General features: G+C 47.6%; 50 protein-coding genes, 2 pseudogenes and 2 riboswitches (1 of these 54 running past the window's edge). Of the genes and pseudogenes, 24 read left to right on the top strand and 28 right to left on the bottom strand.

The annotated features are described in order from the left end of the window. The 4 genes and pseudogenes from MGMO_RS06250 to MGMO_RS20520 form a co-directional block, all read right to left on the bottom strand. On the bottom strand, nt 1–454 hold the 5' portion of the coding sequence (locus MGMO_RS06250) for a PP2C family protein-serine/threonine phosphatase (protein ID WP_023494195.1). The gene continues 314 nt to the left of window position 1, outside the view; 454 of the gene's 768 nt are visible here — the first part of the coding sequence; its start codon is at nt 452–454; its stop codon lies off the left edge, out of view. 84 nt (nt 455–538) lie between these two features. Continuing rightward, entirely contained in the window at nt 539–2,398 is a 1,860-nt protein-coding gene (locus MGMO_RS06245) for a DUF262 domain-containing protein (RefSeq protein WP_023494194.1), read from the bottom strand. Nucleotides 2,399–2,498: 100 nt separating this feature from the next. After that, nucleotides 2,499–2,735, bottom strand: a complete 237-nt coding sequence (locus MGMO_RS06240) for a hypothetical protein (protein ID WP_023494193.1) — start codon at nt 2,733–2,735, stop codon at nt 2,499–2,501. A gap of 158 nt (nt 2,736–2,893) precedes the next feature. Then, nucleotides 2,894–4,349, bottom strand: a pseudogene (locus MGMO_RS20520) (AAA family ATPase). A 1,238-nt stretch (nt 4,350–5,587) separates the two neighbouring features. Here MGMO_RS20520 and MGMO_RS21075 point away from each other — a divergent pair. Together MGMO_RS21075 and MGMO_RS18920 are read left to right on the top strand one after the other, a co-directional pair. Then, nucleotides 5,588–5,734, top strand: a complete 147-nt coding sequence (locus tag MGMO_RS21075; protein ID WP_161808468.1) for a YceK/YidQ family lipoprotein — start codon at nt 5,588–5,590, stop codon at nt 5,732–5,734. Nucleotides 5,735–6,105: 371 nt separating this feature from the next. After that, nucleotides 6,106–7,219: pseudogene (locus MGMO_RS18920) on the top strand (IS630 family transposase). Between the two features lie 49 nt (nt 7,220–7,268). Here the strand turns inward: MGMO_RS18920 and MGMO_RS06215 are convergent. Both MGMO_RS06215 and MGMO_RS06210 read right to left on the bottom strand, forming a co-directional pair. After that, entirely contained in the window at nt 7,269–8,240 is a 972-nt protein-coding gene (locus MGMO_RS06215; protein ID WP_023494187.1) for an FAD-binding oxidoreductase, read from the bottom strand. Between the two features lie 64 nt (nt 8,241–8,304). Next, entirely contained in the window at nt 8,305–8,673 is a 369-nt protein-coding gene (locus tag MGMO_RS06210) for a group I truncated hemoglobin (RefSeq protein ID WP_023494186.1), read from the bottom strand. A gap of 212 nt (nt 8,674–8,885) precedes the next feature. On the opposite strand from MGMO_RS06210, the gene MGMO_RS06205 reads away from it, so the two are divergent. Together MGMO_RS06205 and MGMO_RS06200 are read left to right on the top strand one after the other, a co-directional pair. Then, nucleotides 8,886–9,521 carry a helix-turn-helix transcriptional regulator gene (locus MGMO_RS06205; RefSeq protein ID WP_023494185.1) on the top strand — a complete coding sequence of 212 codons (636 nt, stop codon included), beginning with the start codon at nt 8,886–8,888 and terminating at the stop codon, nt 9,519–9,521. A 185-nt stretch (nt 9,522–9,706) separates the two neighbouring features. Continuing rightward, on the top strand, nt 9,707–9,907 hold the full coding sequence (locus tag MGMO_RS06200) for a hypothetical protein (RefSeq protein WP_023494184.1): 201 nt from the start codon (nt 9,707–9,709) through the stop codon (nt 9,905–9,907). On the opposite strand, the gene MGMO_RS06195 is transcribed toward MGMO_RS06200, so the two are convergent. After that, nucleotides 9,904–10,290 (bottom strand): hypothetical protein, encoded by a 387-nt coding sequence (locus MGMO_RS06195; RefSeq protein WP_023494183.1) that lies wholly within the window; start codon nt 10,288–10,290, stop codon nt 9,904–9,906. The genes MGMO_RS06200 and MGMO_RS06195 overlap by 4 nt on opposite strands. Before the next feature lie 355 nt (nt 10,291–10,645). Here MGMO_RS06195 and rimP point away from each other — a divergent pair, with 355 nt between their 5' ends. The 7 genes from rimP to pnp all read left to right on the top strand — a co-directional run bounded on the left by rimP (nt 10,646) and on the right by pnp (nt 19,156). After that, nucleotides 10,646–11,131 carry a ribosome maturation factor RimP gene (gene rimP, locus MGMO_RS06190; protein ID WP_023494182.1) on the top strand — a complete coding sequence of 162 codons (486 nt, stop codon included), beginning with the start codon at nt 10,646–10,648 and terminating at the stop codon, nt 11,129–11,131. Continuing rightward, complete coding sequence (gene nusA / locus MGMO_RS06185) at nt 11,121–12,635, top strand: transcription termination factor NusA (RefSeq protein ID WP_023494181.1); 1,515 nt, start codon at nt 11,121–11,123, stop codon at nt 12,633–12,635. The genes rimP and nusA overlap by 11 nt, the downstream gene beginning before the upstream one ends. A 12-nt stretch (nt 12,636–12,647) precedes the next feature. Further along, nucleotides 12,648–15,254 carry a translation initiation factor IF-2 gene (gene infB / locus MGMO_RS06180; protein WP_023494180.1) on the top strand — a complete coding sequence of 869 codons (2,607 nt, stop codon included), beginning with the start codon at nt 12,648–12,650 and terminating at the stop codon, nt 15,252–15,254. Between the two features lie 4 nt (nt 15,255–15,258). After that, nucleotides 15,259–15,645 (top strand): 30S ribosome-binding factor RbfA, encoded by a 387-nt coding sequence (rbfA, locus tag MGMO_RS06175; protein ID WP_023494179.1) that lies wholly within the window; start codon nt 15,259–15,261, stop codon nt 15,643–15,645. Then, entirely contained in the window at nt 15,642–16,544 is a 903-nt protein-coding gene (gene truB, locus MGMO_RS06170; RefSeq protein WP_023494178.1) for a tRNA pseudouridine(55) synthase TruB, read from the top strand. Before rbfA ends, truB begins: the two co-directional genes overlap by 4 nt. Nucleotides 16,545–16,688: 144 nt before the next feature. Beyond that, entirely contained in the window at nt 16,689–16,958 is a 270-nt protein-coding gene (gene rpsO / locus MGMO_RS06165; RefSeq protein ID WP_023494177.1) for a 30S ribosomal protein S15, read from the top strand. A gap of 119 nt (nt 16,959–17,077) precedes the next feature. Next, nucleotides 17,078–19,156 carry a polyribonucleotide nucleotidyltransferase gene (gene pnp, locus MGMO_RS06160; protein ID WP_023494176.1) on the top strand — a complete coding sequence of 693 codons (2,079 nt, stop codon included), beginning with the start codon at nt 17,078–17,080 and terminating at the stop codon, nt 19,154–19,156. A gap of 114 nt (nt 19,157–19,270) precedes the next feature. Here pnp and MGMO_RS06155 read toward each other — a convergent pair whose 3' ends face one another. Continuing rightward, entirely contained in the window at nt 19,271–20,581 is a 1,311-nt protein-coding gene (locus MGMO_RS06155; protein WP_036307118.1) for a TRZ/ATZ family hydrolase, read from the bottom strand. A gap of 215 nt (nt 20,582–20,796) precedes the next feature. Here MGMO_RS06155 and mtnA point away from each other — a divergent pair, with 215 nt between their 5' ends. Beyond that, nucleotides 20,797–21,837, top strand: coding sequence for an S-methyl-5-thioribose-1-phosphate isomerase (mtnA, locus tag MGMO_RS06150; RefSeq protein WP_023494174.1), 1,041 nt, complete (start codon nt 20,797–20,799; stop codon nt 21,835–21,837). 57 nt (nt 21,838–21,894) lie between these two features. On the opposite strand, the gene MGMO_RS06145 is transcribed toward mtnA, so the two are convergent. Together MGMO_RS06145 and MGMO_RS06140 are read right to left on the bottom strand one after the other, a co-directional pair. Further along, nucleotides 21,895–24,417: an FtsX-like permease family protein gene (locus MGMO_RS06145; protein ID WP_235557242.1), complete on the bottom strand. Its 2,523-nt coding sequence runs from the start codon at nt 24,415–24,417 to the stop codon at nt 21,895–21,897. Next, on the bottom strand, nt 24,326–25,027 hold the full coding sequence (locus MGMO_RS06140; RefSeq protein ID WP_023494172.1) for an ABC transporter ATP-binding protein: 702 nt from the start codon (nt 25,025–25,027) through the stop codon (nt 24,326–24,328). The genes MGMO_RS06145 and MGMO_RS06140 overlap by 92 nt, the downstream gene beginning before the upstream one ends. Before the next feature lie 105 nt (nt 25,028–25,132). Here MGMO_RS06140 and MGMO_RS06135 point away from each other — a divergent pair, with 105 nt between their 5' ends. The 4 genes from MGMO_RS06135 to MGMO_RS06120 all read left to right on the top strand — a co-directional run bounded on the left by MGMO_RS06135 (nt 25,133) and on the right by MGMO_RS06120 (nt 30,492). Further along, the gene (locus tag MGMO_RS06135) at nt 25,133–25,705 is read left to right on the top strand and encodes a methyltransferase family protein (protein ID WP_023494171.1); all 573 of its coding nucleotides are present in this window, start codon (nt 25,133–25,135) and stop codon (nt 25,703–25,705) included. Between the two features lie 150 nt (nt 25,706–25,855). Continuing rightward, nucleotides 25,856–27,376, top strand: a complete 1,521-nt coding sequence (locus MGMO_RS06130) for a phytoene desaturase family protein (protein ID WP_023494170.1) — start codon at nt 25,856–25,858, stop codon at nt 27,374–27,376. Nucleotides 27,377–27,378: 2 nt separating this feature from the next. Continuing rightward, nucleotides 27,379–28,974, top strand: a complete 1,596-nt coding sequence (locus MGMO_RS06125) for an aldehyde dehydrogenase family protein (protein ID WP_023494169.1) — start codon at nt 27,379–27,381, stop codon at nt 28,972–28,974. Then, nucleotides 28,975–30,492: a phytoene desaturase family protein gene (locus MGMO_RS06120; protein WP_023494168.1), complete on the top strand. Its 1,518-nt coding sequence runs from the start codon at nt 28,975–28,977 to the stop codon at nt 30,490–30,492. A 22-nt stretch (nt 30,493–30,514) separates the two neighbouring features. On the opposite strand, the gene MGMO_RS06115 is transcribed toward MGMO_RS06120, so the two are convergent. The 6 genes from MGMO_RS06115 to MGMO_RS06090 all read right to left on the bottom strand — a co-directional run bounded on the left by MGMO_RS06115 (nt 30,515) and on the right by MGMO_RS06090 (nt 36,642). Next, complete coding sequence (locus MGMO_RS06115; RefSeq protein ID WP_023494167.1) at nt 30,515–31,105, bottom strand: DedA family protein; 591 nt, start codon at nt 31,103–31,105, stop codon at nt 30,515–30,517. Between the two features lie 343 nt (nt 31,106–31,448). Beyond that, on the bottom strand, nt 31,449–32,345 hold the full coding sequence (gene cbiB / locus MGMO_RS06110; protein ID WP_023494166.1) for an adenosylcobinamide-phosphate synthase CbiB: 897 nt from the start codon (nt 32,343–32,345) through the stop codon (nt 31,449–31,451). Further along, nucleotides 32,338–33,366, bottom strand: a complete 1,029-nt coding sequence (locus MGMO_RS06105; RefSeq protein WP_023494165.1) for an aminotransferase class I/II-fold pyridoxal phosphate-dependent enzyme — start codon at nt 33,364–33,366, stop codon at nt 32,338–32,340. The genes cbiB and MGMO_RS06105 overlap by 8 nt, the downstream gene beginning before the upstream one ends. After that, nucleotides 33,367–34,164, bottom strand: a complete 798-nt coding sequence (locus MGMO_RS06100; protein ID WP_023494164.1) for a cobalamin-binding protein — start codon at nt 34,162–34,164, stop codon at nt 33,367–33,369. Continuing rightward, nucleotides 34,161–34,742 carry a hypothetical protein gene (locus MGMO_RS06095; protein ID WP_023494163.1) on the bottom strand — a complete coding sequence of 194 codons (582 nt, stop codon included), beginning with the start codon at nt 34,740–34,742 and terminating at the stop codon, nt 34,161–34,163. Before MGMO_RS06095 ends, MGMO_RS06100 begins: the two co-directional genes overlap by 4 nt. Nucleotides 34,743–34,794: 52 nt before the next feature. Next, the gene (locus MGMO_RS06090) at nt 34,795–36,642 is read right to left on the bottom strand and encodes a TonB-dependent receptor domain-containing protein (RefSeq protein WP_023494162.1); all 1,848 of its coding nucleotides are present in this window, start codon (nt 36,640–36,642) and stop codon (nt 34,795–34,797) included. A gap of 109 nt (nt 36,643–36,751) precedes the next feature. Beyond that, nucleotides 36,752–36,978: riboswitch (cobalamin riboswitch) on the bottom strand. 185 nt (nt 36,979–37,163) lie between these two features. Between MGMO_RS06090 and MGMO_RS06085 the strand changes: the two genes are divergently transcribed. Continuing rightward, nucleotides 37,164–38,444, top strand: a complete 1,281-nt coding sequence (locus tag MGMO_RS06085) for a cobyrinate a,c-diamide synthase (RefSeq protein ID WP_023494161.1) — start codon at nt 37,164–37,166, stop codon at nt 38,442–38,444. On the opposite strand, the gene mutM is transcribed toward MGMO_RS06085, so the two are convergent. Beyond that, nucleotides 38,428–39,243: a bifunctional DNA-formamidopyrimidine glycosylase/DNA-(apurinic or apyrimidinic site) lyase gene (gene mutM / locus MGMO_RS06080; RefSeq protein ID WP_023494160.1), complete on the bottom strand. Its 816-nt coding sequence runs from the start codon at nt 39,241–39,243 to the stop codon at nt 38,428–38,430. The two genes, MGMO_RS06085 and mutM, sit on opposite strands and share 17 nt — an antisense overlap. A gap of 270 nt (nt 39,244–39,513) precedes the next feature. Here mutM and MGMO_RS06075 point away from each other — a divergent pair, with 270 nt between their 5' ends. Then, the gene (locus tag MGMO_RS06075) at nt 39,514–41,082 is read left to right on the top strand and encodes an OprO/OprP family phosphate-selective porin (protein ID WP_023494159.1); all 1,569 of its coding nucleotides are present in this window, start codon (nt 39,514–39,516) and stop codon (nt 41,080–41,082) included. A 654-nt stretch (nt 41,083–41,736) separates the two neighbouring features. On the opposite strand, the gene MGMO_RS06070 is transcribed toward MGMO_RS06075, so the two are convergent. Next, nucleotides 41,737–42,378, bottom strand: a complete 642-nt coding sequence (locus MGMO_RS06070) for a uracil-DNA glycosylase (RefSeq protein ID WP_023494158.1) — start codon at nt 42,376–42,378, stop codon at nt 41,737–41,739. Nucleotides 42,379–42,498: 120 nt separating this feature from the next. On the opposite strand from MGMO_RS06070, the gene MGMO_RS06065 reads away from it, so the two are divergent. Beyond that, nucleotides 42,499–43,392 (top strand): carbohydrate kinase family protein, encoded by an 894-nt coding sequence (locus MGMO_RS06065; protein WP_023494157.1) that lies wholly within the window; start codon nt 42,499–42,501, stop codon nt 43,390–43,392. A gap of 114 nt (nt 43,393–43,506) precedes the next feature. Here the strand turns inward: MGMO_RS06065 and fbaA are convergent, their stop codons facing one another. The 10 genes from fbaA to MGMO_RS18910 all read right to left on the bottom strand — a co-directional run bounded on the left by fbaA (nt 43,507) and on the right by MGMO_RS18910 (nt 55,283). After that, on the bottom strand, nt 43,507–44,586 hold the full coding sequence (fbaA, locus tag MGMO_RS06060) for a class II fructose-bisphosphate aldolase (protein ID WP_023494156.1): 1,080 nt from the start codon (nt 44,584–44,586) through the stop codon (nt 43,507–43,509). 105 nt (nt 44,587–44,691) lie between these two features. Further along, nucleotides 44,692–45,696 carry a transaldolase gene (locus MGMO_RS06055; protein WP_023494155.1) on the bottom strand — a complete coding sequence of 335 codons (1,005 nt, stop codon included), beginning with the start codon at nt 45,694–45,696 and terminating at the stop codon, nt 44,692–44,694. A gap of 164 nt (nt 45,697–45,860) precedes the next feature. Next, nucleotides 45,861–47,081: a hypothetical protein gene (locus MGMO_RS06050; RefSeq protein WP_023494154.1), complete on the bottom strand. Its 1,221-nt coding sequence runs from the start codon at nt 47,079–47,081 to the stop codon at nt 45,861–45,863. A gap of 3 nt (nt 47,082–47,084) precedes the next feature. Continuing rightward, nucleotides 47,085–47,762 carry a hypothetical protein gene (locus tag MGMO_RS20275; protein ID WP_023494153.1) on the bottom strand — a complete coding sequence of 226 codons (678 nt, stop codon included), beginning with the start codon at nt 47,760–47,762 and terminating at the stop codon, nt 47,085–47,087. Between the two features lie 94 nt (nt 47,763–47,856). Beyond that, nucleotides 47,857–49,851, bottom strand: coding sequence for a transketolase (gene tkt, locus MGMO_RS06040; RefSeq protein WP_023494152.1), 1,995 nt, complete (start codon nt 49,849–49,851; stop codon nt 47,857–47,859). A gap of 131 nt (nt 49,852–49,982) precedes the next feature. Continuing rightward, entirely contained in the window at nt 49,983–50,516 is a 534-nt protein-coding gene (gene hxlB, locus MGMO_RS06035; protein ID WP_023494151.1) for a 6-phospho-3-hexuloisomerase, read from the bottom strand. A gap of 11 nt (nt 50,517–50,527) precedes the next feature. Further along, nucleotides 50,528–51,169, bottom strand: a complete 642-nt coding sequence (gene hxlA / locus MGMO_RS06030; RefSeq protein WP_023494150.1) for a 3-hexulose-6-phosphate synthase — start codon at nt 51,167–51,169, stop codon at nt 50,528–50,530. Between the two features lie 201 nt (nt 51,170–51,370). Further along, a complete protein-coding gene (locus MGMO_RS06025) occupies nt 51,371–52,957 on the bottom strand; it encodes a peptide chain release factor 3 (RefSeq protein ID WP_023494149.1) in 1,587 nt (528 codons plus the stop codon). A gap of 356 nt (nt 52,958–53,313) precedes the next feature. Further along, complete coding sequence (locus MGMO_RS06020) at nt 53,314–54,648, bottom strand: MATE family efflux transporter (protein WP_023494148.1); 1,335 nt, start codon at nt 54,646–54,648, stop codon at nt 53,314–53,316. A 389-nt stretch (nt 54,649–55,037) separates the two neighbouring features. Next, nucleotides 55,038–55,283, bottom strand: a complete 246-nt coding sequence (locus MGMO_RS18910; RefSeq protein WP_023494147.1) for a hypothetical protein — start codon at nt 55,281–55,283, stop codon at nt 55,038–55,040. A 57-nt stretch (nt 55,284–55,340) separates the two neighbouring features. Then, nucleotides 55,341–55,428: riboswitch (cyclic di-GMP riboswitch) on the bottom strand. Between the two features lie 225 nt (nt 55,429–55,653). Between MGMO_RS18910 and MGMO_RS06010 the strand changes: the two genes are divergently transcribed. From MGMO_RS06010 to MGMO_RS19895, 5 genes are all read left to right on the top strand, one after another. Continuing rightward, a complete protein-coding gene (locus MGMO_RS06010) occupies nt 55,654–55,854 on the top strand; it encodes a hypothetical protein (RefSeq protein ID WP_023494146.1) in 201 nt (66 codons plus the stop codon). A 35-nt stretch (nt 55,855–55,889) separates the two neighbouring features. Continuing rightward, on the top strand, nt 55,890–56,108 hold the full coding sequence (locus tag MGMO_RS21245) for a ParE family toxin-like protein (RefSeq protein WP_023494145.1): 219 nt from the start codon (nt 55,890–55,892) through the stop codon (nt 56,106–56,108). 39 nt (nt 56,109–56,147) lie between these two features. Further along, a complete protein-coding gene (locus MGMO_RS06000; protein ID WP_023494144.1) occupies nt 56,148–56,669 on the top strand; it encodes a methyltransferase family protein in 522 nt (173 codons plus the stop codon). Between the two features lie 134 nt (nt 56,670–56,803). Next, nucleotides 56,804–57,133, top strand: coding sequence for an exosortase system-associated protein, TIGR04073 family (locus MGMO_RS05995; RefSeq protein WP_023494143.1), 330 nt, complete (start codon nt 56,804–56,806; stop codon nt 57,131–57,133). A 67-nt stretch (nt 57,134–57,200) separates the two neighbouring features. Beyond that, nucleotides 57,201–57,377, top strand: a complete 177-nt coding sequence (locus MGMO_RS19895; RefSeq protein ID WP_161808467.1) for a hypothetical protein — start codon at nt 57,201–57,203, stop codon at nt 57,375–57,377. Nucleotides 57,378–57,671: the final 294 nt, after the last annotated feature.

The following is a 57,671-nucleotide window of genomic DNA, read 5'->3' as shown; positions in this document are numbered from 1 at the left end:
TTAGGCAATAGGCCAGGGTATGGTCATCGGTCAGTCGGCGCAAACCTTGCGGCTTGTAATGATAACCACGCGAATCACCCACATGCCATAAGCCTATCTGGCCATCGGCAGCAATCTCAGCAGTAACCAACGTGGAACCGGCATTTTGTAACGCACGTTGGCTTTGGCAGGATTTAACCAAGCGGTGGTGTAACGGGAACAAGCGTTGCCGTGGCAATAAATCAGGCTGGGCTGTATCTAACACCATTAACTCCTGCAACAAAATACGGCTGGCTGTTGCCGCACTGGGCAAACCGCCAACCCCATCCGCTACCGCAAAGCGCAGTGGCGCATCCAGGTTAAACTGGCCTTCCCAAAACCCGGCTTTTTGCTGCACGATTCCAGGCAAGAATATGGCATCCTGGTTTTGGCGATGGTGTTTGCCGGTGTGGGTGAAGGCGGCATAGTTAATCAAGTTGCGTTTTCAATTATCATGATAGGTAAAAATAGAAGAAAGTATATGATTCAAGTTATTCCTAGTTCCTCGAAATAAAGGCACCTATGGCTTTAGTTTATCGATAAAGTAATCATCAAAATATAATATTTTATCTTTTTGATCATCTGATAATTTTAAGCAATCAACTTTTTTGATTAAAAAATTTAACATTTCAGTACCACGGCAAAATATCTCATTTTTTGACCAGTTTAGATTTTTACTAATATCAATTTCATTGTATGATCCAACACTAAACCTTTCTTTCTTAATTTGCCAACTTTTATTGCCTAGGGATGAGTTTTTTCCATCTTTTAATATAGTTAAATTTCCTAATGTATTTAATAATACTTTAGATAACTGATCTTTATAATTTTGATCTGCTTGGATAATTAGTGGATCAACAATACCACGCCAATTTAAACTCCATTCTTGAGGTATAATATGTTCAATTGTTGTAGAATCATAATCGTCTAATTTAACATTGTCATTAATTTCTAGGTATTTTAATTTCAAATAATTTTCGTATTCAAATAAAAAATATTTCAGATATACCCATCTATGAAAGCCTTTGTTTCCTCTTTCATAAGTATACATATTTTGTATTGCAATAATAAAGCTATCTGAAGAAATAGGCGTATCAACATATTTATTTATATCTGCAAAGAGTTTTTCTTTTTTATCATTGTTTTTTTCATATAAATCTCTCGCCCAATTTGAAAACACTCTTTCATCTAATATGTTTATTCCTGGCAATTTATTTTTAAATAAAATTTTTTCAACCTTTTCAAAAATACTTTTATGTTCAATTTCATCATCTTTCAACAAAGACAATAAAAATATCTTTATTTCTTTTGTGCTATTTAAAATGAGAATTTTTTTTATTGAATTTTCTTCGGTGTTGTTAACTTTAAACCAATTCGGCGCAGCCACGGCTAAATCTAAAATATAATCATTAATCTTATTATAGGATACTTCTTCTTCACCATATTCTGAGGCTTTGTTGCAAAACATCTGAAAAACTTTTTCTTCTGCTTTTTTTTCAGAAAAAACATATTCTTCTGGCTTTCTGTATAGTGATAGATGCGCTGATAAAAACTCATCCTCATCCAAAACTTTATCCTTATTTTCAGCTAAACTACTATAAATAATACCCCATGACTTATTGATGTTATCCCTTAATTTCTTTTTATCTTCTATTGGGGAATCTAATTTTTCTCCCAAATAAATTAACCTATTTTTGAGTTTCTCAAGAACTGTAAGAGGTTTGCCTCTGTTATTCATTGTTTCAAATACAACTTGAACATCAAGATCTTTTTCTATGTTTCTTATATCAAAAAGCAAGGCTTCTGTAATCTTTCTAAATAAAATTTCACGATTGATCTTGTTTGTACTACTAAATTTTTCTCTAAAAAATGATTTTGAAAACCATAAGTTATTTGTATATAAATTTTCTTTATTATCTAATATTACATTATTATCATTAAATATTTTGTTATGGAGATATTCTCGATTTTTTGAAGTTATTTCATAATCAATTTTATATGCCTTGCTTTCACCAGATTTATTTTTTCTGTACAAATAATCTCTTATTAATTGTTCTTTTGAGCTTTCTTGATAACCTTCATCATCCATTGTTATTAACTCATATAAAGCAATATAAACCGTAGTTAGTCTTTGCTGACCATCGACAATGTTAAAAAAGCCTGATCCAGTAATCCAGAATTCGTTTTCGGGGGTATTAATTTTTTCTAAAAAAATAGCTCCGGCGTAATGATGTTTAAAAACACCGTTTTCTTCTTGTATTTCATTTAAATCCTCCCAAAGTTCCGATAACTGTTTTTCAGACCATGCATACCCTCTTTGATAATCAGGTATCTTAAAAAATCTATTAGAGAATAATTCCGTTAAATTTTGTGCTTGCATTTTTTAACCTTAGGTTCAAATTAAATAAAAGTATATTTTGTTTGTTACCAGATACAACTTTTTTTAGTTCGTTGGGGTGAACATGTGAACCCCAATAACACTAATCAATCGCCCAACCTCCTGCAATCAACGCGTCGATAGTGGCGAAAAAATATTCAGCACCAGCCTTCTTGTCTTTAATCAACCATTTTTCGTCTAACAAATCCACTGAACGCATCGTCCCAAAGCTGCCATTGTTGTTTTTCATGTGAAGGCAACCCTCTTCCGAAATAGGCCGGCAATCCTGAAAAGCCTTGCGGGTTGCTTCCTTGAGGCCATCTGACCACGTATTACTCATGTTTGTCTCCCATCGGTTCAAGAATGCTCGTGTCTTGTTTCGTTAAAGGATAGTACAAGTTTCCATCCTACCAATTTAACGTTTGCTATCAATCTCCTCACAATAGCCTTCTCCGGCGGGAGAGGGTGATCAATGAAGCTGTATCGGTTATACCGTTATCAGGTAAACCCAATCGCCTTTTTATGCGGTGTTTTCAGGGCGCATTCGGCTTGCAAGGCGGCTATCAGTGCGTTGGCATCGCCAATCGGACGGAAACGGTGTTGCCGTTCCAGTGCTGCAAAGTCACCGGGTGTCAGGCCATCGAGCTTTTGCAAGGCGGATTGTAAGCTGGCATCCGGTATCTTTAACCCTAACGCCAAACAATAGCTGTTCAACAATTTCCAGGCTTGTTGGGGTTTGAGGGCATCGAACTTCACTTTCAGGTCAAAGCGACGTAATGAAGCAGGGTCTAAGCCATCCATCCGGTTTGTTGAAGCAATAAAAACACCGTTGTAAGTTTCCATGCAGGTCAGCATTTCGTTGACGGCAGTGATCTCCCAGGAATGTCGGCTGTTGCTGCGATTCTGTAGAAAGCTATCGACTTCATCAATCAGCAACACAGCCTTGTCTTCTTCGGCTTCCTTGAAGATACGGACAATGTTCCGTGCCGCCCACCCACATGCTCAACAGGTCAGCACCGCGTTTGACATGCAGCGGCTTTTCAAGTTGTTTCGCCAACCAGTGTGAATAAGCGGTTTTGCCCGTTCCTGGCATTCCGAACAAGCACAATCGCGCATTGCCATTGCGCTTAATCCCGTCCACAATTTGGCTAAGATCGGAATCGCAATTGATGAGGGCAGGATCGTAATACGCAGGCAAGCACATGGCGTTATCACTATTAAGCCCTGGGTGACCTTGAGCAATCAGGGTTTTATCCATTATTTGCTGTAAGGCGGTTGACAAGCGTTCGACCGAAAACTGATCTTTTAACGAACCGATGACTTGCGCGGCACGGGTGACCACGGCAGGCGCAAGGTCTTCACAAGCTGCCAGATGTTTTATCTCTTTGTCGGTCAGGATATTGCCGCAATTTTCCAGAATAATGCGCTCACGCTGAGCTTTAGGTGGTATTGGCAGTTCAATAACCCAATCAAAGCGGCGGATAAACGCCGGATCGACGCTATCGATGCTGTTGCCCAGCCAGAAGGTGGGTGCAGGATTTTCTTCCAGCAAGCGGTTCATCCAGGCTTTGCGGGTTTGCGCGGTGCTTTTCCTACCGAACAATCCGTTGCCGTCATTAAACACATCTTCCACTTCGTCAAACAGCATTACAGTCGGCGAGTTTTGGAAAAATGCCTGGGCGGTGCGGAAGGCGCGTAATCGTTGTGCGCCTTCAACCGGGTCGCCGTCCTCATCTTCACTGGCAATCTCATACAAAGGGCAAGCCAGTTGCTGCGCCAACACCCTAGCCAATTGGGTTTTGCCCGTACCCGGAGTGCCGTACAGGAATATATTTACGCCTTTCTTTTTGGTTCGCAATACCTGTTGTAGGTAGGGTTGCAGGAAATCCAGGGTATCCTTGAGATGGGGATAGTCAGCCAAGCCCAGGTGCGGCAATGGGCTTTCGATTACCATATCTCGTAACCAATCAATCGGACAGCCGTTTTCCGATATTATTTTGCAGGCAAACCCAGAAGAGAGCAAGTCCAGCATGTCTTTCAAGTCATCATGCCTACGCCTGTCCATAATCACCAAAGCTGTTTGCGACAAGGTAGAATGCATGGATAACGCTGCACGGATTTCTGATTCTGGATAGCCCAGCAGCACCGACAGTACATGGTAAACGTCGAGCGGATTGAGTTCCCGACCCAACCAGCCAGCGGCTTCATTCAGCAAGCGGTCGGTGTGTATCATTACTGCAAATGCCAGGATAGCGCATTCTATCTCTGTAAGCCCTACTTGCCTTGCCAGCAAGCGGATGTTCCCCGCCAAAGGTTGTGGCAGGCTAATTTTGGCAGCACTTTGTTCGACTTCCTTATGGCAGCGTTTCAATTGACGGAGCGCCTGCTTGGGATCGAACAGCGGTTCAGGTTTATTTTTGGGAAAATCAGGGTCTCCATGATTGAGCGCACATTCGAGCATCCGGTCGATTTCATAATCGTCCTCCTCTTCATCGAAACCAACCTGCAAAGCAAACAACCTGGCAATTTCATCATTATAGAAGTCACTCTTACGGATAAATTGACGGTGGCATTCCAACGGTATCAAAAGGCGCAATATCCATAAGCGCACGATGGGATCAATTTTGTCTTGGTTATCCAATCCAGCGTTTAATTCTTTATCAGGGGACAGTTCTTGGGGCATTCCTAAGCAGTGGCTGGCGTTAGTTTCGTTTTGTTGATTTTGGCTGGTCGGTGAATTGAGGTTGGTATCTGTAGCGACTCGTTCAAGTAAGTTGTTACAAAGCGTCAGGGCATAGGAATAAAATTTCATGAATGATTAACTCTCCATTGGATTTTTGATTAAGGGAAATGGGGTGCGGACATGTACAACCCAAACAGCCACGCTTCAAACTGGCTTTGTCCCGGTGTAACCTTTCCAATTTTGAAAATATTTTCTGTCCAAGCTAACCGCATAGAGAAAATCAAAAGTAATCAGTAACTTAAAGTATTATAAAGCGTTAGCCTGCTTATTGATGGCTTTAGGCAATGTGCGGGTGTAAGGCATTTATCAGGCTATTTCTCTGTTCACCCCAACCCGTATTATAGTGATGAATATTCAAAAAATTTGTATCCGTCTGTTTTTGTATCTTTGCCCTATCCGGCTGTGCAACCTTTAAAACATTGGACACTGACCTTCCTTTGAATCAGCGGATGTTTGTTTATAGTGGGACTAGGCTGGATTGGTCAGCATTGACAAAAAATCATGCGGCCCTCAAAAAAATTAAAGTAACACCGCCCCGTTATCCGCTGGTTGATCTCCCCCTAAGTTTCGCTTTGGATACGATTTTTTCCCGTTAGCGGTTTTTGCTGAAATTTTTCATTAACGGCATTAAGGACAAACCATAAACGGCTTAATTCACCGGCGCATAAGCAATCCAAAAATGAAGTTCCGACTTGGCTGCTTTAGATAATTATCGATGGCTTTTTTGATGAGGATACTCAAAAAACGGATGGTTTTAGCAAACCGTCACTCACTAGTCGCTGTTCAATGCAAACGCTTGAGATACCCATGTGATTACGAGGATTGCGTTGAAACACGAAACTACGGAAATGAGTTTCCCTTTAAAGCTTAAATGGACTAGTAGTCAGTCATTATAAAACAAAGCGATAGGATATATTTTTAAACCACTATGTTATAGCATAGGTCAAACGACTCCCGAGGTTTGCCCATGCCCGCCATTAAATATAAAGTGACTCTGTCTGACGACGAAATTCAGAACTTGGAAAGGCTAATACGCAAAGGGAAAAGCGCATCGCGAAGCCATACGCGGGCGCGCATTTTGTTAAAGGCCGCAGCCGGTTTCCAAGACTAAGCCATCATTGAAGCCTTGGCTGTTTCCCCGTCAATGGTCTACAAAACACGCCAGAGGTGTGTCGAGGAAGGGCCGGAGGCCGCACTGAAAGACCGCCCACGCCCCGGAAAGGCGCCAAAGCTGACGGAGAAGCAAGCCGCCCATCTGATTGCCGTGGCTTGTAGTGATGCGCCGGAAGGGCATGATCACTGGACATTACGGCTGTTAGCCGACAAAGTCGTGGAGCTGTCCTATTCCGACAGTTGTAGTTATGAAACCATCCGTCAGCTTTTAAAAAAACACCCTAAAACCCTGGCAGAAGCAGGAATGGTGCATTCCAGGGGTAAGTTCTGATTTTGTGGCCGCCATGGAGGACGTCCTGGATCTTTACGAAGAACCTTATGACCCCAAACGCCCGATGGTTTGTTTTGACGAAAGCCCCAAGCAACTTATCGCTGAAGCACGCGAGCCCATACCTGCTGAACCGGGGATACCTGCACGCTATGACACCGAATATGAACGCATGGGCGTTTGCGATTTAATGATGATCTGTGAACCGAAACGCGGCTTTCGCCAAGTGGACATCACTGATCGACGCACCAAGATTGAATTTGCCCACTGCATGAAACATATCGCAGACCTTTATCCTGATGCGATGGTCATTCGTGTGGTACTGGATAATCTTAATACGCATAAAATCGCTTCTTTATATGAAGCATTTCCGGCCGAACAGGCACGGGAATTGGCGCGAAGGTTGGAATTCCACTACACCCCAAAACATGGGAGTTGGCTGAATATCGCCGAAATCGAACTGGCTGTCTTGTCCAATATGTGCCTGTCGAAGCGAATCCCAGACAAAGAAACTCTGCGTCGTGAGGTTGAGGCAAATGTGCAGGAACGTAATTTAAAGGCCACACCGGTCAATTGGCGCTTCACCAATCAGGACGCTCGACGCAAACTGGCTCGACTCTATCCTGCGGTTTCAACATGACTGACTACTAGGTCAATCGATGCCATGTCCATCGAGATAGCTTTTTCGTTTAATGATATGAAATCAAGAATGCATCGGCATAAATATCCGCAATTGCAGCACCTTTGATAAAAGTGCGTTTTTTCATCAGGTTGACCATTTCTGGATGACCGCATAAAAAGACACGCCAGCTTTTGAGATCGGGAATTTGTGAAAACACAATGTCATTGACTCGACCAGCGGCAAAACCTTCAGGCACTTCGCTGCCCGATAAGCATGGGGTGTAATGGAAATTGGGCTTCTGTTGGGCTAACTGACGCATTTCGTCAATCCGGTACAAATCTTCCAGTTCACGGCTACCATGAAACAGATGGATGGGCCCTGAATGACCATTCGCCAAGGCATCGTTCAATATGCCTGCCAGCGGCGCCAAGCCAGTTCCAGTGCCAACGAGCAGTATTCCTTGCTCACGGCGCTCAGGGATGTAGAAGCAGTGTCCTCGTGGCTCCGAGACGGCAATGGAATCGCCGACATTGACTTCATCATGCAGCCATGTGCTGAACACACCGTCAGGCAAGCGACGAATATGGAATTCCAGCGTATTGGATACTTCCGGGATATTGGCGATGGAATAACTGCGCGTCAGGCCATCACTGCGTTGCAGGTTGACAAACTGCCCGGCATTGAATTCAAAGGCATCCTCAAATGCCATGACTAACAGGATCGTATTCCTGTTTAGCAACTTGTTAGTAATGACTGTCCCCATCCGGTAAAACTCCGACTGGTCGGGAAGCCTTATCTGCATGTCCTGTTCTGGATAACACTGGCAGGCAAGGAAATAATTCTGTTTTGTCAGGGTATTTTTCAACCCTGACTGAGCAAGCCCCGGAGGGGCGACATCACTTCGCACTAGGCAACTATGGCAGGTGCCTTTTTTGCAGGCGTAGGAAAGGTTAACATTTTCCCGTAATAAAGTATCGAGGACGGTCTCGCCAGCCTCGCACTTGTAACGGTTTTGGTCGATAGTTAAAGTAGTAGACATAGATTGCACCAGCAAGCCGCAAGGAGGGCTACGTGACCACCCTTACGGTTCACGGGGGTGTTAGCTATTTGCCCAACACATCATCACGGGCGCTTTCGGCAATGGCTGCGGCCTCGGCGATCAAATCCCCCGGTACATTCAATTCAACCAAGGTATCACCCAAATGTTTCATGACGGCATTGAAATGGTCTTCGTTTAAGCCCATAGTGACCAGTTTGGCATGGGCATTCCGCATGTCTTGTCCGGTATAGTTGTTGGGCCCACCGAACGCCATTGTAAAGAACGCCTTTTGCTTGGCGATTTGTGTGTCCATGTCGGTGTTGCCAAAAAAACGGTATACCGTGCTGTCATCCAGCACTTTGCGGTAAAAAAGTTCAACAGCAGCATTGACTGCCGGTTCACCGCCGATTCGTTCGTAAAGTGTTGTGCTCATGTGTAATCTCCCGATATATAAGTGAATTATTTAGTGCTAAAACACGCAATGACCCTACCGCAACCGAATGCTGTAGATCATGGCAGTATAATATCGAATAACTATTATTAATACAATAATAATATGTCATAAGCTGTGAATTTGGTAATATTTCACAGACTTTGACATGCTTTTACTGATACGCTCGCAATGCGACATCAATAGGAAACGACATGGCTGACCCAATCGGCTTGCGCCAACGCCAATTATTAGAACTGCTGCTAGAGCATAAAAAAGGGCTGTGCATTGATGAACTTGCCAAGTCATTGCATATATCTCGCAATGCGGTTCAGCAGCACATTTCCGTATTGGAACTGGAAGGCTATCTTCAGGCGGGCGTGCTGCACAAAACAGGCGGTCGTCCTGTGCGGCGTTACGTCCTGACCGAAGCCGGCATCAACAGCTTCCCTAAGCAATATGCCTGGTTTTCCCAACTTATGCTTTCTGACCTAAAAACCGAAATAGGTGCAGAAGCTTTTCAGCGTTATATGTCTAAGCTGGGCGAAAGCCTCTCGCAAAGTTATTTATACCGTTTTACGGGAAAATCGCCGGACGAGCGCAAGTTGGAGTTGTTAAAAATTATGGACGAATTGGGTTTTAAAACTCACAACAAGGTTGATCCTGGAAGTCCTGAACAGAATACGATCAAAGCATACAACTGTATTTTTCATGATTTAGCACAAAAGCATACTGAGATTTGTAAATTTGATATTGCCTTTATGACGGCCTTATTGGAAAAAGACATTGAGCTTTCGGAATGTATGGCAAAGGGTAGTGGCGCATGTTGCTTTAATATCATTAACAAATGACCTACCAATGGCTTATCGACACATAGGCAAGCAGTTGGGGTGAGAAAACGCAATTACATCTATACTTAAATTTTCGATGCCACCGAACAAGCCGTTATCAGTTGCGCCATAGATTTCCCTGCATACGGCCAACATCGCACCAGTAACAAGTTGCGCAGTGTGGTATCTTTATTCTGGGGACTGGCATGTGTTCTATATTAGCTCAGGCACAACTTAAAAACATCAAAGGCCGGTTAAGCGCACTTAAGGCTCAGGAGTTCTATCAAATCACCTTCCGTGGGCGGCTTTACGGATATTTGGAAACCTTACAGAAAAACCAAGACAAATGGCTTGTTTATTTAATGAAAGGACTCATCAAGGCAAGGACTGTAATGGTCGAACGCTAATGGAAACCTTGCTCAGTGGGGAATTGATTTGGGATGAAAAAAAACTGAACCAAACCTAAACTGACAGACACCCTGAAAATTCGGTAACTGTCAGGTCGGGTTTGAGCCAATACACGAGAGACCTCACCATGGCTATCGACAGCGACATAGCCGCGCTTGTCGTCACGAACCAAAGCATATCCCCCATCATATAAGGCTTGCTCAAAGGCTTTTCGGCTATCGAAGATGAACCAGCATTCTTGAAGCTGAATTATTATTTTTTCGGGATGCTTGTCGGTTCTTAACGACTTGTTCCATTCTTCCCTCGTAAAATTAAATGGATTTTTCTGATTTTTATCGATAAAGCCTTTTGGCAATTGCCAATGATGTTCAAGATAGGGCACTTTGGAAAAAGAGGATAGAAAAAGGGGCAAAGCCTTAATTCTTACCGAACTCCTTTTTAATACCCATCATTTCACGCCTTCAAGAAATGACTGTACAAATCTTCCTTGTTATATGTATAATAATCTTTTAGCTTAGTGGACTTGCCCAGGCAGTCCTGTTGTTGAAAAAAGCAGGATAAAACGGTTGCGAGTCTCCGCTACCAATAATAAGAAAGCCCCACTTTGGGGTTTTTTATTTTGGGGCTTCGGAACGGGAAGCGGATGGGCAGGTTTCACTTGCAAGTAACATCTTGCAGGTATGATTAGGGAAGAGCCGTTGGCTCTTTTTTTATGTGTGAAGATTTATGAGGAACGAATGAAGCGGGCGCCTGAGCATTTGCTCACACTGATCGAACCTATTGTGGAAGGGCTGGGCTATGAGTGCTGGGGCATTGAATATCACCCGCACCCCAGAAACGGCTTACTCAGGGTTTATATCGACAGTTCCAATGGCATACTGGTGGATGATTGTTCCAAAGTCAGCCACCAAATCAGCGGCGTGTTGGATGTGGAAGACCCGATCCAGGGCAATTACCAATTGGAAGTGTCTTCGCCCGGTGTGGACAGGCCGTTTTTTAACCTCCACCAGTTCGAACAATTTATCGGCAGCACCGTCTTGGTGAACCTGTACCAAGCCATCGGCGAACGAAAAAAAATAACCGGTGTTATTGAAAAGGTTGTAGACGAGATAATTACCCTGCGTGAAGCAGACCAGATTTTTGAAGTGCCTTTCGCAGCGATGAGCAAAGCGCGTTTGGTGCCTGACTATTTAATTGAGAAAGGAGGACGCAATGGCAAATAAAGAAATTCTATTGGTGGCCGAGGTATTTTCTAACGAAAAAGACATCGATAAAGAAATTGTCTTTGAAGCGATTGAATCAGCCTTGGAAGCAGCCACCATCAAGCGCCATAGCAACCAAATAAAAGTTCGCGTCATTATCGATAGAAAAACCGGGGATTACGTCACCTATCGCCAATGGGATGTCGTCGATGCCAACCCAGAAATAGACGGCGACGTGGAATTCCCCGCCTCGCAAATCCTATTAGAAGCCGCCCAAATGGAAGATCCAAACATCATGGTCGGCGATGTCATCCAGGAAGAAATCGAATCCGTCGATTTTGGCCGGATTGCCGCACAAACGGCTAAACAGGTCATTATCCACAAGGTGCGCGAAGCCGAACGCAGAAAAATAGTTGAAGCCTATCAAAGCCGGGTTGGCGAACTCATTACGGGCATCGTAAAACGCATAGAGAAAGGCAATGTCTATCTGGACTTGGGCGGCCATGTCGAGGCCTTTATAGCGAAAGAAGACATGATCCCGCGTGAAGCCATCCGCAATGGCGACCGAATTCGCGGCTATCTTAAAGAAGTCCGTTCGGAGGCTCGTGGCCCACAGCTTTTCATCAGCCGCACCGCACCAGAGTTGTTGATCGCACTGTTCCGCCTGGAAGTGCCGGAGGTCAATGAAGGCATGATTTCCATTATGGGGGCGGCCCGTGATCCTGGTTCCCGCGCCAAAATAGCGGTTAAAGGCAATGACCCCAGACTCGACCCTGTGGGTGCTTGCGTAGGGATGCGCGGCTCAAGAGTCCAATCCGTCACCAACGAACTGGCGGGTGAACGTATCGATATTATTCTCTGGAATCCGAGTGAAGCGCAGTTTGTCATCAATGCGATGGCACCTGCCGAAATCCAGTCCATTGTTGTGGACGAAGACAAGCACAGCATGGATCTGGCGGTAAGTTCGGAAAACCTGTCCCAAGCTATTGGACGGGGCGGCCAAAACGTACGCTTGGCGACCCAACTGACAGGCTGGGAACTCAATGTCCTGGATGCCACCAAGGCAGAAGAAAAAAGCGAAGCCGAGGGCGCTAAAATCAAGCAATTATTCGTTGAACAACTGGATGTCGATGACGATATTGCCATGATCTTGGTCGATGAAGGCTTCAATACCGTCGAAGAAATTGCCTACGTCCCGCTCAGCGAAATGCTGGCAATCGAAGGGTTCGACGAAGCCCTGGTCAACGAATTGCGTAGCCGCGCCAAAGATGCCCTGCTTATCAAGGCCATCGCCGCCGAAGAAACCATTGAATCAGCAGAGCCTGCGGATGATTTGCTGTCCATGGAAGGCATGGATAAAGACTTGGCCCATGAAATGGCAAGCCTAGGCATTTTAACTATGGAAGACTTGGCGGAACAGTCTGTTGACGACTTATTGGGTTTGACGGACATGACTGAAGACCGTGCCGGACGACTAATTATGAAAGCCCGCGAACCGTGGTTTGCTGAAACATCAGGCGAATAAAAGGAGCGAATTATGAGCGACAAAACAGTGCGTGAATTAGCCGAGGTAGTAAAAATACCTTTGGAACGGCTAATAGTACAGCTTAAAGAAGCAGGGCTTACGCTCAGCGAACCTGATGATGTCATTAGCGACGACGATCAAATGAAATTGCTGGCGCATCTGCGTAATCGGCACGGAAAACCGACAGCAGAAATTGAAAGCGCCCCTAGGCGGGTAACGCTTGAACGCCGAAAAATCATTGAAATCAAACAACCAAATGCACCTGGAAGCACACAAAAAACCATCAGCGTAGAAGTTCGTAAAAAGAAAACCTATATCAACCCTAAAGAATTGAAGGCATCCGAGCCCGAAAAGCTTGAAGTGGTCGAGGAAGTTATCCAGCCTGATCTTTCACCCCTTCCGCAGACACAAACAGTTGTTGACGAAAGTCCTGCACCTATCGAGCCGGAATCGCAGCAACCCACTTCAACAACCGACATAATTGAACCCGTAGCCGACAAACCCGTAGTTGAGCAAGCGGTCGCCCCCGAAATTGCCAAACCTGGCTTGGCTAGCGAACATGATGCTTCAGCCATAAAAACAGAGAAGAAAGTTAAGCACGAAAAACCTACGAAACTTAAGGAAGCGGAAGAACCCAAGAAAAAGCTGGACGAAAAAGAGCGGCGTCTGGAGGAATCCATCAAAAGGAATTCCGAACGGGTCAAGCAACTGGCAGAAGGCAAAAAGGAAACGCTGCACAGGAATAAACTGGATGATGACGGTCGCTCAATACCGCGACGCGGCAAAAAGAAAAAAACTTCTTCGCGTAATACCATCCAATCGGACGGCAAGCATCAATTCGAGATGCCTGTTGCCCCGATAGTCAAAGAAGTGACAATCCCGGAAGTGATTATCGTCTCCGATCTCGCCCAAAAAATGAGCGTAAAAGCCGCACTAGTTATCAAACAACTGATGAAGCTGGGCATTATGGCGACCATCAACCAAAGCATAGACCAGGAAACGGCCGCTATCTTGGTGGAGGAAATGGGGCATAAGGCCGTCATGCAAAATGAAGACGACTTTGAGCAAGAACTGCTTGCCGAAGCCCAACAGGAAGACAACCGTGCAGCCGTACCAAGGGCACCGATTGTGACCATCATGGGCCATGTGGACCACGGCAAGACTTCCCTGCTTGATTACATCCGTAAAACCCGTGTTGCCGCAGGCGAAGCGGGCGGCATTACACAGCATATCGGCGCGTATCAGGTCAAGACCGACCACGGCTCGGTGACCTTTCTCGACACCCCAGGCCATGCCGCATTCACCGCAATGCGCGCACGGGGGGCGGATGTCACGGACGTAGTCATCGTCGTAGTTGCGGCAGACGATGGCGTGATGCCGCAAACCAAAGAAGCCGTCGATCACGCCCGTGCCGCGAATGTGCCGATTATCGTCGCCATCAACAAAATCGACAAGGCCGATGCCAATCCTGAAAAAGTCATGCAGGAACTAGCCAACATCAATGTCATCCCCGAAGAGTGGGGGGGCGATGTCCAATTCCTTAAAATCTCCGCCAAAACCGGGGAAGGTATTGATGACCTGATCGAAGCATTGGTTGTACAAACCGAAATCCTGGAACTGAAAGCCCCTATTGAAGGCGCGGCTTCCGGTATTGTCATCGAATCCCGCTTGGACAAAGGCCGAGGTGCGGTGGCAACGATTTTGATCCAGAAAGGCACGTTGGAAAATGGCCAAATGGTCTTGTGCGGACATGAATTTGGTCGGGTTCGCGCCATGTTCAATGAAAATGGCAAAACCATCAAAGAAGCCGGCCCATGCGTTCCAGTAGAAATCCTCGGCTTGTCTGGAACGCCCTTTGCTGGCGATGAATTCCTGGTCGTACAAAACGAGCGTATCGCCAAAGACTTGGCTAAACACCGCGAAGACCGCAAGCGTTTCAGCAAACATGCCGCCCAAAGCGCATCCAAACTGGATGAAGTTTTCTCCAGGATGACGGCTGGTGAAATCGCGAGCGTCAACCTCGTCCTCAAAACCGATGTCCAAGGCAGCTTGGAAGCCTTACGGGGCTCCTTGGTTGACCTATCCACCGAAGAAGTGGAAGTTAAGGTTGTTTATGGCGGCGTTGGTGGCATCAACGAAGGTGACGTTAATTTGGCATTAGCTTCAAATGCCATTTTAATGGGCTTCAATGTCAGGGCGGACGCGACGGCTCGCCGCTTGATCGAAGAAAAAGGCGTAGACCTGCATTATTACAGCATCATTTACGAAGCCATTGATGAAGTCAAAAAATCCATCAGCGGCATGATGGCACCTGAAATCAGGGAACAAATTGTCGGCCTTGCCGAAGTCCGTGATGTCTTCAAATCACCCAAGTTTGGTGCGATTGCGGGCTGTATGGTCGTAGACGGCTATGTCAAGCGCAACCTGCCCATCCGCGTATTGCGGGAAAACGTGGTGATTTATGAAGGCCAATTAGAATCCTTGCGACGTTTCAAAGACGATGTGGCCGAAGTTAAAATGGGCATGGATTGTGGCATCGGCGTAAAGAATTACAATGATGTCAAGATAGGTGACCAAATCGAAGTCTTTGAACGCACCGAAGTCAAACGGGTGTTGTAAGGATATGCCGAAAGAATTTGGCCGTAGCGCAAGGGTGTCTTCGCAGATGCAGAAAGAGCTTGCGCTCATACTGCAACGCGATATTGATGATTCCAGGTTGGGGTTTATCACCATCAATGAAGTTGTGTTAAGCAAGGACTTGGCATCTGCCAAGATTTATTTTACCGTGCTGAATTCTGATGAGCAGGGCAAAAAGAGCCATGTTAAGCGGCTGAACGAAATGTCCCCCCTCATCCGGCATCTATTGGCAAAAAAAATGCAGTTGCGGCACATTTCCGAATTGAAGTTCTTTTACGATGATTCATTCGACACGGGGATGCGAGTCGCAGAGTTGCTCAGTAACGCGAACAAGGCGGCAACACCGGAAAAAGACGAGAACGATACCCTATGAAAACCAGCTACGCCAAACGCAATATCCACGGTATATTGCTGCTGGATAAGCGCTTGGGAGTCTCGTCAAACAGGGCTTTACAGGAAGTAAAACGATTGTTCAATGCCAATAAGGCCGGACATACTGGCAGCTTGGACCCGTTGGCGACGGGCTTATTGCCCATTTGTTTTGGTGAAGCCACAAAAGTCTCCGGGATGATGCTGGATGACGACAAACGCTATCAAGTCACTGTCCTGCTAGGCATCAAGACCGATACGGGCGACCTGGAAGGCAACATTGTTGAAACCCATGCCATACCTGAATTTTCCGTTGAAACGATACGGGCTATCCTGGCAAAATTTACAGGCGAAATCGACCAAATTCCGCCCATGTATTCGGCATTAAAGCAGAACGGTAAAAAACTCTATGAATTGGCAAGGGACGGCATTACCGTCGAACGGAAGGCCAGGCACATTACGATTTTTGAATTGACGTTATTGGCTTTCCAAAAAGATAGCCTGGCGCTTGAGGTACATTGCTCAAAAGGCACATACATACGCTCTCTCGCCGAGGATATTGGCCAAGAACTGGGTTGCGGCGCAACTGTCCAGGCATTACGCAGGACACAAGCCGGGCGATTCCATATTGGACAAACCAATACACTGGAGCAATTACAAGCATTGGACGATGAACAATTACTGGCCACGCTTATTAATGTTGATGCGCCGCTACAAACCATGCCGGCTGTCTATTTAAACGACCAACAAGCTACGGCCATCAAATACGGGCAATTACTGGACTTGAATGAAAGCTTGCTGGGTTCAGTCCGCATGTATGCTACGACTGAGTTTTTAGGCTTGGGGGAAATGCGTTTGGATGGTAAACTAGCGCCGAAAAAACTGTTCAACCTGAACATTTAATGCCAATCATGATAGTAATGATTGTCAACTAAACTCAAGCCATTGCTACACCCTATCGTGGAAATGGTTTGTTACTGGCACTTGCTGTTTTTCTAAATTCAATCGAGTGCTTTATTTTTTATTAATCTTAATAGGGATTACTAGATGTCATTTACCGCAGAACAAAAAAAAGCCGTTGTCGAACAATACCGCCTGTCTGAAACCGACACGGGCTCACCCGAAGTGCAAGTAGCCTTGCTGACAGCGCATATTTTGCAATTAACGCCGCACTTTGCCGAACATAAAAAAGACAACCATTCCCGTCGCGGATTGTTGCGGATGGTCAACCAACGCCGTAAGCTGCTGGATTACCTAAAAAACAAAGATATTAACCGTTACCGCTCCTTGATTGAGCGTCTTGGTTTACGTAAATAACCCATACCTGGAACGACCTGTTTGCTTTAGTTGTTACGCCCCGCAAACAGGTCGTTTACGATTCACTCCTTTGCAGTGAAATCCCTCCATTCAATCTTTAGCACATAAGGAATCTTATAGTGAATCCAGTCAGGAAACAATTTCAGTACGGTGACCGTACCGTCACCCTAGAAACAGGGGAAATAGCCCGCCAAGCCGATGGTGCCATCATTATTGATGTGGAAGGCACGACGCTGTTGGTGACGGTGGTCGGCAAAAAAGAACCCAGCGGCGGCGATTTTTTTCCACTCACCGTCAACTACATGGAAAAAGCCTACGCGGCGGGAAAGATACCGGGCGGCTTTTTTAAGCGCGAAGGCCGTCCCAGCGAGCAGGAAACCCTCATTTCCCGCCTGATTGACCGTCCCATCCGCCCGCTTTTCCCCGAAGGCTACACCAACGAAATCCAGATTGTCGCCACCGTGATGTCCTTAAACCCAGCAGTGGACACCGAAGTGCCGGCATTAATTGGGGCATCCGCCGCCTTGGCGGTTTCTGGATTGCCGTTTAACGGCCCGATAGGTGCGGCCTGCGTCGGTTATAAAGACGGCGAATACCTGCTTAACCCCTCCTCTGCCATGCTCAAGGAATCGCAATTAAACCTCGTGGTTGCGGGTACCGCCCAAGCGGTCCTGATGGTTGAATCTGAAGCCGCAGGCTTATCCGAAGAAATCATGTTAGGTTCAGTCTTGTTCGGGCATGAACAAATGCAGGTTGCCATTAACGCGATCAATGAATTTGCCCAAGCTGCAGGTACGGGCAAAATTGAATGGTCGGCTACAGCCGCCAACACCGAACTTGAAAAGCAAGTGGCCAGCCACGTCGAAGCCGACATCAAAGCCGCTTACCAAATCCCCGAAAAACTGGTCCGGCAAGACAAACTCAAAGGAATCAGGGCAGCGGTCGTAGAAAAACTGACTGCTACGGGTGAATATGCCGAAAAAGATATTCGCACCATCATTGAAAACCTGGAATACAAAATCGTCCGCAACGCCATTCTCAATGACAACAAGCGCATAGACGGCCGTGCCCTGGATTCTATCCGCCCTATTTCCATCCGTACTGGCGTACTGCCCAGGACACATGGTTCCGCCCTGTTTACGCGCGGTGAAACCCAGGCAATTGTCGTTGCTACGTTGGGTACCCAACGCGATGCGCAGATCATTGATGCATTGGCTGGCGAATTTAAAGAACCTTTCATGTTGCACTACAATTTCCCTCCGTACAGTGTGGGCGAAACCGGCATGGTCGGATCGCCAAAACGTCGTGAAATCGGGCATGGCCGATTAGCCAAACGTGGCGTACTCGCCGTATTACCGAATATGGAAGAATTCCCCTATGTGCTGCGAGTGGTTTCCGAAATCACAGAATCCAACGGCTCAAGCTCGATGGCTTCCGTGTGCGGCACCAGCCTTGCCTTAATGGATGCGGGTGTCCCCATCAAAACCCCCGTAGCGGGCATTGCCATGGGGCTTATCAAAGAGGGCGACAAATTTGCCGTGCTGTCCGACATTATGGGTGATGAAGACCATCTGGGTGACATGGATTTTAAAGTCGCCGGTTCAGCGGACGGTATCACTGCCCTGCAAATGGACATCAAAATTGACGGTATCACCGCAGAAATCATGAAAACCGCGTTAAGCCAAGCCAAGACAGGCCGTTTGCATATCCTGGGTGAAATGAATAAGGCATTGTCCGCTACCCGCGACCAGATGTCAGACTTTGCGCCCCGTATCATCAGCTTCAAGATTGACCCCGCCAAAATCCGCGAAGTCATCGGCAAAGGTGGCGCGACAATTCGTGGCATTACCGAGCAAACCGGTGCCAGCATCGACCTCACCGACGATGGCGTAGTCAAAATCGCTTCCGTCGATAAAGCCGCAGGCGAAGAGGCCCGTCGGTTGATCGAAGAAATCACCGATGAAGTCGAAGTCGGAAAAATTTACGAAGGCAAGGTCGCAAGGCTCATGGACTTCGGTGCATTCGTCACCATACTGCCCGGCAAAGATGGCCTCGTGCATATTTCCCAAATATCGGATGATCACGTAGACAAAGTCAGCGATAAGCTCAGTGAAGGCGATATTGTCAGGGTTAAAGTCCTTGAAATAGACCGTCAAGGCCGTGTCAGATTGAGCATGAAAGAAGTTGATAAAAGCTAAACCTTCAACCTGCTTTTCAATAGTAATGAAAAAGAGCCTAACGGCTCTTTTTTTGTCTTTTTATCCTATCCAAAGCGCCGCTCTCCAGCGATTCCAATAGCAAATTGATTATAGTCAACCCATTAACCGATGCCGCCATTCAGCAACCCGTTCTTTCAAGGCCGTTACATTGACGGTAGTCAGTTGTCGCTGTTTTAGCAGTCGTTTCCCTGCCACCCAGACATCGGTGACTTGCTGCCGGCTTGCGGCGTAAACAATTTGCGAAACCGGGCAGTATAAGGGTTGTGTTTCCAGATGATCGAGGTCGATGGCGATAGCATCGGCGGATTTGCCGATCGTTAAAGAGCCCGTTTCCTGCTCCAAGCCCAACGCCTTCGCACCGTTGATGGTCGCCATCCGCAGGGCCGTCATCGCGGGTACGCTGCTCGCGTCTTGGGCAACGGCTTTGGCAAGCAATGCCGCAGACCGCATTTCACCCATCATATCCAGGTCATTGTTGCTGGCTGCACCGTCAGTCCCTAAGGCGACATTGATTCCTGCATTTAGGCACTGGGCAATTGGGCAAAAACCACTCGCCAGCTTTAAGTTGGATTCGGGGCAGTGGACGATATGGGCCCCCGATTCGGCAACTAAACTGATTTCCTCGGCCGTCAATTGGGTCATGTGGACGGCGATAAAGGACGGCGTGAGCAAGCCAAGGCTATGCAATCGCTGTAAAGGCCGTTGCCCGGTATTGGCTTGCGCCTGTTCGACTTCATGCAAGGTTTCATGGACGTGCATATTGATGGGTATTTCCAGTTCGTCTGCCAATGTCCTGATTTTTTGCAAGGGATCGTCGGAAACCGTGTAAGGCGCGTGAGGCGCAAACGATGTCGTAATAAGCGGTTGATGGCGCAATTGGTCGTGTATTTCAAGACCTTTAGCAATATAAGCCGCGCTGTTTTCGGCCCAAACCGTGGGAAAATCGACCACGACCATGCCCACACAAGCACGTATGCCATGCTGTACGGCTTGTTGGGCGGTCACGTCCGGGTAAAAATACATGTCATTGAAACAAGTCGTCCCGCCCAATAACATTTCGGCTATCGCCAAATCAGTACCGTCGCGAACAAACGCCTCGCCCATCCATTTTTGTTCCAACGGCCAGATATGGTTTTGTAACCAGTCCATCAAGGGCAGGTCGTCGGCTATGCCGCGCATTAACGTCATCGCGGCATGGGTATGGCAATTGATAAAACCAGGCAGCAGGGCGTGTGTGCTGAGGTTTTCAGTCGTTATGCCTTGGTACTTCAACTTGGCGACATCCGTGGGTATTAAGTCAATAACTCGGCCTTTATCGATGGCCAAGCTATGGTATTCATAGGTTACGGATTCCGGTTCAACGGGTATAATCCAACGGGCATGGATAAGGGTATCGACGACGATCATGATAGTTTCCAAATTTAGGTGGTCGAATTATAACTTTTTAACCTAAGTCCTACATTTAATAAAACTCAGTGATATAGACCATAATTTATAACGCCGCACTTACTCCGGCCATGACTCCTGGATTTCGGCAATCCCTACCGAGATGACGAGTTGTGCGACACTTACGTTTTCATGGCAAAAGCTTTTGAATTTATAGCGATTTCAATAAACAAATGACGACAAGACAACAACAATCCGCTGTCCTGGCCCTACAATGGACGGGACATAGCCTGAGAGTCCTGGATCAGCGGCAGTTACCTGACACAATTAATTATGATGAATACACCGATGCTCAAGGCGTTGCCCAGGCCATCGCCTCCATGCGCGTACGGGGCGCGCCTGCGATAGGGATTGCCGCCGCTTATGGCGTGGTGCTTTCAGTCAATCAACATTACTCCAAGTCCAATAGTAGTTGGCAACAGCAAGTTCAGACTGATATAACCACACTCGCAAACTCCAGGCCGACGGCGGTCAATCTCTTTTGGGCCTTAACCCAGATGAAATCCGTTTTGGACGGACAAAGCGACGATCCCCTACCCACCATTCTTGCTTGTGCGAAAAAAATCCATGCCGATGATATTGCCGCCAATTATAAGATGGGGGAACTGGGGGCCGATGTCCTGGCAAATGCCACAGGCATCCTCACGCATTGCAATACCGGAGCACTGGCAACGGGCGGTTACGGAACGGCATTAGGTGTCATTAGGACCGTCTATGCTCGGAATCCCATCAAAATCTATGCAGGAGAAACCCGACCCTGGCTGCAAGGCCAACGCTTAACGGTCTGGGAATTGGCACAAGACGAAATTCCAGTGACGCTTATCGCCGATTCCGCCGCTGCCTGGCTGATGAAATCAGGTGCCATCGACTGGGTAGTGGTGGGTGCCGACCGCATCGCGCTGAATGGGGATGTCGCCAACAAAATCGGCACGTATTCCCTGGCCGTATTGGCAAAACAGCACGATGTTAAGGTGATGGTGGTTGCGCCGACATCGACCATCGATGGTGCAATAGAAAACGGTGATCAGATAGAAATCGAACAACGCCAACAAAGCGAACTGTTACCTGATTGTTATACCGATAATACTTATGTCAGCGCATGGAATCCGGTTTTTGATGTCACGCCAGCGGGATTGATTTCAGCGATTGTGACGGAGCGGGGGGTTGCGTTTAATCCTGGTGTTAATGGCGTGGTCGGATTGATAGAAGCCTGACGATCATTTTGGTTTGATGGAATTTGTACCGCATTGCCCCATTTTAGCTTAACCACACTAATAACTCAGGCTAGAGCGAACAACAATACGGGTTGCATGGCGTGCAGGCCAATAGGAAGCCAGAAATACCAATAGATTGACAAGCCCCAACCAGATCCACACCGCCAGCGATGAAAAGGTAAAGTCTAGCTGTATACCCAGCATGATTTCACCCAATTTCCGGGACAGCGGTTCAGCCACGCAATACGCGATAGGAACGCTCAATAGCCAAGCCATAAGGCCATGAAAAAAACCTTCCAGCATAAACAGCTTAAAAACCGCCCCGGTGCTTGCCCCTATCGCACGTAACACACCTATCTCACGCGTACGTTGTAAAACGCCGATAGCCAGGATGCCGGACAGCCCGATTGCACCTACAGCAGCGATTAATGCCGCAAGCCCCAACAACATGCTGGTGATGGGGCGGAATTGATTCTTGGCGTACTGCCGTTGCTCCAGTTTGGCAATCGTGGTGTAAACATCCAGCTTTATGCCCTGCCCCTGAAAGGTTTCTTTTAAGGCATCGGCGTAAGCTTTCTCTTCAGACAAGGAGTTAATCGTTGCCGAAACCAGGGCAAACGAACAGTTTTGTCTGCTCTGGGTCATCGTTTGCACGGCGCTTAAAGGTACGTAAACGGGCTCGACGGCATAACCGGAACCTGCAAACCAGCGATACAATCCGATAACGTGCCATTCAGTGTTGGGTTGCCCCAAAAGGCTCACCTTAATTCCGTCGCCAACTGCAATGCCGTTTAATTCGGCTGTTTCCGCATTCAGTACCAACACTTTTTGTGCATTGTCCGTATTTGCAAACCAGCGTCCGGCGACGATCAGCGGTCGGTACATCGTCGTGTCCGCAGGCAAAGCAACGATTTGTGCGCCTAAGCTGCCCGATTGACGCAGCAAATGGCCATTATGCGCCAGTTCGGCAGGCATCCTGTCCCAAAACTCCACCCCGGTTGTTTGCGGAATGGTTCGAACCAGGCCTTCAACTTCAGCCATAGGCTGATCGACACTAAACCCCAAACGCACCGCATAACGGCTACGCGCCAACTCGTTATCCAATGTCAGGTTGACGGATTCCAGCAGGCTCATTATCACGATAAACAGGACTCCGGCAATGACCAGCACACTCTGCGTCCACAACAAACGCGCTTTACGGCGAAACAGGTTGCCCAATGAGACGGCATAAAGCGTCGGTAACGTATTGAATATTTTTGCTTCTAACCATCTGTCGAATCGGTTGCTGGTAAAATCAGCACCCAGTCCGTAACTGGCGATAGCCTGACGGACCGGCATGAATGCACCCCGCCCTATCGGCCACAACGACGCCAGAAAGGGCGCAAGCAGGCCACCTGCAATCATCAGCCACAGGGTGCGGGATGAATATTCAAACCCATTCATCTCAATATTAAACAAGTCCAATAACCAGCGGCTGCTAAAAAACGCAGCCCATATACTCAGGGGCGCGGCCAAGGTTAGCGCAAGCAATGCCAAGATCAACACGACACTCAGGTAAATACGTGCAATAGTCGAACGCCGCGCACCCATTGCTTTCATGATGCCAATCTGGTCAGTCTGTTGGGTAATCAATGCGGCGATAGTGTTCAGGATCAACACCGAACATAAGGCCAGTGAAGCCCATGCCATGATAGTCAAAATAAGATTAATGCCGGAGAAAAACGGCCTGCCCCAATGTTGATTAGGGTCTTGCAGTAACGTAGCGTTAACCCCTATTGCTAGCGTATTTAATTTTGTGCGGATTTCACCCGCAACCAGACGTGCCTTTTCCTTATCATAAGGCGGTGTTATCCGTACCAATAATTGTCGGAACGTGTTGGGTTTGATGCCAAAAGCAGCCGCTGTTTCGGGTGAAACGAAAAAATGCAATTGGCCGCCGAAAGGCGGTGGCTTGACAAAGGGATGGCGAATAATCCCATCGACCGTAAATGCTTCCGACCCTGAGACAGTTTCAAGCGTAATTTCCTCACCCAACTTAAGACCGGCGAATTTGGCCGACAAGCGTTCCACGGCCAATGCTTTGCCGTGCGGCCAATGGCCTGACAGCAAGGACAATAAATCATATTTCTGCGCCTGATAATCTGGCCGGAATATTGCCGTACCCGTTTGCCATTTCGGATTTTTCGATGTTTTATAACGTACAGTAAATTGGGTTTGCGTATCGACATTGTCGACACCATTAATCCCCCGTATTGGGCCTGCGACAGCAAAATCGGCATCGTTTTTGAGGATTAAATTAATGTGCGAAGGCTGCGATAAGCGATGTGATGCATCCATCTTACTCAGTTGTAAGTCAATCATCCCTAATAGGGTACCCACCACGAATATGCCTATTGCTATACTGGAGACGGCAAGTAAAGTGCGGGATTTGTGGGCAAGCAGGTCTGCCTTGACTTTATGCCAATAACGGTTCAAGGATGATGTCCGGTCATGGCGTTTCTTGATCGTCCTGCCGATCATAATGGATACGCCCAGAATGAATGGCAATGCGGCGTGATGCAGATTCTGCCAAGCCTTCATTATGGGTAACCATCACCAACGTCTTGCCTTGCCGGTTGAGCCGTGAAAATAACGCAAAGACGGCATCAGCCGTTTCCGCATCCAGGTTGCCCGTGGGTTCATCGGCGACAATCAATTGTGGATCGTTAGCCAACGCCCGAGCAATCGCGGCGCGTTGTTGTTGCCCGCCTGAAACTTGGCTGGGCAATTGCTGTGCTTGATCGGACAAGCCCACTAGATCCAGCAAATACCTTGCCCGTTCCACACGTTGTCGCCTAGATTTTTTTGCCGCGAAATCCATTGGCAGGATGATATTTTGCAATAAATTTAATGACGGCAGTAACTGAAAAAACTGGAACACAATACCGACATTAGCACCCCGCCATAGGGATAATTGTTCTTCGTTCAGCTGATGCAAAGAACTACCGCAGACAGTCACCTCGCCCTGGCTAGGTCGGTCAATGCCCGTCAACAAATTCAACAACGTCGATTTTCCGTTGCCGGACGGCCCTACGATAGCGACAAATTCACCTGCGCCAATATCCAACGAAATGTCGAACAAAACGGGCTGGCTGAGTTGTCCATTAACGTATGCCTTGTAGACATTTTTGAGCTTGATGATAGGCGGCATGGGCAGGATAAATCAGGAAAATAATAATGTTGTGCGGTCAACCTTTAAATTCTATCATGTAGGCACTTCTCAAGACACCATGGCTCTCCCACGACACACAACACGATGACCTCAATACAGCTATTTTGGCTCATCCTGGGTACCGGTTGGGCGATGGTCGAACTGGTTATCGCAGCAAAAACCCGTGTTAAGTTTCCAACCACAACTCAACTGGAATACCGCTCTGAACGGCTAATCTGGCTGGTTGTCGCCTTTGCGTTGCTTATATCCCTATCCGTAAAACAAATGCACTGGGTGACATTGCCCATAGAAACGATGAGTCGCCAAATGATCGCTATCCCATTTTTCATCATAGGGCTTGCCGTGCGCTGCTATGCCGTCTATAGCTTGGGGCAGTTCTTCAGCACCTCCGTGGCCACTAAAGACAAACATCTGCTGATTGAAAATGGCCCTTATCAATTTATTCGACATCCGGCTTATACCGGCTTACTCATCAGCTTCTTTGCCGCAGGCTTGGCCATGGGGGACGGCTTGGCATTACTGGCCTTATTTTGCCCAATCGCTTACGTATTAGCAAAACGGATACGCTTTGAAGAACAGTGCCTGTCCGAGCATTTTGGTAAACCTTATGGTGATTATTGCTTGCATACTTGGAAATTGATTCCGTGGCTTTATTAGCCACCCAGATTGCGCTCCCTCAAACGGATGACTATTGGTCAGAATGGCTAGGGATTACAAAAGACGCATTTTGTCTTGACTATCGTGCCCATAAAAGGCACATTCATGGGTTGATTGCCACAACCTTTACTTCAATTCCAATCACTGAACATGTCAAAAGCAAAACATATTGTAATCGTCGGTGCGGGACCCGGCGGTTTATGTGCCGGTATGCTGTTAAGCCGACGCGGTTTCAAGGTCACTCTTTTTGAAAAAAATGCAGAAGTAGGCGGACGGAACAGGCCTATCCGAATGGACGGCTTTGTGTTCGATACAGGGCCCACATTTTTGTTGATGAAATACATTCTGGACGAAATGTTTCAGCTTTGCGGTAAACGCAGTGAAGATTATCTGGAGTTCTTCAAGTTAGATCCCATGTATCGACTGCTGTTTTCGGACCGTACCGTTGACGTGTATTCTGACCACGACAAGATGCGCGCCGAATTGCAAAAGTCATTTCCAGAAGGAAGTGCAGGATTTGACCGATATATCAAAAAGGAAGGGCAGCGTTTTCGCAAATTGTATCCGTGCATCAAGCGCGATTACACCAGCTTGAAATCATTCTTTTCTTGGGACCTGATAATGGCCTTACCCTATTTGGCGCTAAACCACAGCGTGTTTTCCAACCTGGGCAAATATTTCAAGGAAGAAAAAATGCGTTTGGTGTTTTCATTTCAATCCAAATACTTGGGCATGTCGCCATGGGAATGCCCTGCGCTGTTCACCATGCTGGCCTATCTGGAGCATGAATACGGCATTTATCATGTCAAAGGCGGACTCAATAAAATAGCGGCGGCGATGGCTAGAGTCATTACTGAGCAAGGCGGCACCATACATACCAACAGCCCGGTTGAATCCTTAGTCATTGAACACAAGGCTGTTAAAGGAGTGCGCTTGCAGGACGGGACTGTCATTGAGGCCGACGACGTTATCGTCAATGCCGATTTTGCGTATGCCATGACCCATCTGGTTAAACCGGATGTGCTACGGCAACATAACCATGAGAAGGTCAAGAAGCTGGAATTTTCCTGCTCGACTTTTATGCTGTACCTGGGACTGGATAAACACTACGCCATTCCTCATCATACGATCGTTTTTGCTGACGACTACAATGCCAATATCGGTAATATTTTCCGCAAAAAAACATTGACCAAGGATTTCTCGTTTTATGTGCAAAATGCCTCGGCCACAGATGCCAGCGTAGCACCCGACGGTAAATCAGCCCTGTATGTGCTGGTCCCTATGCCCAACAATGAAAGCGGCATTGACTGGAAAAATACCTGCGCCGATATGCGTGAGCAAGTGCTGGCCGCATTGGAAAAGCGCCTGGGCTTGGTCGATATACGCGAACAAATAGTCTGCGAAAAAGTGATTACCCCCCAAACCTGGGCAACGGAAGAAAATGTTTTTCTGGGCGCAACGTTCAGTCTTTCACATAAATTTAGCCAGCTCTTATATTGGCGGCCACATAATCAATTTCAGGAGTTGGATCGATGTTACTTGGTTGGCGGTGGCACGCATCCCGGAAGCGGCTTACCCACTATTTATGAATCAGCCCGCATTTCCGCCAACCTGATTTGTCGAAAACACGGCGTCGGCCATATCAAACCTTATAACGCCGCGCCCATTTAGCGATGCTTGCTGAGCTACAAGCGATTTCTGCCTTGGATGAACGTGTTTTGGGCACTCACCCGATTACGGCTTTGGCCGAAATCAAGCGGGCAATGTCGGCTGCTCGGATAGCCGCCGACACTTGGGCTGCCACTCCTATTGCCATGCGTGTTGCGCTATTGTCAGACCTAATCACAGCCATCTTGGCCGACATAGATGCCATAACCACAACTATCATGTCCGTCACCGGCAAAGTGAAAACCGAAGTGCTGCTGGGCGAAATTTATCCCGTACTGGAATTGCTGCGGTATTATAAAAAGAGTGCCGAACGCATTCTCGCACCTTGCCCGTTAAGCACGTCACCCCTGGCCTTTCCTAATGCCAGCGCACAATTTGAACGCCGGCCTTATGGTGTTGTCGGCATTATTTCGCCTTGGAATTTTCCTTTTCAGTTGACCTTAAGCCCCTTGCTGACTGCGTTGTTTAGCGGCAACGGCGTAATTTTCAAAACGTCCGAACTCAGCATTCCGGTCGGCGAGTTAATCATGCAGCTAGTTAACCGTATTGACTTGCCGACCGGGCTCATACAACACATTATCGGCGGTGCAGAAACGGGCGAACACTTGATCGATTGCAGGCCGGATTTGGTATTTGTCACAGGGGGTGTTGCAACAGGTCGCGCTATCATGGCAAGGGCCGCACAACATCCCATCCCTGTCATACTGGAGTTGGGCGGCAAAGATGCCATGCTGGTCTTTGACGATGCCAACCTGACTCGTGCCTGTAACGCCGCCATGTACGGCGCGTTCAGTAATAGCGGGCAAGTTTGTGTGTCCATAGAACGGCTGTATGTCCAACAGGGTTGCTATTCGCAATTCGTACGGATGTTGCAGGAGGCGACAGCCAAACTCACTGTAGGTCACGGTACGGAAGGTGATCTGGGGGCATTGACATCATTGGATCAATACGCTGTTGTTGAGGCCCATTATCAGGATGCCATAGCCAAAGGCGCGAAAGCTTCCTCACCCTTGCAAAAACAAGGGCGTTATTTGCACCCCGTCGTGCTATGGGACGTGACCCATGACATGCGAGTAATGCGCGAAGAAACCTTTGGCGCCCTTTTGCCCGTTATGGCATTCGGTACCGAAGGACAGGCCATCCAGCTTGCCAATGACAGCGATTATGGCTTGAATGCCAGTATCTGGAGCACCGACATTCACAGGGCCGAACGCGTAGCTAAGCAATTGCAGGTAGGGAATTGGGCGGTCAATGACGTCATCAAAAATATTGGCCATGCCGGCCTTCCTTTTGGCGGTGTCAAGAATAGCGGTTTTGGCCGATACCACGGCGCTGAAGGGTTGCGAAACTTCACCTACACTGTTTCCGGGTTGACGAGCCGCAGCGAACTGAACGATGAACCCAACTGGTTTCCCTATTCTGACTTGCGCTACTTACAAATGCGCGGCTTTATCGATTTTATTTTTGGCGACGGCTTTGTTTGGCAACGTATCGCCCGTAACTGGCAAGCATTACAGGCATTTCGCGGTTACGCCCAATCCAATGCGCGACAACACTGGGAAAATTTTTTGATATTTCTATTCCGAAGAAGGGATTATTAAATGGACACCAACCTTGATAAACCGATGGCTGATAAAAAAATTGTCGTGATTGGCGCCGGCCTGGGTGGATTATCAGCCGCCATCTCGTTGGCTACGGAAGGTTTTACGGTCGATTTGCTGGAAAAAAACGATAAGGTGGGCGGCAAGCTGAATGTATTAAAAAAAGACGGTTTTACTTTTGATTTAGGCCCTTCCATCCTGACCATGCCGCACATCTTCCAAAAGCTGTTCGAGCGGGCGGGCAGAAAAATGGAAGATTATGTCACCATACAAACCGTCGAGCCGCATTGGCGCAACTTCTTTGAAGACGGCAGCACCCTGGATTTAAGCGCAGACCCTGTCCGTATGAAGCAAGAACTGGACAGGCTTGGCCCCAACACGGCATACGAGTTCGAGCAATTTTTGGCCTACTCAAAAAAACTCTGCGAGGTCACCGAACAAGGCTATTTCGAACAGGGCATTGATTCATTTTGGGAATTAATCCACCATTACGGCCCCATTCGCAGCTTGATGGATTTTGATGTTTTCAGGTCTATGGATCAGGGCGTCAGGCGCTTCATCAAAGATCCTAAGCTAGTTGACATACTCAATTACTTTATTAAATACGTGGGGTCGTCGCCTTACGATGCGCCGGCATTGATGAATCTGCTCCCCTACATACAGTTTGGGTACGGTCTTTGGTACATCAAAGGTGGCATGTACGGGATGGCGCAAGGACTGCAAAAACTGGCGGAAGAACTCGGCGTCAACATTCGCGTCAATTGTGAAGTTGCCGAAATTCAATACACAGGAAACCGTGCAATCGCTGTACACCTGATCGATAACACCGTTATTCCTGCGGACATTGTCGTCTCCAATATGGAGGCCATACCCGCTTATAAAAAACTGCTACGGAATCAGGACAAGGAAATCAGGCGATTGGGTCGTTTTGCACCTTCCTGTTCAGGATTGGTGCTGCACCTGGGCGTAGACCGAATCTACGAGCAACTTGCCCACCATAATTTCTTTTACTCGGCTCACCCTCGCGAGCACTTTAATGCGATATTTCACAGCAACCGCTTATCCGATGACCCGACCATTTATCTGGTTGCACCCGTCAAAAGCGATCCCAGCCAAGCACCCGCAGGCTGCGAAATTATCAAGATATTGCCGCATATTCCCCACATTAACCCCGAACAACCATTGCAAGCCGACGATTATGCGGCAATGCGCGAACGGGTTTTGGTTAAATTGGAACGGATGGGGTTGACCGATTTAAGGAAACATATAGTCTGTGAAGAAAACTGGACACCTCTAGATATAGAGCAGCGCTACTATTCCAATCAAGGCTCGATTTACGGGGTCGTGGCCGATCGCTTCAAAAACCTGGGTTTTAAAATACCGCAGCGCAGCAAGCAATTCAGTAACCTTTATTTTGTTGGCGGCAGCGTCAATCCCGGCGGCGGTATGCCGATGGTCACGCTTTCAGGCCAGTTGGTGCGGGATAAGATATTGGCTGACCTTAAAAAGCAGCTTTAACTATACCGTGATCAGTAAAAAACTACTGGTTACGATGTCGCCTTTTGTGTAAAAAATCCGCTTCCAATTTTTGGAAATACGTGTGGATGGCAAACAGGAATCCCCCTGCAATCGGTAACACTAAATACCAATGGTCTTTGGAGACTGACAATACGCTTAGGATTTCCGCACCGAAGATGTAAGCTGGGGTGATCGTAATCGCTGCCCAAACCCAGGCGCTAATCAAGTTGATGATGGCAAACTGCTTGCCCGGATATTTGGTGGTGCCGATCGACATGGGGATAACGGTACGTAAGCCATACATATAGCGCTGCGCGAAGATAATGGGCCAACCGTATTTTTTTAGCAGCAAATGGGCAATCGCAAATTTACGGCGCTGGGTGTGCAATTTGCGTTGGATATAGCTTTTATTGTAGCGGCCTATGTAGAAATAAACTTGGTCGCCGGCAAAACCACCCAAGCCCGCCACAAAAATCGCCATGACGTAATTCATGTCACCGGTATGGGTCATGATGCCACCCATAATCAGCCCTAATTCGCCTTCGAGAATGCTCCACAGGAACAGGATTGGGTATCCGTATTCCTTAAGCCAACCAACAAATAATTCTTCCATCAATTCTTAATGCGGGCAAAAATTGTCACGTATACTAATCTTTATTGGGCAAATCATTAAGTTATACTCTTTTGTCAATAGGTTATCGAAAAAACTTATAGCTTAGTTAGCGCCGTTTTTCGTTACGTCTTTAATAAAATGTGCGCAATTATGACAGTTATTTCGTTTTTGTGCGCTTTATTATAAGACACATTTGAAATCATGTTTTGTAGGCATAGACCAACAAGCGATGATCTCCGGCACTGCCCGATTGAAAGGCTATTTTTGAAACATGGAGGTTGTGATGGCGATTAAGTCCCACGTTCATCAAACCATGGCCGGAATCAACTTGCTTGGCGATTCCCTAACGACCCAACAAGATGCCCGCCGACAACAGGCCAAGTATTGCAACATCAATAGGCAACGCCATCGCTAAGGCCTTTACCAACGTCGTTTGGTCAATAGGGCTCACTGCCACACCCAACCTCGGTTTAGATTTTAATTGCCCGTGATAAACCGCATCCCCTCCCAAAGCTACCCCTAAGGCGCCAGCCATAGCGGCAATCGGATAACCGGCATTGGGGCTTTCCAATTTATGGCCATCACGCCATAAACACTGCCAAGCACGGACTTTATCTTCCGCCAAAACGACAATCAATACCGCCGTCAATCGCGCCGGCAGGTAGTTGGCAAAATCATCCAAAATTGCCGCCATTTTACCAAAATAAAAATACCGCTCGGTCTTATAGGCTATCATTGAATCCATGGTGTTGATGGCCTTATAGATAGCAATGCCGGGCAGGCCGAACAGCAATAGATAAAATAATGGTGCAATCACCCCATCGCTCAGGTTTTCTGCCCAGGTTTCTATAGCGGCCTTGTAGATGTCAGCCTCACTCATGGCTCCGGTGTCACGGCTGACTAAAAGCCCCACCGCCCGTTTAGGGTCATCGGCGGTAAGTACGCCAGCAACACTGTCGTGCAGCATTGTCTTTGCCAATCCGGTGGATGCCGCCATGGCCAAGACGGCCAACGACAATGTGTCGGGCAATAAACGGCACAAGGCCGTTATTGCGATGCTGATTAACAGCGTGATTGCCAGCAAGCAAAAGACTAACAATGCGCCGGGTAAAAAGTGGTTGCGATAAAAACGCCGCTCAAAGCGATTGATAAAACCGCCCATGAACTGTACGGGATGCTTGCAGGGAAATTCACCGAACGCCTTGTCGATAAGATAAGCCAACGCCGCTAATTCAAACATGGGCTAAGGCATAAGCGAGTTGCTCGATAGTGTGTTGATCCTTAACCGCAAAGCGCACATGGCGCTGGTCCAAGCCGATAAAATTATCGCAGACCCGAATTAAAATTCGTTCCGATTCCAGTGCCGATTGCAATGCGTGCCCATCGCAGTTACCGGGCAACCGCGCCAATAGAAAATTGGCCGCACTGGGATAAACGTGTTCAAACAGGCCGGAATCACACAGTGCCTGATGCAGCAACTGACGTAAGATTGCAGTTTGCTGATGGGTTTGCGCGATGAAATCGGTGTTTACCAAGGCTTGTTGCATATAAGCCATATCCAGGCTGGACAATTTCCAGCTTGGCTCATACTGTTTTAGGGCATTGACCGCTGAAACCGCCGCAATGACAAAACCGATACGAATACCCGCGCAGCCATAAAACTTGCTTAACGATTTAATCACGTACAGCTTATCGTACTGACTGATCGACTCCATTGCCGACTCACTCAAGCAAAAATCCAAGAACGACTCGTCTATTACGATGGTGCAGTCGGCCTGTTGCCACCGTAACAATAACGGGTGCAGGTCATACAATTGACCGTCCGGCGTGGCGGGATTCACAAAAACGACCGTACTGCCCCTAGGAATAACTGCATCCAAATCCTCGTCAAAACGGTTGATGAACGACAACTGGCAGCCCAATTGCCGACCCATTCGCACATATTCACTGTACAAAGGCGCATAAAGCAGTAACTGTCGGGGCCGTAAAAAACGCAATAAGGCAAAAATGGCGGCACTCGCGCCGTTAAACACCTCGCAATCGGCGTTGGCTGGATACGGATAACGTTGTTTGAAGGCCTGTTTGAGCTGGCTGTAGTCAGGGTCGGCATAAGGAGTCAAGTTGACCGTTCGCAAACTCACCCAATCAACGGCTTGCTGGGGATTAATGTTGGCAGAAAAATCCAGCACCTGTTCAGGCAAGCAGCCGATGCGCCGGGCAAACTGATAAATATTACCGCCGTGCATCGTATTGACCGGCATTTAGGCCGTTTGTATCGCCCACTGCCGGATGATTTTATGGAGTTGTTGCAGGCCATCAGCCAATGCCGCAGGGCCGGGTTGCAGGATGTCGCAAGATTTTATTTCAAAAAGCTGATTGTTTCGCACGGCGGGAATCGAATCCCAACCGAGTCGCATCGCAACATGATCGGGACGGAATTTCTTGCCGCACCAGGAACCGATGATAATGTCCGGCGCACGTCGCACGACTTCCAATGGATCGGGGATAATGCGCTGTTTTGCGGATTGCTCCGTAGCCAGTTCGGCAAAGCAATCCTTGCCGCCCGCTATGGCGATCAATTCCGATACCCAACGGATGCCCGAAATCATCGGTTCGTCCCATTCTTCAAAATAGACACAAGGACGACGCGATAAAGCAACGGCTTCTATTTGAATGGCTTCGATTTGTTGCCGATATTTCGCCGCCAGGGCATTGGCTTTTTCAGGCGCCCCTACCATCGCACCCAGCAGCGTAATCATGCGTAAAATCCCTTCGACAGAACGCTGATTGAACACATGCACGGCAATGCCGGCACGGATCAGTTGTGCGGCAATATCCGCTTGGAGATCGGAAAAACCGAGCACCAAATCCGGTTCAAGCGCCAGAATCTTGTCGATCTTGGCGCTGGTAAATGCCGAAACTTTGGGTTTTTCCTTACGCGCCTTGGCGGGTCGCACGGTGAAACCGGAAATGCCCACAATGCGCTGTTGTTCGCCGAGAAGATAAAGTGTTTCAGTGGTTTCCTCGGTTAGGCAGACGATCCGCGAAGGGTAGATCACGAAATGGTTTTACGTCCATCTTGTGTTGCAACAACGGCTTTAACCAACTTAACCAATGCAATGCCGACAATCCCGTAAATCAGGGTAGAACCGACATACAAGGGATAATAGTGGGCGACGCGTTCAAAATATTGCAGCCATGACATGTCCGTATAACGATCCGAGAACACATAAAAGCTGCCGTTGGAAATAACAAAGGCGACCGATGCCGTCAGGGCCAGCACCCCCATAGAACCCAATGACAGGGATAATTCCGTCGCTTTAAATACCGCCAGGTTAGCGCAATAACGTCCCGCCAGCCACATGACCGCATAAGTGGGAATCAAAAAAACATAGGCGGGGGTAACGCACCAGCCGCTGGTGCCATGAGAAATAGCCAAATAGTCAATCAATGCCGCCAACGCCAACAAAAAGCCCAGCAACATTTTGTTGCGATAAAACCCGGCAAAGAAAAATACCGCCAAGGAAGCATCCGGCAAATGCAAGACATCGCCGAAATGATGGAAACGCGTCAATATCATAGCGGCTATCAGGGGAATGGGCAGCATTTCGACTTGTAGGTAGCGGTTTAAATTCATGGGTGTCTCCTATACAAAAAAGGGAAGTTGAAAGTTAAAAATTAAGTTGTGTTTAGTTATTGTAATGGATAGAGAAGAAGTAGTTCATACCCAGCTGGTTATAAGTATTCACTGTTTGGTAGTTTTTATCCAGTAAGTTATTCAGCTTCGCACTTAGCAGCCAATTTTTGTTGATATGGTAAGCGGCACGCAAATCGACGGTGACGAAGCCTGCAACCCTGATGCTATTGTCGGGATTATCAAACCGATGGTCTTGTGCCAACACATAAGCACCTACATCAAACTGCCCGAATGAGCGCGACAAGTCGAACGATAGCGTTTTAGCCGCACGACGAGGCAACCGCTTATTGGTTTCCCTGATTTCAGGGTTTAGCATAGTCATGTTCAACTTGGCATTCCAGCCCTGCCATTGGGTGCCAATTTCAGCTTCTAAGCCATCAATTTGAGATTTTCCGACGTTTTGGGCGCTAAAGTTAAAGTTCTTGTCCGGTACCGGGGTAATCAGGTTGTCGATATCGGTGTGGTAAGCCCTTAGCTCCCATTGCACCCAGTCATGGTTTCCGGCAAGCCCTACCTCAACCGAAGTGGATTCTTCCGGTTTTAAATTAGGATTGCCGTAGTTAGGAAAATACAGGTCATTGAATGATGGTGCTTTAAAGGCATTGCCAAAATTGGCAAACGTACTGATTCCGTAATCCCAATTTGAACGCCAACCGACATTACCGGTGACATAATCACCGAATTGTTCGTTTTTGTCCCCACGCACGGAAGCATTCACAAAATGATTGTCGAAGAATTGGCCACGGTATTCACCAAACACCCCTATGTCATAACGTGATTTTACCGTGTAGGCAACGGTACTTTCGACCTCATCCAAGCGGTAATCCGAACCGAGGATCAGCCTATGTTCATCCGTCAAAGCAACCTCGTTCAACCAACTGGCGTTCCAGCGGGTGGAATTAAAACGGCTATCAAACGTGTTATTAGGGAAAAACGTATCATTTTGATCGAGGCTTTGGCCTAAGCGAAACGTAGAATGCCAGTTATCGGCTATAGCCATTTTGCCTGATAACCCAACAGTTTGGGTGACAAACTTCGCATGATCCCCACCAAAATTGGAATCATATTCGGTATCGCCTTCAGCGCGGATAAAAGTGGCTTCCACTTCAGCATTATTGTCAAAGCGGTGGCCTGCGCGTGCATTCATGGCGGTGTTTTGGTAACCATCCCTGTCCGGCTGGCTAAAACCGAATGGGCCGGGAATCGGTTGGCGGGCATTAATGCCTTCTGTGCCAATTGAAGATGCGCCCAAGCTGTACCAATTATTCTTCCATCGTCCATTCACATTACCTGCCGTACGATAGGTGTCATAGGAACCGCCCCCCGCATCCAAGCTGAACTTGGGGGTTTCTGAATCGCCCCCTTTACGGGTGAAAACCTGGATAACACCCCCAATAGCTTCCGAACCGTACAAGCTGGATTGTGGGCCGCGTATGATTTCGACGCGCTCGACCTGGTCGATAGGCACAAATTCAAAAGGCGTAGAACCCAAAGTAGCAGACCCCACCTTAATACCATCGACCAACACCAACACATGATCGGCATTCGTGCCGCGCATAAAGACACTGGTTTGTTTGCCTAAACCGCCGCTTTGGGTCATATCCAGCCCTGTCGATCCACGTAAAAGCTCCGGCAAGGTCTTGACCTGTAAACGCTCAATGTCATTGCGGGTGTAAACGGTTGATGCAGCCGATAGCTGGTTTCTGGGAGTTTCTGACCGCGTTGCGGTAACCACCATTTCGGGGAGATCGAGTGTGCTTTGGGTTAGATTGGTTTGTGCGTGTAAAAGTGATGCGTTAGCCCCAGTAAGCAATACTGTGCTGAATAGCAATTTTTTCATGTTGTCCTCTGCGCCGCCCGCGCATGATCGTGACTTAATCACAGGGGAGGACGGACGAAGACGCAACCCGACAAGCCGTCGGATTACTTCGCAACACAGCCCTCCGCTGTACCGAATAGGCTTAAAGGCAGGTCTCCGGGCTTATCAGTGGCGAAACCTTTGGGGGCTTTGCCTGAATCATCACCTTCCCATGCAAATACACAGTGGCACAAGATGATTCTTTACTAAATATACCGTTGCGGGGGCAGCGTCGGCTTTGGCATCATTCGCCTTACCGACTTCCCGTTTAATCCTCAGGTGGTGAAACCGTACGGAACCTTAAAGCAGGTTGGGATTATAACCGCTTGTATTGATAAAGCAAGCGATGCACCGTATTCTAGCCCTTGCGTCAAAATGCTACGTTCGTCCAATCGAGTATGCACGAAATATTAGAAAAGGACGGCGCGGACTTAGCGGATAAGCACGGATAAAAAATTTAAACCTGTTTAATCCGCGTCATTCCCCAACTCAATCAAGAAGCTATGAAAACCGCATTATTGGCAGGTACACATTCGGGCTGCGGCAAAACGACATTGACGTTGGCTTTGCTACAGCATTTCCGACAAGCCCAACACAACATCGCCTCATTCAAGGCCGGCCCTGATTTTATTGATCCTTTGTGGCATCAGGCTGTCACGGGCAAGCCCTCGTATAATCTGGATACCCGTATGATGGGCGCAGACGCCTGTCGTCAAGAACTGGCGCAACGGTCACAACTCGCTGAAATTGCCCTGATTGAAGGGGTAATGGGCTTGTTTGACGGTTATTGCGGCGTAGGAGGCGAAGGTTCAAGTGTCGATCTGGCGCATGTATTAGGCTGCCCTGTCATTTTAGTGGTGGATGCGGGCGGAATGAGCGGTACGATTGCCGCTGTTGTCACGGGTTTTTGTCAGTTGGCCGAGCAAAAAAATGTCGGTATTTCTGGGGTTATCGCCAACAAAGTGGGTGGCGCATATCACGCCGAATTATTGAGGGACGCACTGGATGCGTATAACTTGCCGCCACTGGTCGCCTGGATGGAACGTGGCGACAAGATACTGGCTGAACGTCATTTAGGCTTAAAAATGCCGGAAGAAACGATGATCCCTGATTATTCCAGCGTCCTTCATGTTGATTCGGATGCATTGCTACATGCTTTCTCAGGGCTTGCGTATGACGCACCCGCCTTTTCCTCACCTCAGCCACGGTTACAGGGCAAAATTATCGCCGTCGCCAGAGATGGCGCTTGCTGTTTTATTTATCCCGCCAATCTGGATTGGTTAACGGGACAAGGGGCAAAGCTGGTTTTTTTCTCCCCTGCGGCAAGTGAACCTGTACCCCAAGGGGTCGATGCCATTTGGTTGCCGGGCGGTTATCCCGAATTGTATGCACGGCAATTATCCCAATCGACTACTTGGCACTCAATGCGTACTTATGCCGATGCCGGAACGCCCATCTTGGCCGAATGCGGCGGCGCAATGCTGCTTGGTCAATCGTTAGTCGATGTTAATGGCGACAATTGGCCTATGGCGGGAGTTTTCCCCTATATTTCAATCATGCAAACCCGCTTGGCGGCATTAGGCCATCGGGAAGAAGCATCCGGTGTTAAGGGCCATGAATTCCATTACTCCACACGGGAACAGGATGAAGGGTTACGGCCTGCGTTTGACGTTACGCAAGGCGATCAGGGCGTACGCTATAAAAATGCCAGGGCCTCGTATGTGCATTGGTATTTTGCCTCCGCACCCAATCAGGCCTACACCTGGTTTAATGCTGACAGTTGACGCAAAATACCGTGGAACGGTTAGTGACCCTTATTTCCGTAAGCGGGCGCAAGCAATGTGGACAAGGTTGTCCTGCGCGCCCATACACGCGTAACTGCTGCTTAAAATAACCGGGATTTCCGGCTTCATTCACAAAATTTCTCAGCGTCGTCCCGCCCTGTTCGATGGCGCTATGCAATACGGTTTTGATACAGTCAGCCAAAAGTTGATAACGCGCCAAAGCGATTCTTCCGGCGTGACGTTTAGGATGTATGCCCGCCATAAACAAGGCTTCATTTGCATAAATGTTTCCAACACCCACCACAACGTGACCATCCATGACGAATGATTTTATGGGTGCTTTGCGGTTTCTGGACAATCGATAAAGATGCATCCCGTCAAAATCCGACGATAGGGGTTCCGGCCCCAGGTCCTTAAGCAAGTCATGCCCTGCTGGGGATGATGTCGTCCACAACACCGCGCCAAAGCGGCGAGGGTCGTTGTAACGCAAGATCGTGCCATTATTGAAGATGAAGTCGATATGGTCGTGCTTGTCGGCAGGTTTTTCTTTCGGCAGTATCCGCAAGCTACCGGACATACCTAAATGCAAGATTATCGTACCGGCATCGGTGGAGATTAACAGGTATTTGGCCCTTCTTGAGACCGACCTGATAGTTAGGTTCGGCAGGATTTCAGGCAAATTTACCGGCACAGGCCAGCGCAGTTGAGGTTGCCGGATGACAACTTGCCGAATCACCTGCCCTTCAACATGCGGCGCTATGCCTCGAACGGTGGTTTCAACTTCGGGCAATTCGGGCATGTAAATTGTGCCGCTCGATTAAAGAATTGATTAATTTTTTGTAGGGCTGCGATTTTAACACGAATAATTATATTCTTTAGTGGATTATCCACGTCATCTTAGCCATGCCTTAAGCAAAATTAGCTTGGGCTAAAACACCTATTGCGTTGTATTTTAACAACAAAAGAGCCTGGTTTGTTGTTTTGTAATACAAATGTAATGAAATTGTCATAATACTGTCACATTACCCGCCTAAGCTTGCACGAGTTTATCAATAACGGCGAGCTTTCCATGAAAATTTCCAAACTTACCTTAGCAGTTGCTGCCCTTATAGGCACTAGCGCAGCATCCTCGGCCTTTGCCATTAACCTGTACGTCGACGTCAAAACCAAACAAATATATGCGGAACCCGGCCCCCATAGGCAACTGATGGGGGAATTTGAACAAGTGCAAGACAAATCAGCAGCATCGCCCGCTACCAGTTCAGATATCTCTGCGATTAAGCAAGATTTAGAATTAAAATCCAACGAAATAGCCGCACTGAAAGAACACTCCAAAGAAGCGGAAGAAAACAAAATCCACCTGGAAGACGGGCTTGAACTAAAAACCAAAGATGGTAATTTCAAAATTGCACTAAACGGGCGGATGCAAGTCGATTCACAAGTCAATGTCGTCAATGAAGTCAGCCCTGCTTTTAGCGGCAATCCTGCCTTAACTAATAAACTAGATGACGGTGTTGGTCTCCGTCGGGCTCGTTTAGGCGTGGAAGGTACAATGTTCAAGGATTTCGACTATAAATTCGAATACGATTTTACCCGAGGCAATGGCACAACCGGTGCAGGCGTGACCGATGCATACCTGAGATGGAATTATGACAAAGCGTTCTCAATTAAGGTCGGTTCATTCAAAGAGCCGTTCAGTTTGGAAGAAGCCACCAGTAACCGTTTCTTAACTTTTATAGAACGTAATATGATCGTCAATACGTTCATCGATAATCCTAATACCTACAAAATTGGTGTGGGCGCGAACTATTCACAAGAGCGTTATCAGATTGCGACATCGTTCCAAACAGAACCGGTAGGGGCTAACCCTTCTGGCTCGACTTCATCGGCTTCATCAATCAATACCAATGGTGGCAGCAACCGAAACAATGGTTCAGGCGACACCGGTTGGGAAGCGAACGCACGCGTCAGCGGTATGCCTTGGATGGAAAGCAAAACCAAATTCTTGCATATTGGTGCATCAGGCTCTTATGTCGATGTAAACAACAATTTCCGCCAGAACGGCACGTTTAACAACGGCGGCTTTTCTTTTGTCTCCGTGCTCGACAATAACGTAGACCGTAGCAACGTACTGAATACAGGTAACTTGACGAATGCAAACGGTTCCAAAATTGTCGAAGATTTCACCCGCTTCGGTGCAGAATCGGCATTAGTTTACGGCCCTTGGTCTGCGCAGGCTGAATATATACAAACGAATATCTCGGGCAAAGGTTATCACAACGATACCCTGGAAGGTTACTATGGCTATGTCAGTTATTTCCTGACAGGCGAATCACGTAATTATAAATCCAAGACTGGCGCATGGGATCGACTAAAACCTAGCCGTAACTTTGATTTCCATAGTGGCGGTTGGGGTGCTTGGGAACTTGCAGCAGGCTGGGATTACATCGACCTGAATACCGATAATATTAAAGGCGGACGGGCTTCGACGGCTAAATTAGGCTTAAATTGGTATCCCAACTCACATTTCCGCTTAATGGGCAATATCATCCATGTTTTAGACCTAAACTCGACGACCCGGGGCTTTAACAAGGCCGACCTGGACATGTTTGAAATGCGCGCCCAAGTTGATTTTTAAGCCCTCCCTAGAACTGAATTAACTATCTAGTTTTCCAAAGCCCTGTTATCTAGTTAGGTAACAGGGCTTTTTTATTGCTCTTAGCATCGGGGAGTCGCTATTTTTGCGAAAGCTTGTTTTGGGCATCCCAACCCAAGCAAGCGGCAATAGACTAATTCTGACAAGTCCAGCGGGACAAGGACAAACTGACCCCGCCCTGCCATTCTTGACTGCTGGTTTTCAATTTCCGGCTTTAATGCGGGTTATGCTCGCTATCGATTTGTTGCCAGCCGATTAGAAACAGGACCATGAACCCTGCGAAAACTATTATTGAAATCATAATATTCTCCTGACTAGGGACAATGATTGTGCCGGGAATTTATCCCGATAGACAACTGCAGCATCAAACATGCCATCATTGGCGGAATGACTGGGTTGCCGGCAATCGTAAGGCAGCCGCGCCTTTCCAGACACCACGCAACAATCACTCGTTTGAAATGACCTGAAAAAGTGAACCAAAATAGTCCATGAGGGCTTTTGGTTGCCCTAGATAAGTGCTAACGATTGAGGCCTATCCACAATGCAATCGGGCTTTGTGGATAGGCAATCATCCATACGGGCTGTATAAACTAGCTTAAGATTGCTTATTCAACGCATTTTAATGCCTTTTATTTTTTAATCCGTTACCCGTAATTGACGAACGGAAATAAAAACATCGAAAAAAGCATCCGGGGTCAAACGATTCGTTTGCGTGTTATAGCGGCTGCAATGATAGGAATCGACCAGATTCCGGCCATTAGGCAAGACATGATGGGCGTTATGGGCGAATTTTGCGCTGCTTGCCTTCAACTTATATGCCTTTAACACGGACTGATGGGCAATCAGCCCTAAAGCCAAAATGATTGTCTTTTTTGGCAATGTTGCCAATTCTGCAGCCAAATAGGAATTGCATTGCGCTATTTCAGCGGGGGTCGGCTTATTTTGCGGCGGTAGGCACTTAACCGCATTCGTTATCCGGCAGTCGATAAGCTCAAGGCCATCATTTAATGATACCGATATGGGCTTATTGCTGTAGCCAAATTTATAAAGTGCCTCATACAACAAGATACCCGCATAATCTCCGGTAAAAGGCCGTCCTGTTGCATTCGCGCCGTGCATTCCAGGGGCCAGGCCTACAATGAGCAAATCTGGATTTTGGGCTCCAAAAGGCGCTACAGGACGGGCGTGGTAATCGGGATAAGTTTGCTTGGTTTCGCAAAGAAAACTGGCTAAGCGTTCGCATTTTCGGCAGTTTTCATCGAATATTTTAGTCGTCATTTTTCTGGATTAGTCATATCGCTGTTTTAACTTTCTATTGGGCAGAAAATTACCACATAAAGGAAAAGTCTACTTATAATTTAACGCATTGACTAACACCTCTTGTAACCGTTAAGGCGAATGAAAAAAAAACCGATCACCATTTTTGGGGAAATCCTATTCGACCATTTTCCCGATGGTAGCCGTGTCATGGGCGGCGCTCCTTTCAATGTCGCCTGGCACTTACAGGCATTTGGGCGACAACCCCAATTGATTAGCCGAGTGGGCAACGATACGACAGGAAACCAGATACGCGCAGCCATGCAATCATGGGATATGGACCTGAATTTTTTACAGCAGGATCCAACTTCCCCAACCGGGCAGGTACAAGTGAAAATTGAACAAGGCGAACCCGCTTATTGTATTTTACCAGACCAAGCCTACGATCATATTGAAATGCAAGGCCTGGATAAACCCCATCATACCGGTATCTTCTATCATGGGACGCTGGCTGGCCGTTCACCCACATCAAGGCAAACATTGGCGACATTAAAAGCATTGCACCAAGGCAAAATTTTCATTGATGTCAATTTGCGGCTACCGTGGTGGAATAAGGCCAGCGTGCTTGAACTCATCAAAGATGCCGACTGGATGAAGCTGAATTTTCAAGAGTTGCAGGCATTGCACGGTCATGAGATTGATGTTAAATCCGGCATGAATGAATTTCTGCACCAATATAAGCTGGAAGGTATTATTGTCACTTGCGGTGAAAAGGGTGCCTTGGGATTGAACAATGTGGGGGAATTCTTTTCTGTATCGCCTAATGCGCCTGTGACCCTTACAGATACGGTGGGCGCAGGCGACGCCTTTTCAGCGATATTGTTGCTTGGCCTTAATCTTGGCTGGCCTTTAGGGCTAACTATGGAAAGGGCGCAATTATTTGCTTCCGCTATAACAGGGCAAAGGGGCGCAACCGTAGTGGATTCGAATTTTTACCGACCATTTATATCATTATGGCAACTCGATACGTATTAACAATACCATCATGTTCATCCCTATCCTACTGGATGATGTCGAGAGAGGACAATTGAAAAAACGACAAAAAAAACCGACACTAAGGTCGGTTTTTAATCTCTAGCCTGCCTTGAATTACAAAGAACCCGTGGAGTTCAATTCTTGGAAAGCTTGTTCCAAACGGTTCACCATACCCACTTCGCCTGCGCGTTGCCATACCCGTGGGTCGTAATACTTTTTGTTCGGCTTATCGTCGCCATCTGGATTACCAATTTGGCCCTGCAAATAACCTTCATTTTTCTTGTAGAACTCCATGATACCAGCCCAAGTTGCCCACTGGGTATCGGTGTCGATATTCATTTTAACAACGCCGTAACTGATGGACTCTTTGATCTCTGCTGGTGTTGAACCTGAACCACCGTGAAATACGAAGTCCAATGTATTTTTTGCAACACCGTACTTTTCTGAGACATATTTTTGGGAATTAGCCAATATTGTCGGAGTTAATTTAACATTTCCGGGCTTGTACACACCGTGTACATTACCAAAAGAAGCGGCAATCGTGAATCGTGGGCTAATTTTACTCAATTCTTCATACGCATAGGCCACGTCTTCGGGTTGGGTATACAGTAAAGAATGATCTAGGCCGCTATTATCAACACCGTCTTCTTCCCCACCGGTCACACCTAATTCAATTTCCAGGGTCATGTTCATTTTGGACATGCGTTTGAGGTATTCACCACAGATTTCCATGTTTTCTTTCAGGCTTTCTTCCGACAAATCCAGCATGTGTGAGCTGAACAGCGGTTTTCCTGTTGCTGCGAAATGCTTTTCACCGGCATCCAACAAGCCGTCAATCCAAGGAAGTAATTTTTTTGCAGCATGGTCGGTATGGAGAATAACAGGGACGCCGTAATGTTCAGCCAGCAAATGGACATGTTGGGCACCTGAAATGGCTCCCAGGATTGAGGCTTGTTGGCCTTCTGCCTTTAGCCCTTTGCCCGCCATAAAAGCCGCGCCACCATTGGAAAACTGGATGATGACCGCAGATTTGGCTTTGGCTGCCGCTTCCATGACCGCGTTCATCGAATCGGTATTGATGACATTGACGGCCGGTAATGCAAAACTGTTCGCTTTGCAGATAGCAAAAAGCTTCTGCACATCTTCCCCAGTAACAACGCCGGGTTTTATAACATCTAAAATTTTTTGTGACATATTGATAATTCGTGTAGATATAAATTAAAAACGCCCCGACACAACGTGTCGAGGCGATATTATTATTGTATAAACAATACGTTAGCTAAGCGTACTAACTAACCTTTAAGCAGGGACGGATTCTTTGTGCTCAAGCTTAGCAAGCCGTGCAGACAATAGTTCTTCGAGGGCTTCCAGTGCTTTTTCAAAACCCAAAATACCTTCCGCCAATTTATCGTTGGCCATACGGTTTTCTTGGTGCATACGATCAAAAGTGGCTTTATCCATCGATATTTTTTCGATAGATTTTTGTGCGGCTGTTTGCGGATCAAGTTTACGTGGCAATTCGCCTTCTGTTGATTGCAACTCGGACAGCAAGGACGGGGCAATGGTCAATAAATCAACGCCAGCCAGTTCGGTTATTTCGCCGATGTTACGGAAGCTCGCTCCCATCACTTCGGTCTTGTAACCAAATTTTTTGTAATAGTTGTATACATCGGTTACTGAAACAACACCGGGATCTTCAGCGGCCGGATAGGAATCACGTCCGGTATCTTTCTTGTACCAGTCCAGGATACGTCCCACAAAAGGTGAGATCAAGGTGATGCCGTTCTCTGCACAGGCAATGGCCTGGTGCAAGCCAAACAACAAAGTCAGGTTGCAGTGGATACCTTCTTTTTCCAATACCGCTGCCGCTTGTATACCTTCCCATGTCGAGGCGACCTTAATCAACACACGTTCTTTGGAAATGCCTTTGGCTTCGTATTGAGCAATAATTTCACGGCCTTTTGCGATGGTCGCCTCGGTGTCGTAAGATAGCCGGGCATCCACTTCCGTCGAAACACGGCCCGGTATTATCTCCAGTATTTTTAAACCGAAAGATACCGCCAAACGATCAAACGCCAAAGAAGCGACTTGTGCGGATGTTGCATCATTGCCAAGGGAATTCCTGGCGGCTTTCAAGGTATCGTCAACAATATCCTGATATTGCGGCATTTGCGCCGCAGCCGTAATCAAGGATGGGTTTGTCGTTGCGTCTTGGGGCTTGAAAGTTTCAATGGCTTGGATGTCGCCGGTATCAGCCACAACAACAGTCATTTCTCTGAGTTGTTCAAGTAAATTCTTAGCCATAATGTGTGTACCTTTCGTAAAGTTAGAATTTTTTTGGGGATGAAATGCTACCACAAAAACCCGCAAAAGAGAAGATTGCAGGGTGACGCATTTAGTAAGGGCGCTTGATTTCTTGGCTTGATTAATGCTATCGAAACAGCTGTCAAGCCACTGCTTCTAGCGAATTATGCCCGTTTCAACAAGTACCGATCGACACCCGTTGGCGCGGATGCCATGGCCTGCTTTACAGAACGGCCTTGTCTTTCAAGATACCTGGAAACCCCTGTGACACTTTCTTTTGCAATGGAAACAACGGACTCTTGCCTTTCAAGATACCTTGAAACGCCGGTAGCAGGAGCAAAGCTGTTCGCAGGGATAAACTCCCCTTCCAAAAGTTTTACCGTACTGTGGTCTACCAACCTCAGCGTATCTTTATTTATTTGATCAAGCTGAGCTTGTTTAGCCAAGTATTTCGCAACGCCAGATAGGGCTGGCTTATTGCTTTCAATCGCTGATTGCCCTGCCAAATAACGCGCCACGCCACTTTGCCCCAGATTTTCTTTTGGTTTCGGTGTATTTTTGACAATGGGTTGTTTTGCCAAATAGCGAGATACTCCTGTAAGGGTCGGTTTCTTGCTTTGAACCAGTTCCTGATCTTTTAGGTACTTGGCCACTTTACTCAACTTTACAACAGGTTTCTGGCTATCCAACACTATTTTCTTGTTAATATATTTGGATACGCTGGTCGCTTTAGGTCGTTTTTTTAACAACTCCGCCTGTTCTTGTATGTACCGACCCAACCGTGTAGTTGCAGTCATCTCAACGGCTTGTTCGTATTGCAACTCATCTGAGATCTTGGACGACTCATAAGCTGCTTCCGCAGATTCTCTAGCAGCCTTTGCAGCTGCCAAATCAGCTTCCTTGTATTGTTGAATTTTCACGGCAATAGCCTTTTTCTTGGCAATTAAGTCTTGTTCTGCCTGATATTTTGCGACACCCGTCAACAGGTCCAAATTAGGTGCCGCCAATGCCTGCTTGGCTAAGTATTTGGCAACCCCTGATTTTCTTGGTGCAATAGGTTGTTTTGCCGCTTGGGCAAGATACTTTGCAACACCCGTTGGCAACGGTGCATTTCTGTCGGCTATGGCCTGCCGTAAAACATATTTAGCCACTCCGGTAATTGGGTGCTTTTCTTGTTTCTTCATGTATTTGGCAACGCTTGTCACCAAAGGCGCTGCGAGCAAATATTTAGCCACCCCAGTAAGGCTGTTATCTTCAGCCTTTATGACCGCAGGTAAATGTTTGGGAAGCACTTCTTGAATCTCCCGAACTTTGGCTCGTTTTCCAAACGAAAAAAAGCCAGTCATCGCAGGAATAACCGCCACGCCAAAGTTGGTTTGATTCATTAATTACCCCTTGTTACGCATGTATTTTTCAACGCCAGTAGCAGCTTTGCGTGTCGAAGACGTAGCAGACTGGTCGTGGCTTGCCAAGTATTTTGCTACGCCAGTCGCAGCAGAGGACGGCGCGGCTTTTGCGTTTTTCTCCAGATATCGGGTTACACCAGTTCCTGAAGTTTTAAGCACATACCTAGCAACACCAGTAAGCCCACCTGCTTTCGGTGCAGATGCACTGCTTTTTGCAGTTGCACCTAAGCCTGCGCCTTTCTTAAACAAGATATAGCCTGCAATGCCTAACACGATTAAACCCAGGAAATAACCTGCTGAGTAATCATCTTTCGCTGTTGTGGCCGCAGCTTCACTCACAGCCGAACCTGAATCAGCAACTGACGATGAGGATGATCCTGAACCTGGGCTAGCTTCGGTATGTTTGTAATCTGCATCAGAATAGAGGACTTTAGGCTCAAAGTTTGCGGCAGGATATTGGGAATCACTACTACTGGAAGAGCCCGAAGACGATGCACTAGTTGATGAACTTGGACTGCTCGCTTGCTTTCCTGCCTCTTCATCTTGAAAAACCACTTTGGGTTGAAAATCAGATGCTGGATACTTGTCTTCTGCACCCGCTACACTGCTAACCAGCAGGAGCGCAGCAAATACACTTTTGGTCAAATCAATATTTTTCACGCTATTCACCCTATAAGTCGTAATAAATAGGCAGAAACTGTTTTTGTAATGTCTCTGTCCGCAGTTTTGTAACAAATTCTTTGTCTTGGATGTGTTAAAGCACCGCCTCTACGTGCTTGACTACATTTTCGACCGTAAAACCAAACTCCTTGAATAATTGACCTGCTGGCGCGGATTCGCCAAAGCGGTTTAATCCAACAATCTTGCCATTAGTGCCCACATATTTCCACCAACCATCAGTAACGCCCGCTTCCACTGCGACGCGCTTGCTGACCGCCACAGGCAATACCGATTCCCGGTAGGCTTCATCTTGGGCGTCGAACAAGTTTGTCGACGGCATAGAAACCACTCGGATTTTCTTGCCCTTTGCCGCTAATTCATCAGCGGCTTTAACAGCCAGTTCAACTTCCGATCCGGTTGCAATAATGATTGCGTCCGGCGTACCACCCGCATCTTTCAGGATATAACCGCCACGGTAGATGCCTTGTAATTGCTCCGCAGTACGGGGCATGTGCGGCAAATTCTGGCGCGAGAACACTAAGACGCTAGGGCCATTCTTGCGCTCGATTGCCGCCCTCCAGCAAGCTGCCGTTTCGACCGCATCACAAGGGCGCCAGACTTGCATATTAGGGATCATCCGCAAGGTAGCCGTTTGCTCAACTGGTTGATGGGTCGGCCCGTCTTCACCGAGGCCGATAGAATCATGGGTATAGACAAAAATGGAGCGGATTCCCATCAAAGCCGACATACGCACCGCATTACGGGCATATTCCGAGAACATGAGGAAAGTGGCGCCAAAGGGAATCAAACCACCGTGCAAGGCAATGCCGTTCATGATGGCAGACATGCCGAACTCACGGACACCGTAATTGACATAATTGGCATCAGGCTTATCCGCCCGCATGGGCTTGTGGCCTTTCCATTCGGTCATATTGGAGCAACCCAAATCAGCCGAACCGCCAAAAATTTCGGGCAACAAATTGGCATAACCTTCGATTGCAGCCAAGGAAGAAAGTCTAGTCGCGGTCGTTTTGGCTTCGTCATTGACGGCACTGATAAACTTATCCGCATCAGCCGCCCACGTTTTGGGCAAATCGCCGTTCATGCGCCGTTCAAATTCTGCTGCTAATTCAGGATAAGCCGCTTTATACGAAGCAAACTTGACATTCCAGTCTTGTTCCGCTTTTGTGCCTTTTGCTTTTGCATCCCAGCCTGCGTAGACATCGGCAGGAATTTCAAATGGCCCGTGATCCCAACCTAATGCCGCTTTCGTCAAATTGACTTCTGCATCACCCAGGGCTGCACCGTGGCAAGCATGCGTACCCGCCTTGTTTGGCGAGCCAAAGCCAATGGTTGTTTTGCAGCAAATCATTGTCGGTTTGTCAGTCATCGCCTTTGCCATTTCAATGGCCTTGGCAATTGCATTAGCGTCATGACCATCAACATCAGGTATGACATGCCAACCGTAAGCTTCAAAACGTTTTGGCGTATTATCGGTAAACCAACCCTCGACATGACCGTCAATCGAGATGCCGTTATCATCCCAGAACGCAATCAAATTACCCAGGCCCAGTGTTCCAGCCAAGGAACAAGCTTCGTGCGAGATACCTTCCATCAAGCAACCGTCGCCTAGGAATACGTATGTTTTGTGGTCAACGATTTTATGACCGTCTTTATTGAACTGGGCTGCCAATGCTTTTTCAGCAATTGCCATACCTACTGCATTGGTGACGCCTTGACCGAGCGGCCCTGTGGTGGTTTCAATACCGGGCGCATAGCCATATTCAGGATGGCCTGGCGTTTTGGAATGCAACTGCCGGAAATTTTTAAGCTCTTCGATAGGAAGGTCATAACCCGTCAAGTGCAATAATGAATAAATCAACATCGAACCGTGACCATTGGATAAAACAAATCTATCACGATTGGCCCACTTAGGATTGACGGGGTTGTGCCGAACGTGGTCATTCCACAACACTTCGGCAATATCCGCCATACCCATCGGCGCACCTGGATGTCCAGAGTTTGCTTTCTGTACGGCATCCATGCTCAAAGCGCGTATGGCGTTCGCTAGTTCACGACGCGAAGTCATAGTTATCTCCTGTTGTAATTATTCTTAGTGTGACTTTAACGCTTATCCGGCTCGCCACTTTAACTTAATTTTTATTATCCTCGCGAAATACGAACGAATGATCTTTTTCATCCGTCCGTAAATCGATTGGGTTATTCCAAATTGGCGTGCCTTTCCCTCATGACTTCCTCGGCAATCCCCTTCTCATGGATTATGTGCGAAACAATGGCTTCCAGGAAGATCAAGGTGGACAGTTCGAAAACCGTTCCCATTGGCATACCGACCACTTTCCCATATTGGTCTGGGCTGCCAACCGCAAACACGGCATCAGCCATATCACCGATAGTTGAGCTGCTTTTGGCAGATATCAAGACAATTTTGGCCCCAACTTTTTTCGCGCTTTTGGTAAAAGCGATCAATTGCTCGGTTTCACCTGAACCCGAGATAATGATTAACAAATCCCCATTTTTGATACTGGGAGTGACAATTTCGCCGACCACGCTAACATCGTAGCCACCGTGCACCAACCGCATCGCAAAAAAATTGCCTACCAACTTAGAACGACCTGCACCAGCGATAAATATACGCCTTGCGCTATCAAGCATTTCTGTCAGCCTGACATCATGAGACTTGTCGGTCGCATCTAGGATGCTCGATATTTTATCTATGATAAGTTTCTGATGCATATCAGTCCTTATTATGCCGCGTCAACCAATTCACGGATCTCACGAGCCGCTTCTGCAGGAGATGGAGCGCCATAAATTGCCGCACCAACCACGATAATATTCGCGCCAGCTTGAACAACGTCTTGCACAGTGGATTGTTTAATACCGCCAGCAACTGAAATTCTGACAGGCAAGCCTAATCTTGCGATATCGCTCAAATCAGCAAATGGAGTGTGGCCAGCCGCCTGAGCGTCAAGACCGGTGTGTACGCCAACAATTTGTGCGCCTAGATCAGCAGATGCTTTAGCGCAGCCAATCTTGTCGTCAACATTGATGAGGTCGATTTGGGCTTCTGCACCGTGTGCGTTAGCCGCTTTAACGACACCGGCAATCGTTGCGAGACCCGATACGCCTAATACTGTGCAGATATCCGCACCCGCCGCATAGAAAGGGGTCGCTTCATATTCGCCAGCGTCCATCGTTTTAAGGTCAACAAGAATTAACTTGTCTGGGAATCTTGAACGTAATTCTCTAACAAGGTTAACGCCGTTGTGTTTAATGCAAGGAGTTCCGATTTCAAAAATGTCAACATAAGGTGCCACTTGGGTAGCAAGCCCTACTGTTGCGTCGAAATCTAATGAATCTAATGCCATTTGGATTAATGGTTTTGCCATGGTACGTGCTCCGAAGGTTATAATAATTGTTGCTTACATATTCGTTATGCGGCGGTAACTTTAAAGTACAAAGGGGACGGATGTCAATGCCCATTGCTCAATACCGCCGTGTCGCTAATGCCTATAATTCTTCCTTAAAATTAAAATAGCTTGATTATTCAAGGGCTGGTATTGCTTTTGTAAAGTTATTCATGGTAAGAACTATAATTCCCGCGTCGCACTGAACTTAATATCCGGCCAACGCTCCTCTGTGAGTTGGAGGTTGACCCTGCTAGTGGCAAGGTAAACCAGGTAGCCGCCGCCATCCTCGGCTAGATTCTCATATACCCTGGCCTTGAACTCCTCTAGCTTTGTCGGCTTGTCCGAGCTTACCCAACGCACCGTGGAAATGGGGGCGTTGTCGTAAACGCACTCCACATTGTATTCCGCTTTTAACCGGTATGCCGTCACATCAAACTGCAAGATACCCACGGCGCCTAAGATAAGGTCGTTATTCTTTAGGGGCTTGAATAACTGGGTTGCGCCCTCTTCAGTCAATTGTACCAGCCCTTTTTGTAGGGCTTTCGCCCGTAATGGATCTTTCAAGACAACGCGTCGGAACAATTCCGGCGCAAAATACGGAATACCCCCATATTTCAGGGCTTCCCCTTGGGAAAACGTATCGCCGACCTGGATCGTCCCGTGATTATGCAGGCCGATAATGTCGCCAGGGTACGCTTCTTCGATGTTCTTTCGGGTATCCGCTTGGAAGGTAATGGCATTGCTGACTTGAACTTGCTTGCCGATGCGGACATGATTAATCTTCATACCCTTATCGAATTTTCCTGAACAGACCCGCAAAAACGCCACCCTGTCCCGATGCGCGGGATCCATATTGGCCTGAACCTTAAATACAAAACCCGTGAACTTATCTTCTTCCGGCGCGACCAATCGCTGTTCCGCTTGCCTTGGCCTGGGTGAAGGCGCATATTCGGCAAACGCGTCCAACAATTCCAGGATACCAAAGTTGTTGATTGCAGAGCCGAAAAACACGGGCGTAAGCTTACCCGCCAAATAATCGGCAAGATTAAATTCATGGCTTGCGCCTTTGACCAAGTCAATCTCTTCCCTTAACTCATCGGCCTGGTCATTTAACAATTCATCCAGTTTGGGATTATCCAGCCCTTTAATGACTTCGGCTTCGGCAATTTTTCCACCGTGCTGGGCACTGAACAAATGGATTTCATCCTTATATAAATGATAAACCCCCTTGAAACGCTTGCCCATGCCGATCGGCCAAGTCATGGGAGCACATTTGATGTTGAGGACATTCTCCACCTCGTCCATCAGCTCAATAGGCTCTTTCCCTTCCCTGTCCAGCTTATTGATAAAGGTCAATATCGGCGTAGTCCGCAGTCGGCACACTTCCATCAGGTTAATCGTCCGTTCTTCAACGCCTTTGGCAACGTCTATCACCATCAACGCCGAATCAACCGCCGTTAAAGTACGATAGGTGTCTTCGGAAAAATCCTCGTGTCCTGGCGTATCCAACAGGTTGATAATGCAGCCTTTATGCTCAAACTGCATCACCGAAGTCGTCACGCTTATGCCCCGCTCTTTTTCCATCTCCATCCAATCCGAGGTCGCATGGCGAGCCGCTTTCCGTCCCTTTACCGAGCCCGCAAGCTGTATCGCCCCACCAAACAGCAACAGTTTTTCCGTGATGGTGGTTTTGCCCGCATCGGGATGGGAAATGATGGCGAACGTGCGTCGCCGCTTTGATTCTGTGGTTATTTCTGTTTCTGACATAATCGTATGAAAATATGACCATTAGGTACATATTTTAAGGAATCCCTGAACAAGTCCTTCGACAAACCCTAGACGAACGGTAAGGCGTTGATTCCGTTCGTGGTGAGCCTGTCGAACCAAGGATGGAATCAACTTGTTCAGCGTTTCCTTAAGAATAAAATTTGAATGTGTTGAACCGGACACCAATAAATGAATATTGGACAATCCTAACCATTTGCGCTTTCGCAAAAAATGGACGCACAACATATCCAACTGAATTTAAAGCCGCGAATTCTACCGGATTTACCCGCGTTAAGGAACTAATTGCCCATGTGTTTTCATGATTCGGTCACGCAAGGCATTAACTGCAAAGATGATTACGCTTGCCAACGCCCGCTGAGAACCGTACTCCATTTCCCTAATGCTTTCAGGAAAGTCGAACAATTTATCACCCACCAAACCGCCGCCGCACCATAACCGTAATGGATGGCAAACAACCAACAACAGGGAATCCGCAAGATATTTAATGGTGCGGACCAATAAAATATCGCTTTGGTTTTGCCCGCGCCGCTTAAGATGCCTTCCGCCAACGCCTCGTAAGCGACAAACAATTGCGAAAAAGCCAATATCTGCGCGTAAAGCACCGCTTGCTCCAGCACTTCCGCATCGTTGGTAAACGCCCTAGCCAGCACTTCCCCACCCCACCAGAATACGGCAGACGCCAATAATCCGAATAAAGTCACCAGCCTGAACGCCAAGCGGATGGCATGTTTAGCCTTAGCCAGTTCCCCTGCGCCCAAGGAGCGCCCGACAATGCTGGCTATCCCCATGGAAAAGCCCCAAAACACCGGCCAGGTAAAGCCTTCCAACACGGAAAAACCGATACCCAAAGCCGCATTGACGGCAGGCCCCAAGGGCGAAATCACCCAACGCAGCAACGCCCAATAAACCCCGGCGAACACCAATGTACCCCAGCACATCGGCAACCCCACTTTGATGATGCGTAACACATGATGATTCAGCCGAAAAGTTCCGTGATCGAAACCTTGGGTGCGCGACAATACGACAAGACCGATTGAAAGCGCTACCGCCTGACTTATGCCTGTCGCCATTGCCGCGCCGCCTATGCCAAAACCAAGCATATAGATAAAGACAGGGTTCAACAAAAAATTGAGTAATGAAGCCGTTATTTGCAGACCCAGCACGACCTTGGTTCGTCCGTACGCAATAAAAATGGCATCCAAAGTCGGCATGACGGCTTGCGGCAAACAATAAAGTGCGTGCCAGCGCAGGTAAGTTTCGGCTTGCGCGGCAAGGTCGCCCTGCAAACCTAAGCTCTTGACCGTTAAGGGAGCGAACAGGCCACTAGCCGTCAAAATAATTATGCCGGCAGATGCCGCCGCCGTTAACGCACTGCCGATGAGATTCTTTTGTTCCTGGACATTCTCGGCACCCACCGCACGGGCCACCAAGGCAATCGCACCCGACGCAAAGATGGTGTAACCCGCAAAGAATGCGATCAGCACAAACGTACAAGACGCAATGGCGGCCTGGGCATCCACGCCCAGCCACTGCACGGCATGTTGGTCGATGACGCGGTAAGCGTTATTCAGCATCGCCGACAAGGCGGCTGGGAAGGTCAAATAGATAAGGCTTTGGGTGCTTATCCCCTCATCCTGGCTACTTTGTTCGGCCTGCTGGCTTGTTTTCATTGCGATAAACGGAAAGGGAAGATAACGCTAACCTAACGCATAATAATAACCGTTTACCTCAAGATGACAGCTATGTTTTATAGATTCTGATGATGAGCGCCAGGGAACGAAACTTATCAGATACGATAAGCGAACGGCTACAAAAAAACGAATAGCTGACCCACGGAAATTAACGATACAAACATTAAATCCACCTAAGAGGACACACGGGAAATATTCCGTTGAGTACGAAGCGGTATACCAACTTGACCTATTCGGCCCTCCGTTTTAACGGATATTTTGATATTTTTGTAAACTACCGTAGATTATCGGCAATTATTGGATGTTTGTTGCAATCTGGCGGCAATATACCTGGCGTTAGCACACCAGGTATAACTAGGATTAAAATTTTATTGGCCTGATTTAGAAGGCCGTTTGGAACGAGACCGTTCCTTTAACAAGAGAACTATACCTGTCATCAGGGCAACGGGAATTGTCGCGTTAGCGGCATCCATTTCTGGAGCAGCAGCGGGAGAACATCCATTCGCTTGACCACCACTCGCTATACAGCCTGTAATTGAGGCCGCTGCCCAAACTTGACCGGTAACCAACAATGAAAACATTGCAATTAACATCAATTTTTTTGTCAATTTCATAAATTAACCTCTTTTTTGAAAAAAAGTCGAACTTCAATTTGCGGCTTTTCATACGCAATCGGTAGTTCGACTACTTTCCTGATAATGGGTGTCAGGATCCGCGACTTTCTGCCACTGCCTTACGACAGTTTTAGCCTATCTTCTCAGATATAATAAACCAAAATTTATTATCACATTTAAATAAATGACATTGTGTAACCACAAGAGCTGCCCTACTCATTATGCGATTAACCCGTAAGACAGTTTCGCGCTAGCAAACCGTCATAACCAGAGCAGATAAAGTCGATTGTTACACCGATTTTGCGAGTACGCTTTTTTGGGTCGTGCTAAAATTAACCTACCACGATAAAACAAGCATACTGGAGTTTTTATGCCTTCTATTCAATCTATTGAACGAGCAATTGAACAATTGCCAGCTCACGAGTTAGCTGAATTTCGCCAATGGTTTGCCAAGTTTGATGAGTCTGCTTGGGACGCACAAATAGAAGAGGATGCAAATGCAGGAAAACTGGACGCCTTAGCAGCGGAAGCGCTTGCTGATTATCAAAATGGCAAGGCTCGTGAGCTTTGAAACATTTCACATCGGCAAAATTCTGGCAATATTCGATGCTTTGCCAATTGAACCAGCAACAGGCCCGTAATAACTACGAGCTACTTAAACAAAATCCTCACCACCCTTCGTTACAATTTAAATCCGTTAAAAATGGGGCATTCCGTAGTGCCCGCGTTAGCTTGGGTTATCGCGCCCTTGGTGTTCCTGTGGATCAGGGCGTTCAATGGTTTTGGATTGGTAACCACGCAGACTATGATAAATTGCTTGCCTGACAAAACGCTCAACCGGAGCGCGGCCTTCTGGCGCTTTATATGTTTCAAGCTCGTGGGCCGCGCCCGGTTAGCTTGGTGTTAGGCCTCAGAGAGAATCCAGTGGCGAACCTCGAACTCCGCTTCCCTCCCCCCTTCGTCGCGCTAGTCACCATCGTATTGATGTGGCTTTTGTCCCATACACTGCCCAAAACCAACGCATTCGGGACGACCCGAATTCCGGTTGCAATGGGTCTCGCTATACTGGGAGCCGCATTCGCAGTGTCTGGGGCTACGCAATTCAAGCGTGCGCAGACCACAGTGAATCCACGAAGGCCGGAAGGCACGTCTATTCTGGTCACGAATGGAATCTATAGAATAACGAGAAACCCGATGTATGTTGGGCTCATGCTAGTCCTAATGGGTTGGGCCGCATTCCTGGCATCCCCAGTGTCCTTGGGTGGAGTGGTCGCCTTCATTGCGTATATCACTCGGTTCCAGATCAAACCCGAAGAACGGATTCTTCTTGAGAAATTCGGCGAAGAATACCGAACCTACATCTTGGGGCGGCGCAGATGGATTTGAGCACGTAGGGTGCTGTAAACGCAGAGGACCACAAGCCGGGCTTGAAACCAGCCGTTCAAATACCCCAAGTTTTAGGCGATTTTAGATATTAGGTTAAACTAAGCTTTCCTCATAACAACAATATTGGACAACATATGAAAAAGTTTAGTAGTTATGTTCTGGCGGCTTTTACGACATTGGCGCTATTTTCGTTTCCCAATGCCTATGCACATACGGCAGCGCAGAAATTTGGCAGGGGCTTGGCTGGAATGACCTGTGGCTTCCTTGAGATACCGGGCAATATTGTTCAGGAAACACGCGCTAGAGGGGCGATAGGTTTCCCTCTCGGCTTGGCAAGGGGTTTGGGGATGACAGTAACCCGTGAACTGGTCGGCGTTTATGAATTTGTTTCTGCACCTTTTCCTGCACCGTCAGGCTTTCGCCCGATTTTAACGCCTGAATACCCGTGGGATTATTTTCATTAAACTCGGTTTCTTTATTGTTAAGGAAACCCTGAACACGTTGATTCGGTTCATGCCCTTCGGCTTGCTCATGAGATCGTTTGACAGGCTCACCACGAACGGTATCAACGCCTTGCCGTTCGGCCTGGGCTTTCGGGGAGTCGCTATTTTTGCGAAAGCTTGTTTTGGGCATCCCAGCCCAAGCAAGCGGCAAAAACTTAACGCGACCGCTCATGCCTTCGGCGCCCCAGCCGTCCTGCTACGCTAGCCATCGACCACCAACAGCGGCCGATGACGGCGCTGCGCAAATGACTCGACGCGATTTCGTATGGCTTTGCATTTTCACTCCAGCGCTGACGCACATCCGTGAAAACGCCCAGCCCTATCGCTTCTGGGGACTACTCGGCTTCCCGCCTCGCAGCGGTCGAAGGGCTTTTTTCTCATTCCCACGCCCCTGCGTCACTGCCATTAAGTTAAGAAATACTTTATATTAAAAACAGTGAGATAATTAACCTATTTAAAGTAAGTTATGAGTAAAAAACGTGCACAATCCATCTTAGCC

The organism is Methyloglobulus morosus KoM1 (assembly GCF_000496735.2).
In the GTDB taxonomy this organism is placed as follows: Bacteria; Pseudomonadota; Gammaproteobacteria; order Methylococcales; family Methylomonadaceae; genus Methyloglobulus; species Methyloglobulus morosus.
The sequence above is the reverse complement of the archived record's forward strand: the minus strand, read 5'-3'. Positions and strand labels throughout refer to the sequence as shown.

What these genes read in the sequence shown, in the direction of transcription:
- rimP (WP_023494182.1), top strand. Translation starts at nt 10,646, where the DNA reads ATGAAGCGGGCGCCTGAGCATTTGCTCACACTGATCGAACCTATTGTG.
- MGMO_RS06120 (WP_023494168.1), top strand. Translation starts at nt 28,975, where the DNA reads ATGGACACCAACCTTGATAAACCGATGGCTGATAAAAAAATTGTCGTG.
- MGMO_RS06075 (WP_023494159.1), top strand. Translation starts at nt 39,514, where the DNA reads ATGAAAATTTCCAAACTTACCTTAGCAGTTGCTGCCCTTATAGGCACT.
- MGMO_RS06105 (WP_023494165.1), bottom strand. Translation starts at nt 33,366, where the DNA reads ATGCCGGTCAATACGATGCACGGCGGTAATATTTATCAGTTTGCCCGG.
- rbfA (WP_023494179.1), top strand. Translation starts at nt 15,259, where the DNA reads ATGCCGAAAGAATTTGGCCGTAGCGCAAGGGTGTCTTCGCAGATGCAG.
- MGMO_RS21075 (WP_161808468.1), top strand. Translation starts at nt 5,588, where the DNA reads ATGTTTGTTTATAGTGGGACTAGGCTGGATTGGTCAGCATTGACAAAA.
- MGMO_RS06200 (WP_023494184.1), top strand. Translation starts at nt 9,707, where the DNA reads ATGTGTTCTATATTAGCTCAGGCACAACTTAAAAACATCAAAGGCCGG.
- MGMO_RS06210 (WP_023494186.1), bottom strand. Translation starts at nt 8,673, where the DNA reads ATGAGCACAACACTTTACGAACGAATCGGCGGTGAACCGGCAGTCAAT.
- MGMO_RS06130 (WP_023494170.1), top strand. Translation starts at nt 25,856, where the DNA reads ATGTCAAAAGCAAAACATATTGTAATCGTCGGTGCGGGACCCGGCGGT.
- mtnA (WP_023494174.1), top strand. Translation starts at nt 20,797, where the DNA reads ATGACGACAAGACAACAACAATCCGCTGTCCTGGCCCTACAATGGACG.
- MGMO_RS06000 (WP_023494144.1), top strand. Translation starts at nt 56,148, where the DNA reads ATGTTTCAAGCTCGTGGGCCGCGCCCGGTTAGCTTGGTGTTAGGCCTC.
- MGMO_RS18910 (WP_023494147.1), bottom strand. Translation starts at nt 55,283, where the DNA reads ATGAAATTGACAAAAAAATTGATGTTAATTGCAATGTTTTCATTGTTG.
- truB (WP_023494178.1), top strand. Translation starts at nt 15,642, where the DNA reads ATGAAAACCAGCTACGCCAAACGCAATATCCACGGTATATTGCTGCTG.
- MGMO_RS06020 (WP_023494148.1), bottom strand. Translation starts at nt 54,648, where the DNA reads ATGAAAACAAGCCAGCAGGCCGAACAAAGTAGCCAGGATGAGGGGATA.
- tkt (WP_023494152.1), bottom strand. Translation starts at nt 49,851, where the DNA reads ATGACTTCGCGTCGTGAACTAGCGAACGCCATACGCGCTTTGAGCATG.
- MGMO_RS06140 (WP_023494172.1), bottom strand. Translation starts at nt 25,027, where the DNA reads ATGCCGCCTATCATCAAGCTCAAAAATGTCTACAAGGCATACGTTAAT.
- MGMO_RS06070 (WP_023494158.1), bottom strand. Translation starts at nt 42,378, where the DNA reads ATGACGACTAAAATATTCGATGAAAACTGCCGAAAATGCGAACGCTTA.
- nusA (WP_023494181.1), top strand. Translation starts at nt 11,121, where the DNA reads ATGGCAAATAAAGAAATTCTATTGGTGGCCGAGGTATTTTCTAACGAA.
- MGMO_RS06050 (WP_023494154.1), bottom strand. Translation starts at nt 47,081, where the DNA reads ATGAATCAAACCAACTTTGGCGTGGCGGTTATTCCTGCGATGACTGGC.
- hxlA (WP_023494150.1), bottom strand. Translation starts at nt 51,169, where the DNA reads ATGGCAAAACCATTAATCCAAATGGCATTAGATTCATTAGATTTCGAC.
- fbaA (WP_023494156.1), bottom strand. Translation starts at nt 44,586, where the DNA reads ATGTCACAAAAAATTTTAGATGTTATAAAACCCGGCGTTGTTACTGGG.
- rpsO (WP_023494177.1), top strand. Translation starts at nt 16,689, where the DNA reads ATGTCATTTACCGCAGAACAAAAAAAAGCCGTTGTCGAACAATACCGC.
- MGMO_RS06085 (WP_023494161.1), top strand. Translation starts at nt 37,164, where the DNA reads ATGAAAACCGCATTATTGGCAGGTACACATTCGGGCTGCGGCAAAACG.
- MGMO_RS06115 (WP_023494167.1), bottom strand. Translation starts at nt 31,105, where the DNA reads ATGGAAGAATTATTTGTTGGTTGGCTTAAGGAATACGGATACCCAATC.
- MGMO_RS06240 (WP_023494193.1), bottom strand. Translation starts at nt 2,735, where the DNA reads ATGAGTAATACGTGGTCAGATGGCCTCAAGGAAGCAACCCGCAAGGCT.
- MGMO_RS21245 (WP_023494145.1), top strand. Translation starts at nt 55,890, where the DNA reads ATGCTTTGCCAATTGAACCAGCAACAGGCCCGTAATAACTACGAGCTA.
- mutM (WP_023494160.1), bottom strand. Translation starts at nt 39,243, where the DNA reads ATGCCCGAATTGCCCGAAGTTGAAACCACCGTTCGAGGCATAGCGCCG.
- MGMO_RS06090 (WP_023494162.1), bottom strand. Translation starts at nt 36,642, where the DNA reads ATGAAAAAATTGCTATTCAGCACAGTATTGCTTACTGGGGCTAACGCA.
- MGMO_RS19895 (WP_161808467.1), top strand. Translation starts at nt 57,201, where the DNA reads ATGAGATCGTTTGACAGGCTCACCACGAACGGTATCAACGCCTTGCCG.
- MGMO_RS06125 (WP_023494169.1), top strand. Translation starts at nt 27,379, where the DNA reads ATGCTTGCTGAGCTACAAGCGATTTCTGCCTTGGATGAACGTGTTTTG.
- MGMO_RS06095 (WP_023494163.1), bottom strand. Translation starts at nt 34,742, where the DNA reads ATGAATTTAAACCGCTACCTACAAGTCGAAATGCTGCCCATTCCCCTG.
- MGMO_RS06135 (WP_023494171.1), top strand. Translation starts at nt 25,133, where the DNA reads ATGACCTCAATACAGCTATTTTGGCTCATCCTGGGTACCGGTTGGGCG.
- MGMO_RS06145 (WP_235557242.1), bottom strand. Translation starts at nt 24,417, where the DNA reads ATGAAGGCTTGGCAGAATCTGCATCACGCCGCATTGCCATTCATTCTG.
- MGMO_RS06010 (WP_023494146.1), top strand. Translation starts at nt 55,654, where the DNA reads ATGCCTTCTATTCAATCTATTGAACGAGCAATTGAACAATTGCCAGCT.
- MGMO_RS06215 (WP_023494187.1), bottom strand. Translation starts at nt 8,240, where the DNA reads ATGTCTACTACTTTAACTATCGACCAAAACCGTTACAAGTGCGAGGCT.
- MGMO_RS06065 (WP_023494157.1), top strand. Translation starts at nt 42,499, where the DNA reads ATGAAAAAAAAACCGATCACCATTTTTGGGGAAATCCTATTCGACCAT.
- hxlB (WP_023494151.1), bottom strand. Translation starts at nt 50,516, where the DNA reads ATGCATCAGAAACTTATCATAGATAAAATATCGAGCATCCTAGATGCG.
- MGMO_RS06055 (WP_023494155.1), bottom strand. Translation starts at nt 45,696, where the DNA reads ATGGCTAAGAATTTACTTGAACAACTCAGAGAAATGACTGTTGTTGTG.
- cbiB (WP_023494166.1), bottom strand. Translation starts at nt 32,345, where the DNA reads ATGTTTGAATTAGCGGCGTTGGCTTATCTTATCGACAAGGCGTTCGGT.
- MGMO_RS06205 (WP_023494185.1), top strand. Translation starts at nt 8,886, where the DNA reads ATGGCTGACCCAATCGGCTTGCGCCAACGCCAATTATTAGAACTGCTG.
- infB (WP_023494180.1), top strand. Translation starts at nt 12,648, where the DNA reads ATGAGCGACAAAACAGTGCGTGAATTAGCCGAGGTAGTAAAAATACCT.
- MGMO_RS06245 (WP_023494194.1), bottom strand. Translation starts at nt 2,398, where the DNA reads ATGCAAGCACAAAATTTAACGGAATTATTCTCTAATAGATTTTTTAAG.
- MGMO_RS06025 (WP_023494149.1), bottom strand. Translation starts at nt 52,957, where the DNA reads ATGTCAGAAACAGAAATAACCACAGAATCAAAGCGGCGACGCACGTTC.
- MGMO_RS05995 (WP_023494143.1), top strand. Translation starts at nt 56,804, where the DNA reads ATGAAAAAGTTTAGTAGTTATGTTCTGGCGGCTTTTACGACATTGGCG.